Source organism: Arcobacter sp. F2176 (genome assembly GCF_004116465.1).
In the GTDB taxonomy this organism is placed as follows: domain Bacteria; phylum Campylobacterota; class Campylobacteria; order Campylobacterales; family Arcobacteraceae; genus Arcobacter; species Arcobacter siniprincipis.
The window spans coordinates 1-57671 of sequence record NZ_PDJV01000015.1 but is presented as its reverse complement, the minus strand read 5'-3'; the positions used below and the strand labels follow the sequence as shown (position 1 = coordinate 57671).

The 57671-nt window shown below is 28.7% G+C and carries 56 protein-coding genes and 1 pseudogene (1 of these 57 running past the window's edge); 19 read left to right on the top strand and 38 right to left on the bottom strand.

Annotation, left to right across the window (positions count from 1 at the left end; genetic code table 11):
* Both CRU95_RS12725 and CRU95_RS12720 read left to right on the top strand, forming a co-directional pair.
* A protein-coding gene (locus CRU95_RS12725; protein WP_129101492.1) for a TonB-dependent siderophore receptor crosses the window boundary here: on the top strand, positions 1-119 show its end. The gene continues 1966 nt to the left of window position 1, outside the view; only the last 119 of its 2085 coding nucleotides appear in the window; its start codon lies off the left edge, out of view; the stop codon is at positions 117-119.
* On the top strand, positions 73-1698 hold the full coding sequence (locus CRU95_RS12720) for an alpha/beta hydrolase-fold protein (RefSeq protein ID WP_129101491.1): 1626 nt from the start codon (positions 73-75) through the stop codon (positions 1696-1698). The genes CRU95_RS12725 and CRU95_RS12720 overlap by 47 nt, the downstream gene beginning before the upstream one ends.
* Positions 1699-1748: 50 nt before the next feature.
* Here CRU95_RS12720 and CRU95_RS12715 read toward each other — a convergent pair whose 3' ends face one another.
* The 16 genes from CRU95_RS12715 to CRU95_RS12635 all read right to left on the bottom strand — a co-directional run bounded on the left by CRU95_RS12715 (position 1749) and on the right by CRU95_RS12635 (position 16670).
* Entirely contained in the window at positions 1749-1940 is a 192-nt protein-coding gene (locus CRU95_RS12715; RefSeq protein WP_129101490.1) for a sodium-dependent tyrosine transporter, read from the bottom strand.
* 48 nt (positions 1941-1988) lie between these two features.
* Complete coding sequence (locus CRU95_RS12710; protein WP_164969789.1) at positions 1989-3011, bottom strand: energy-coupling factor ABC transporter ATP-binding protein; 1023 nt, start codon at positions 3009-3011, stop codon at positions 1989-1991.
* On the bottom strand, positions 3008-3703 hold the full coding sequence (locus tag CRU95_RS12705; protein WP_129101488.1) for an ABC transporter permease: 696 nt from the start codon (positions 3701-3703) through the stop codon (positions 3008-3010). The genes CRU95_RS12710 and CRU95_RS12705 overlap by 4 nt, the downstream gene beginning before the upstream one ends.
* Before the next feature lie 25 nt (positions 3704-3728).
* Positions 3729-4547, bottom strand: coding sequence for a substrate-binding domain-containing protein (locus CRU95_RS12700; RefSeq protein ID WP_129101487.1), 819 nt, complete (start codon positions 4545-4547; stop codon positions 3729-3731).
* Between the two features lie 12 nt (positions 4548-4559).
* Positions 4560-5807: a molybdopterin molybdotransferase MoeA gene (locus CRU95_RS12695; protein WP_129101486.1), complete on the bottom strand. Its 1248-nt coding sequence runs from the start codon at positions 5805-5807 to the stop codon at positions 4560-4562.
* Positions 5808-6800 carry a cysteine desulfurase gene (locus CRU95_RS12690; RefSeq protein ID WP_129101485.1) on the bottom strand — a complete coding sequence of 331 codons (993 nt, stop codon included), beginning with the start codon at positions 6798-6800 and terminating at the stop codon, positions 5808-5810. It abuts the gene before it with no gap.
* Positions 6793-7170, bottom strand: a complete 378-nt coding sequence (locus tag CRU95_RS12685; protein ID WP_129101484.1) for a winged helix-turn-helix domain-containing protein — start codon at positions 7168-7170, stop codon at positions 6793-6795. Before CRU95_RS12685 ends, CRU95_RS12690 begins: the two co-directional genes overlap by 8 nt.
* The gene (locus CRU95_RS12680) at positions 7154-7582 is read right to left on the bottom strand and encodes a ModE family transcriptional regulator (protein ID WP_129101483.1); all 429 of its coding nucleotides are present in this window, start codon (positions 7580-7582) and stop codon (positions 7154-7156) included. Before CRU95_RS12680 ends, CRU95_RS12685 begins: the two co-directional genes overlap by 17 nt.
* Complete coding sequence (fdhD, locus tag CRU95_RS12675) at positions 7575-8366, bottom strand: formate dehydrogenase accessory sulfurtransferase FdhD (RefSeq protein ID WP_129101482.1); 792 nt, start codon at positions 8364-8366, stop codon at positions 7575-7577. Before fdhD ends, CRU95_RS12680 begins: the two co-directional genes overlap by 8 nt.
* Before the next feature lie 86 nt (positions 8367-8452).
* Complete coding sequence (locus tag CRU95_RS12670; protein ID WP_129101481.1) at positions 8453-9331, bottom strand: formate dehydrogenase subunit gamma; 879 nt, start codon at positions 9329-9331, stop codon at positions 8453-8455.
* Between the two features lie 146 nt (positions 9332-9477).
* Complete coding sequence (locus CRU95_RS12665; protein ID WP_258238715.1) at positions 9478-10449, bottom strand: cytochrome b/b6 domain-containing protein; 972 nt, start codon at positions 10447-10449, stop codon at positions 9478-9480.
* Positions 10439-11053 carry a formate dehydrogenase FDH3 subunit beta gene (gene fdh3B / locus CRU95_RS12660; protein ID WP_129101480.1) on the bottom strand — a complete coding sequence of 205 codons (615 nt, stop codon included), beginning with the start codon at positions 11051-11053 and terminating at the stop codon, positions 10439-10441. The genes CRU95_RS12665 and fdh3B (CRU95_RS12660) overlap by 11 nt, the downstream gene beginning before the upstream one ends.
* A 10-nt stretch (positions 11054-11063) precedes the next feature.
* Positions 11064-13886, bottom strand: a complete 2823-nt coding sequence (locus tag CRU95_RS12655; protein ID WP_258238714.1) for a formate dehydrogenase subunit alpha — start codon at positions 13884-13886, stop codon at positions 11064-11066.
* A gap of 16 nt (positions 13887-13902) precedes the next feature.
* Positions 13903-14115, bottom strand: a complete 213-nt coding sequence (locus CRU95_RS12645) for a Tat pathway signal protein (RefSeq protein WP_129101478.1) — start codon at positions 14113-14115, stop codon at positions 13903-13905.
* Positions 14116-14212: 97 nt separating this feature from the next.
* A complete protein-coding gene (locus tag CRU95_RS12640; protein ID WP_129101477.1) occupies positions 14213-14983 on the bottom strand; it encodes a molecular chaperone in 771 nt (256 codons plus the stop codon).
* The gene (locus CRU95_RS12635) at positions 14970-16670 is read right to left on the bottom strand and encodes a 4Fe-4S dicluster domain-containing protein (RefSeq protein ID WP_129101476.1); all 1701 of its coding nucleotides are present in this window, start codon (positions 16668-16670) and stop codon (positions 14970-14972) included. Before CRU95_RS12635 ends, CRU95_RS12640 begins: the two co-directional genes overlap by 14 nt.
* A 151-nt stretch (positions 16671-16821) precedes the next feature.
* Here CRU95_RS12635 and CRU95_RS12630 point away from each other — a divergent pair, with 151 nt between their 5' ends.
* Together CRU95_RS12630 and CRU95_RS12625 are read left to right on the top strand one after the other, a co-directional pair.
* A complete protein-coding gene (locus tag CRU95_RS12630) occupies positions 16822-17967 on the top strand; it encodes an ABC transporter substrate-binding protein (protein ID WP_129101475.1) in 1146 nt (381 codons plus the stop codon).
* Positions 17967-19550, top strand: a complete 1584-nt coding sequence (locus CRU95_RS12625; RefSeq protein ID WP_129101474.1) for a sensor histidine kinase — start codon at positions 17967-17969, stop codon at positions 19548-19550. Before CRU95_RS12630 ends, CRU95_RS12625 begins: the two co-directional genes overlap by 1 nt.
* Before the next feature lie 84 nt (positions 19551-19634).
* On the opposite strand, the gene CRU95_RS12620 is transcribed toward CRU95_RS12625, so the two are convergent.
* From CRU95_RS12620 to CRU95_RS12590, 6 genes are all read right to left on the bottom strand, one after another.
* A complete protein-coding gene (locus CRU95_RS12620) occupies positions 19635-20339 on the bottom strand; it encodes a molecular chaperone (RefSeq protein WP_129101473.1) in 705 nt (234 codons plus the stop codon).
* Complete coding sequence (locus CRU95_RS12615; RefSeq protein ID WP_129101472.1) at positions 20336-22015, bottom strand: 4Fe-4S dicluster domain-containing protein; 1680 nt, start codon at positions 22013-22015, stop codon at positions 20336-20338. The genes CRU95_RS12620 and CRU95_RS12615 overlap by 4 nt, the downstream gene beginning before the upstream one ends.
* A 65-nt stretch (positions 22016-22080) precedes the next feature.
* Positions 22081-23031, bottom strand: coding sequence for a formate dehydrogenase subunit gamma (locus CRU95_RS12610; RefSeq protein WP_129101471.1), 951 nt, complete (start codon positions 23029-23031; stop codon positions 22081-22083).
* Positions 22988-23581: a formate dehydrogenase FDH3 subunit beta gene (fdh3B, locus tag CRU95_RS12605; RefSeq protein ID WP_258238716.1), complete on the bottom strand. Its 594-nt coding sequence runs from the start codon at positions 23579-23581 to the stop codon at positions 22988-22990. Before fdh3B (CRU95_RS12605) ends, CRU95_RS12610 begins: the two co-directional genes overlap by 44 nt.
* Positions 23582-23593: 12 nt before the next feature.
* Positions 23594-26440: a formate dehydrogenase subunit alpha gene (locus CRU95_RS12600; protein ID WP_258238713.1), complete on the bottom strand. Its 2847-nt coding sequence runs from the start codon at positions 26438-26440 to the stop codon at positions 23594-23596.
* Positions 26441-26453: 13 nt separating this feature from the next.
* A complete protein-coding gene (locus CRU95_RS12590) occupies positions 26454-26660 on the bottom strand; it encodes a twin-arginine translocation signal domain-containing protein (protein WP_129101467.1) in 207 nt (68 codons plus the stop codon).
* A 711-nt stretch (positions 26661-27371) separates the two neighbouring features.
* Between CRU95_RS12590 and CRU95_RS12585 the strand changes: the two genes are divergently transcribed.
* Entirely contained in the window at positions 27372-28034 is a 663-nt protein-coding gene (locus CRU95_RS12585) for a response regulator (protein ID WP_129101466.1), read from the top strand.
* Between the two features lie 40 nt (positions 28035-28074).
* Here CRU95_RS12585 and CRU95_RS12580 read toward each other — a convergent pair whose 3' ends face one another.
* A complete protein-coding gene (locus CRU95_RS12580) occupies positions 28075-28566 on the bottom strand; it encodes a MarR family winged helix-turn-helix transcriptional regulator (RefSeq protein ID WP_129101465.1) in 492 nt (163 codons plus the stop codon).
* Between the two features lie 142 nt (positions 28567-28708).
* On the opposite strand from CRU95_RS12580, the gene CRU95_RS12575 reads away from it, so the two are divergent.
* A complete protein-coding gene (locus CRU95_RS12575; RefSeq protein ID WP_129101464.1) occupies positions 28709-29143 on the top strand; it encodes a DoxX family protein in 435 nt (144 codons plus the stop codon).
* Between the two features lie 37 nt (positions 29144-29180).
* Here the strand turns inward: CRU95_RS12575 and CRU95_RS12570 are convergent, their stop codons facing one another.
* The 3 genes from CRU95_RS12570 to CRU95_RS12560 are packed head-to-tail and all read right to left on the bottom strand — an operon-like array spanning position 29181 to position 30876.
* Positions 29181-29459: a heavy-metal-associated domain-containing protein gene (locus CRU95_RS12570; protein ID WP_129101463.1), complete on the bottom strand. Its 279-nt coding sequence runs from the start codon at positions 29457-29459 to the stop codon at positions 29181-29183.
* 2 nt (positions 29460-29461) lie between these two features.
* Positions 29462-29788 carry a mercuric transporter MerT family protein gene (locus CRU95_RS12565; protein WP_129101462.1) on the bottom strand — a complete coding sequence of 109 codons (327 nt, stop codon included), beginning with the start codon at positions 29786-29788 and terminating at the stop codon, positions 29462-29464.
* On the bottom strand, positions 29785-30876 hold the full coding sequence (locus CRU95_RS12560) for a transglutaminase-like domain-containing protein (RefSeq protein WP_129101461.1): 1092 nt from the start codon (positions 30874-30876) through the stop codon (positions 29785-29787). The genes CRU95_RS12565 and CRU95_RS12560 overlap by 4 nt, the downstream gene beginning before the upstream one ends.
* 238 nt (positions 30877-31114) lie before the next feature.
* Between CRU95_RS12560 and yedF the strand changes: the two genes are divergently transcribed.
* Positions 31115-31456, top strand: a complete 342-nt coding sequence (gene yedF, locus CRU95_RS12555; protein ID WP_129101460.1) for a sulfurtransferase-like selenium metabolism protein YedF — start codon at positions 31115-31117, stop codon at positions 31454-31456.
* A gap of 36 nt (positions 31457-31492) precedes the next feature.
* On the opposite strand, the gene CRU95_RS12550 is transcribed toward yedF, so the two are convergent.
* Together CRU95_RS12550 and CRU95_RS12545 are read right to left on the bottom strand one after the other, a co-directional pair.
* Entirely contained in the window at positions 31493-32254 is a 762-nt protein-coding gene (locus CRU95_RS12550) for an acyl-CoA dehydratase activase (protein WP_129101459.1), read from the bottom strand.
* Positions 32254-33576 (bottom strand): double-cubane-cluster-containing anaerobic reductase, encoded by a 1323-nt coding sequence (locus tag CRU95_RS12545; protein WP_129101458.1) that lies wholly within the window; start codon positions 33574-33576, stop codon positions 32254-32256. Before CRU95_RS12545 ends, CRU95_RS12550 begins: the two co-directional genes overlap by 1 nt.
* Positions 33577-33923: 347 nt before the next feature.
* Here CRU95_RS12545 and selD point away from each other — a divergent pair, with 347 nt between their 5' ends.
* From selD to CRU95_RS12515, 5 genes are all read left to right on the top strand, one after another.
* Complete coding sequence (gene selD / locus CRU95_RS12540) at positions 33924-34958, top strand: selenide, water dikinase SelD (protein WP_258238712.1); 1035 nt, start codon at positions 33924-33926, stop codon at positions 34956-34958.
* A 156-nt stretch (positions 34959-35114) separates the two neighbouring features.
* Entirely contained in the window at positions 35115-36461 is a 1347-nt protein-coding gene (selA, locus tag CRU95_RS12530; RefSeq protein ID WP_129101456.1) for an L-seryl-tRNA(Sec) selenium transferase, read from the top strand.
* The gene (gene selB / locus CRU95_RS12525; protein WP_129101455.1) at positions 36461-38290 is read left to right on the top strand and encodes a selenocysteine-specific translation elongation factor; all 1830 of its coding nucleotides are present in this window, start codon (positions 36461-36463) and stop codon (positions 38288-38290) included. The genes selA and selB overlap by 1 nt, the downstream gene beginning before the upstream one ends.
* Positions 38291-38908, top strand: coding sequence for a class I SAM-dependent methyltransferase (locus tag CRU95_RS12520; RefSeq protein ID WP_129101454.1), 618 nt, complete (start codon positions 38291-38293; stop codon positions 38906-38908).
* A 289-nt stretch (positions 38909-39197) separates the two neighbouring features.
* A complete protein-coding gene (locus tag CRU95_RS12515) occupies positions 39198-39896 on the top strand; it encodes a hypothetical protein (RefSeq protein ID WP_129101453.1) in 699 nt (232 codons plus the stop codon).
* A 190-nt stretch (positions 39897-40086) separates the two neighbouring features.
* On the opposite strand, the gene CRU95_RS12510 is transcribed toward CRU95_RS12515, so the two are convergent.
* A complete protein-coding gene (locus CRU95_RS12510) occupies positions 40087-40953 on the bottom strand; it encodes a GyrI-like domain-containing protein (RefSeq protein ID WP_129101452.1) in 867 nt (288 codons plus the stop codon).
* A 143-nt stretch (positions 40954-41096) separates the two neighbouring features.
* Here CRU95_RS12510 and CRU95_RS16645 point away from each other — a divergent pair, with 143 nt between their 5' ends.
* Positions 41097-41258 (top strand): hypothetical protein, encoded by a 162-nt coding sequence (locus CRU95_RS16645; protein WP_164969788.1) that lies wholly within the window; start codon positions 41097-41099, stop codon positions 41256-41258.
* 41 nt (positions 41259-41299) lie between these two features.
* The gene (locus tag CRU95_RS12505) at positions 41300-42520 is read left to right on the top strand and encodes a glycosyltransferase family 4 protein (RefSeq protein ID WP_129101451.1); all 1221 of its coding nucleotides are present in this window, start codon (positions 41300-41302) and stop codon (positions 42518-42520) included.
* 23 nt (positions 42521-42543) lie between these two features.
* On the opposite strand, the gene CRU95_RS12500 is transcribed toward CRU95_RS12505, so the two are convergent.
* On the bottom strand, positions 42544-42942 hold the full coding sequence (locus tag CRU95_RS12500) for a DUF2721 domain-containing protein (protein WP_129101450.1): 399 nt from the start codon (positions 42940-42942) through the stop codon (positions 42544-42546).
* Between the two features lie 158 nt (positions 42943-43100).
* On the opposite strand from CRU95_RS12500, the gene CRU95_RS12495 reads away from it, so the two are divergent.
* From CRU95_RS12495 to pstB, 5 genes are all read left to right on the top strand, one after another.
* Positions 43101-44777, top strand: coding sequence for a formate--tetrahydrofolate ligase (locus CRU95_RS12495; protein WP_129101449.1), 1677 nt, complete (start codon positions 43101-43103; stop codon positions 44775-44777).
* 116 nt (positions 44778-44893) lie between these two features.
* A complete protein-coding gene (gene pstS / locus CRU95_RS12490; protein ID WP_129101448.1) occupies positions 44894-45892 on the top strand; it encodes a phosphate ABC transporter substrate-binding protein PstS in 999 nt (332 codons plus the stop codon).
* A 118-nt stretch (positions 45893-46010) separates the two neighbouring features.
* Positions 46011-46976, top strand: a complete 966-nt coding sequence (gene pstC, locus CRU95_RS12485; RefSeq protein ID WP_129101447.1) for a phosphate ABC transporter permease subunit PstC — start codon at positions 46011-46013, stop codon at positions 46974-46976.
* Positions 46976-47779 (top strand): phosphate ABC transporter permease PstA, encoded by an 804-nt coding sequence (gene pstA / locus CRU95_RS12480; protein ID WP_129101446.1) that lies wholly within the window; start codon positions 46976-46978, stop codon positions 47777-47779. Before pstC ends, pstA begins: the two co-directional genes overlap by 1 nt.
* Positions 47780-47784: 5 nt before the next feature.
* Entirely contained in the window at positions 47785-48567 is a 783-nt protein-coding gene (gene pstB, locus CRU95_RS12475) for a phosphate ABC transporter ATP-binding protein PstB (protein ID WP_129101445.1), read from the top strand.
* 63 nt (positions 48568-48630) lie between these two features.
* Here pstB and CRU95_RS12470 read toward each other — a convergent pair whose 3' ends face one another.
* From CRU95_RS12470 to CRU95_RS16640, 8 genes and pseudogenes are all read right to left on the bottom strand, one after another.
* Positions 48631-49140: an NADPH-dependent FMN reductase gene (locus tag CRU95_RS12470; protein WP_129101444.1), complete on the bottom strand. Its 510-nt coding sequence runs from the start codon at positions 49138-49140 to the stop codon at positions 48631-48633.
* A 102-nt stretch (positions 49141-49242) separates the two neighbouring features.
* A complete protein-coding gene (locus tag CRU95_RS12465; protein ID WP_129101443.1) occupies positions 49243-50142 on the bottom strand; it encodes an AEC family transporter in 900 nt (299 codons plus the stop codon).
* A 123-nt stretch (positions 50143-50265) separates the two neighbouring features.
* Entirely contained in the window at positions 50266-50952 is a 687-nt protein-coding gene (locus CRU95_RS12460) for a gamma-glutamyl-gamma-aminobutyrate hydrolase family protein (RefSeq protein ID WP_164969787.1), read from the bottom strand.
* A complete protein-coding gene (locus tag CRU95_RS12455) occupies positions 50922-51938 on the bottom strand; it encodes an amidoligase family protein (RefSeq protein WP_129101441.1) in 1017 nt (338 codons plus the stop codon). Before CRU95_RS12455 ends, CRU95_RS12460 begins: the two co-directional genes overlap by 31 nt.
* A gap of 82 nt (positions 51939-52020) precedes the next feature.
* Positions 52021-53964, bottom strand: coding sequence for a cache domain-containing protein (locus tag CRU95_RS12450; protein ID WP_129101440.1), 1944 nt, complete (start codon positions 53962-53964; stop codon positions 52021-52023).
* A gap of 80 nt (positions 53965-54044) precedes the next feature.
* Positions 54045-55667, bottom strand: a complete 1623-nt coding sequence (dauA, locus tag CRU95_RS12445; RefSeq protein ID WP_129101439.1) for a C4-dicarboxylic acid transporter DauA — start codon at positions 55665-55667, stop codon at positions 54045-54047.
* 176 nt (positions 55668-55843) lie between these two features.
* The gene (locus tag CRU95_RS12440; RefSeq protein WP_129101438.1) at positions 55844-56530 is read right to left on the bottom strand and encodes an SIMPL domain-containing protein; all 687 of its coding nucleotides are present in this window, start codon (positions 56528-56530) and stop codon (positions 55844-55846) included.
* A gap of 643 nt (positions 56531-57173) precedes the next feature.
* Positions 57174-57671: pseudogene (locus CRU95_RS16640) on the bottom strand (PLP-dependent aminotransferase family protein); the annotation flags it as partial.

The following is a 57671-nucleotide window of genomic DNA, read 5'->3' as shown; positions in this document are numbered from 1 at the left end:
TATCTTTTAATGTAAATAATGTAACTGATGAAAGATATTTTTCTTCTTTAATGAAAGGTGGATATACAATGTATGGAGCACCAAGAAGTTATGGAGTGTCACTTGAATATAGATTCTAGAAAAATAAAAAGAAGTTTTATCTTCTCTTTGATTTGCATTGTATTTCTTAGTTCATCATTATTTGCACTATCAAAACCTATTGTTTTAGAAGAGAAAATAAAAGCAAATAAAGAAGTTTTATTTCCTTTGGATTTAAAAAAAGATTCATATGTAACAGGTAGTTTTACCTTAACTACTAAAGTTGATAGGGTTGAATTATTGGATAATAATAAACATTTTGTACGAAGATTAGATCAACCAAATAAACTTCAAAATAGATTAATATTTGTGACAAATGAGTCTGGAAAATATTATATAAATTTAAAAAATAAGTCAAAAGATAATACTTTTAAATTAAGCATAAATAAAGTTCTACCTGTAAAATTCAAAGAGAATAAAAAAGTAGAAATAATAAGTGAAATAATCAAAAAAGAAAAAAAGAATCTTTTAACAAATAAAGATACAAAAAAGTTTTGGGAACAAGTTAAAAAATTAGGAACACCATTAGTGGAACCAATAAATGAAAATGAGTCTATCTTAACATTTTTATATCAAGGTGCAAAACACAATGTAAGATTATTTGGTGGACCAACACATGACCATGTATATTTTGATAGATTAGGAAATAGTGATATTTGGTTTAAAAGTTTTGTAGTTAAAAATGGCATTAGAATGTCATATCAAATTGCCCCTGATGTACCTGTTCTTGATGGAAATAGTAGAGAAAATAGAATGGCTATTTTAGCAACATCTCAAATGGATCCTCTAAATAAGCACCCTTATAAGATGTCAAAAGATTTGAACTTAGATAAGTATATGACTAATTCAACTTTTGAAATAAAGAATAAAGAATATAAAGACTGGGGAGTAAAATCAAATAGTTTGAAAGGTTCATTAAATAATTATAAAATAAAAAGTAAAATATTAAATAATACTAGAAATATTACTATTTATAAACCTTCAAACTTTGATTCAAAAAAAGATTATAAACTTCTTTTTGTATTTGATGGAGTTGAATATCAAGTAAAAGTTGATACACCTACTATTCTTGATAATTTAATCTATAAAAATAAAATCAAGCCAACAATTGCTGTTTTTATTGATAATCCAACGAGAAACTCAAGAGCAGAAGAATTGCCTTCAAATAAAAAGTTTGCAGATTTTATGGCAAAAGAATTACTACCTTTTGTTGAAGCAAAAACAAATATGAAATTTAAAGCAAAAGATACAACTTTGACAGGTTCTAGTTATGGTGGTTTAGCTTCTGCTTTTGTTGCTTATACTTATCCCCAATATTTTGGAAATGTTTTAAGTCAGTCAGGTTCTTTTTGGAAAGATTCTAACAATGACCCTGAACCAGAATGGTTAACACGACAAATTGCTAAAAGTAAAAAGAAAGATATCAGATTTTATTTAAATGCTGGTGTTTATGAGACAGGATATTTTTCAATAGATATTTTAGAAAGTAATAGACACTTAAGAACAGTACTTGAATCAAAAGGTTATGATTTTATATATAAAGAGTTCCAAAATGGGCATGATTACTATGCTTGGAAAGTTAATTTAGCTGATGGTTTAATATCTTTATCAAAAGATTAGATTAAATAAAAAGAGATAAAAGAGACCTTTTAAGAGGGCTCTTTATCATACTATTTAGCTGAATATAGTAAGTCTTCAAGCCACTTTGTAGCATCTTCTATATTTTCAAATCTTTTAGATTTTGCAACTTGGTCTTGTCCCTCATAAAATCTAACTCTAATTCCATCTTCAACATGATCAATCTTAGTTCTAGTGATCTTATCTAGATTTAAATGTACTCTTTCATTTAACTTTATAAACATTTTTTTCCTTTTGGTAAACTATTTTTTATAATTATACATAGTTATATATTAAATCCAACAAATATTTTCAGTAGAGATATTTATATAAATCTTATCCCCTGGCAATAATCTTTGTGTTTCCATATCTTTTCTAGAAATTTTACAATTAAAAGGAATACTTGCAATAAAAAACTCAATTAAAAGTAAATCTCCATCTTCTTGTTGATGTATTGAGTTAATAACCCCTTTTAATGTTTCATCTGTAATCATATGTTCACAATCTGTTCTACATATTTTTATGTAATCAGAATTTATCATTACAACAGAATCTCTTTTTTTATCAAATGAATTTTTAATAGTTAACTTTTGTCCATCACTAAAATTTTTCACTAGATTTAAATCTTCATCTTTTTCCCAAGGTGAAAAAAGAAGATTAACACTACCACTTTCCACTACATTTCCCTGAAAAAGAGCTATTTTTTTATCACAAATATTATTTAACCAATGGTTGTCATGACTTGAGATTAAGATAGTTGTATGCCATTTTTGTTTTGCTGATAATATTGCTTCTTTTATAAGTTGTGCTGAATTTGTGTCTACTCCTGAGGTTGGTTCATCAAGTATCAAAACTTTTGGCTTTAATATAAGTCTTGCAGCTAAAGCAACTCTTTGTGCTTCTCCCCCTGATAATTGACTCCACTTTCGTGTACTAAACGAACTTTCAAGTCCAACTAAAGATAAAGCTTCATTTACCTTTTTTTCTAAATTTTCTGTTTGGTCTCTAAGTCTTAGTCCATAAGCGACATTTTCAAAAACAGTTCTTTTTAAAAGGTATGGATTTTGAGGTACCATTACAATATCTTTTTTGGTTTCCACATCAATCTTGTTATTTATAATACCATTAAAAAAGATATTTCCACTACTTGGCTTATCAATAAAAGATAAAAGAGAAAATAGTGTAGACTTTCCACTTCCATTTGGTCCAAAGAATCCTATTATTTGATTATCATTTAGTTTTAGATTCTCAATGTAAAGTACTTTTTTATTTTCATAATATTGCTCAATATTTTGAAGTTCATATAAGTGTCTCATTGAGTCCATTTCCTTTTCAATTGAGATAGTGCTATATTTACAATTAATGCAACTGCAAATAGAACTAATCCAAGTGCAATACCTGTTACAAACTCACCTTTACCCGTTTCTAAAGCAATTGCAGTTGTTACTGTTCTAGTGTGGTATTTGATATTACCACCAACCATCATAGAAATACCTATTTCTGTAATAATTCTTCCATAAGCTGTCATTGCTGCTGTCATAATTCCAAATCTTGCTTCAACAAGTGTTGCAGTTAATATTTGAAAAGAGTTTGCACCAAGTCCTTTAAGAGAGGTATAAAGTCTTTTATCTACTGCTTCGACTTGTGTTGCAGTTAAAGCTATAATAATAGGCAAACCAAGAACTATTTGACCAATTATTATGGCTTTTTGTGAAAAAAGAAGACCATATTCCCCAAATGGACCAACACGAGAAAGCATTGTATATGCAACTAATCCAATTACAACAGTTGGTAATGCCAAAAGGGTATCCACTATAGTTCTAATAACTGCTTTTCCAAAAAAGTTGTAATACCCAAGGGCAAAGCCCAAAGGTAAGCCTATTAGTAAACTAATAAATAAAGACCAAGATGATACAGTTATTGTTGTACTAATAGCAGAGTAAACACTTTCGTTTCCTGCTACTAGTAACTCTACTGCCTCTTTGAAACCATCACGGAATAGATTCATTCTACTTTTTAACCCTTACTTTAATTTATTTATCTGCATTAGGAATAAACAGTGCTTGTCCTAATAATCTAAAATCAGCGATTACTTTTTGAGTTTCAGGTTTAGTTACCCAACTTGTGAATTCTGTTGCAAGTTCTGGTTTAACATTTGGACATTTTTCTTTGTTGATTGTTATAACTGAGTATTGGTTAAATAAAGTTTTATTACCTTCAACTACAACTTTCATTGTATTTTTATCACCTGTTTGTGACATATATTTAATCCAAGTTCCTCTATCTGTCATTGTATATCCATTTTTTTCAGCAGCCATATTGATAGTTCTTAACATACCTTGACCTGTTTGTACATACCAATTTGATTCAGCTTTTGCATCAACATTTGCATTTTTCCATAAAGATAACTCTTTTTTATTTGTACCTGAGTTGTCTCCTCTTGAAAAGAATTTTGCTTCTTTTGTTTTTATAACATTAAGTGCATTAGCAGGATCCATACCTGATACTTGTGCTGGATCAGATTTTGGTCCAATAATTACAAAGTCATTGTACATAACTTGTTTTCTATTAATTCCATACCCAGTAGCTACAAATTTTTTCTCACTAGCAGGTGCATGTACAAATAATACATCAACATCGCAGTTGCTTCCCATTTTAAGTGCTTTACCAGTTCCTGTTGCAACCCATTTTAGTGTTGTACCTGTGTCTTTAGCAAATTTTGGAGCTAAATAATCTAAAAGTCCTGTATTATCTGTACTTGTTGTTGTAGCCATCATAAGTGAATCTTTTGCAAATAATGAAGATGCTATAATCGCGCTTAATCCTAGTGTAAATAATGTTTTTTTAATCATATTGTTTCCTTTTTAGTTAAATATATTAATTTGTGTATTTTGTAATTTTTTATTGAATTCTATTACTTTAATCTCTTGATTTTCACTTATTAATGATGTGGAATCATTAGTAACTAAAATTGTGTTACTCTCATAAAGTGCTGTAATCATTCCTGATCCATATTTGTTGTTTCTTGTCACATAAAACTTCGCATTTTTAATCGTTCCTAATACTATATTTACCCTCCCTTTTTTAGTTTTAAATTCTGTTTTATTTTCAGCTTTTGATATATCATGGTAGTATTCATTTGCTCCTTGTAGTTTTTTTAACATAGGAATTACAAATAAATATATATTTACCATTGCTGTAAGTGGATTACCTGGCAAACAAATCACTACTGTTTTATCCATTTTTCCCATCATAATAGGTCTACCTGGTTTTATATTTACACCATGAAAAGCTGTTTCTAAACCATTTTGTAAGAATGCCTCTCCTACAAAATCAGCATCCCCCATTGAAATACCGCCTGTTGTAATTATTACATCATAGCTTTTTAGATTACTGATATATTCTTTTGATTTTTCTAAGTTGTCAGGAACTACACCACAATAAGTGGCATCAAATCCTTTTTCTTTTAGTTGAGAAATTAAAGCAAAAGAGTTACAGTTATATATCTCTTCTTCATCTGCATTTTCCCAAGGTTCTTTTATCTCATTTCCTGTTGAAACAATGGCGATAGATATTTTCCTATAAACTTCAACCATAACAATACCTTGAGAAGCTAAAAGAGTAACATGAGATGAATTTATCTCTTCACCTTTAGAAAAAAGAATATTTCCTTCTTTTTGTTCTTCTCCTTTTAATCGTAGGTTTGAGCCTTTTTTTATATCTTGAGGAACGGTAACACTCTCTTTTGTTACATTAGTACAATTTTCTATTGGAATAATAGTATCAGCATCACTTGGAACTTTTGCTCCTGTCATGATTTTATAACATTCATTATCTTTTAATGACTCTTTTACTTTTTCATTTTTATCACCTGCAAAAATCACTTTGTTGATTTTTAATGTTTTGCCTGCATCAGCAAACTTTATAGCAAAGCCATCCATAGCAGAGTTGTCAAAAGAGGGAAGGTTCTTTCTACAAATAATATCTTTTGATATTATTCTTCCTAAAGAAGATGAAAGAGGTACTATCTCCACTTTAGAAATTTTATTTACCAATTCTAAGCTTTTTGAAAAAGCTTCTTCAAAGTCTAAAAAGTTTAATTTTTGATTCATCTATTTTCCTTCATTTAAAACTTTTATTTGTCTATATTTTTTTGCTAGTTTTTTAACTATTATTTCAACTTCTTCTTTAGTATATTTTCTATCAAAACTAAATGAAATAGAGTTTCGGCTAGTTGTTTCATCATATCCCATAGCTTGGATGATTTGTGAAGGTTTTGAAAGACCTAAAGAACAGCCTTCACCATTTGTAATATGTATATTATCTAAGGCTAAGGTTCTTATTAATTCTCTTGCTTTTATTCCTTTAAGTGCAAAATGCAAAGAGTAGGGTAGAGTCAGTTTATTATCTACAAAAAAGTAGATATCATCTTTTAAAACTTCTTTTAGATTTTCTTCAAATAGTTTTTTTGATGTTTCCTCAAAAATTTGATTTTTTAAAGCTTCATATATTAAATCAACTGCTATTGGATTTGTAAAACCTATTGATTTTTCATCAAATAATTCATCATCAAAAAGTATTACTCCATCAAATGAAAAGCCAGTAAGTTTATAACAATCAAAATATATAGCATCACTAGTTCTATCAATAGCTGCACTTGCATTTGAGATTATTTTTGCTTTGGATAAACTTTTTATTTCTTCAAGGTTTATTTTGACAAAAGTATCCATTACATAGGAAGATATAAAAGCAAAATCAATCTTTATATTTGAAATATCTTTTATATTTAATGTGCCATCTTTTTGTAAATTTATCCAAGTTAATTTAAACCCTAATTCTTCAAACTCTTTTCCAGCTTCTACTAAACTTTGTGTTTCACCAACAGAAATAGCTATTTTACCTTTTTTATTTAATTGAATTAATAGGTCTAAAAATCCAGCTTTACAAAAAGAAAAAGTATTTAATCTAGAAAAATTATATTTTCCTAAAAATTCTTTCTCTAAATTTAAGTATTCAATATTATCACTTAGAATATTCAATTTTAATTCATCTCTAATATGGAAATTTTGCATATTATTATATTGCAAAATATTTAGTTTATGCATTTGTATTTTCCTTTGTGCTAATAATTTTATCCTCTTTTAGAATAAAGAGTTCATTAAATCTTTTTTGAGCAAACTCTTTTATATCTTCATCAAGAGTTTTATACAAGTTTACTAATTCTTTAGCTTTTGGGGTTAGTTTAGTACCACTACCTTCCCCTCTACCTTTTTGTGTAATAACTAAATCATCTTCTATATAATTCTCTAAGATTTTTATGTGACTCCATGCTTTTTTGTAATTCATACCTACTTTTTGTGCAGTTTTTGAAATAGAACCTGTTAAGTCAATGTATTCTAAAATTTCAGTTTTCCCACTTCCAAAAATAAGGTTTTTATTATCATCCTCAATCCAAACTTTAACTTTTATGTTCATTTTTTAAACCTTTCTTTTCTCTAAAGCATCCAAGTTGACAATGTGTAACTTCAATATCAGAATTTTTTACAGTAGAACCTACTGTTTTAAGTGTAGATTTTTGTGCTTCATCCCATAAAACTTTGCACTCTAAAGTTTTATGTCCCATATAGTTTTGTTTGATTCTGTTGTATACATTTATATTTGGATCTTTAAATTTTAGCTTTCCAAAAACTCCAAGCTCACAATTTGTAATTTTTATACCTAAGCTTTTTGTAATAGCAGACATCTCCATTGGTTTTCTTCCTATTTTTCTTGCCACTTTAAAAGCTTTTAGACAAGAGAGTTTCCCCTCTTCATCTAAGTTTGTATATAGAAACTCTTTTTGAGTATCATCAAGTTGTATATTTACTTTATCATCTATACTAGACATCTATTCTCCCACTATGAGTATATAAATTCATCTTTTTACCTCTAGCAAAACCAATTAATGTAAGTCCATGTTTATGAGCTGTTTGAACTCCAAGATAAGTTGGGGCTGTTCTTGAAACTATAATTGGGATTTTATGCATAACAGCTTTTGTAACCATTTCTGAACTTAATCTTCCTGATACAAAAAGTATAGACTTTGTTGTATCTAGTTTTTGAAGTTTACATTTCCCCATAACTTTATCAATTGCATTATGTCTTCCAATATCTTCTGCTGTAATAGTTGATCCTTCAAGCAAATAAATCATAGCTTTGTGTACACATCCTGTTAAATTATAAAGTTCACTCTCTTGATAAAACTTTTTAACTTCTGTATAAATAGTTTCAGGTTTTATTTTAAAAGCAGTTTGATTAAAGGGTATTTCTAAACTGCCTTCAATATTGCCAGTGACTCCACCACCACAGCCACTAACCAATGTTTTTTCTTTATATAAGTTTTGTAAAGAATTTTGGTCAATTTTAGCTTTTATGTCAACTCTTAAGCCATCTTTACTTACTTCTAAAACCTCAATATCATCTATACTTGATATAACATTTTCACTCATCAAAAAACCAATTGCATGAGCATCTTGATCTTTTGGTATAGTCATCATTGATATGGCTTTTTCTCCATTTAAAAATAGATTGAGACGTGCTTCTTCTATAGTCACATCTTCGAATTCATGAGCTTCATTTTCTATAAGTTTGTCAATTATTACTGTTTTTAAATATTTTGTGTTGTCATCCATATCTTTTCCTTAATATGCGAAATATGCATATTTTAAATTATCAAAACTAGTGAATGCTGTTATTCACTAGCTTTGAATATTATACTTTATTTTTTTAATTTTTTATAAAAAATACTATGAAGTATTTCTACTTCTTCTTCTTCTTTATATCCTGTAAACATGCTATGAATAGCACCTTTTATTGCAAATACTGACATGTAAACATGTGTAAAGAATAAAGCTACCATTAACATTCCCATTACATTGTGAAGTATTACGCTAACTCTCAATACATCAATTTGCATAATTCCCCATGATCTTAGTACTGCAATATGAAAATCTTGAAAATACATTATTGCACCTGTGATAATCATTAAAATACCACCAGCTGTACAAGTCCAAAACCACATTTTTTGTCCTGCATTAAATTTTCCTGCAGGAATAGGGTCTTTTCTTTTATTTAGGTATCCACCTAATATCTTAATCCATTGTATATCTGCTGCAATAGGTAACATTTCTTTGAACCACATTATAAGCATTGGAACAACTGCAATTGCAAAAACAATTGTTGAAACAGCATGTAACTCTTTACAAACTCTAACAAATTCTCCACCATGGAAGAAACTTCCAAATACCATTACCAAACCAGTTGGTATTAGCACTAAAAATGATATTCCTGCTAACCAATGTATTGTTCTATGAAAGAGAGTGAAAATAAAAATTTTCTTTCTATCATGTGAAAATATCATAGGTCCAATTATTGTATAATGAATAAAAAATACAACAGGAACACCAAAAGAAATAGCTAAAAATATAACAGAAAAATACTTAGCCTGCAAAATTGTAAAAATCATTGCTAAGTCTAAATTTCCTTCTTTTCCTTGATTTATTATATTAATTAATAAATCTTTCCCATAAATTGCACTATCTGCATTTGCATAAGTTGCAAATAGTAAAATAAAAAATGTCAACAAACTTTTTTTCATGAATCTCTCCTCAAAAATTCAATAAAACTTTAGTCATAAAAAAAATCTTATCAACTTATTAATTCAAATAAATTAAATAGCATAATAATATTTTGTCTTCAAACTATAATAATATAAATTTAATATAAGTAAACAAGCTATTAAGCTTATTTACCTTCTATTTTTAATGTTTTATCTTCCAATAAAACATCGGGTCTTAACTGTTCTAGGTATTCAACTGGTAACTTACCAGTAATAACACCAGGAATGTATCCTTTTACAGATACAAAATAAGAGTAAATGGTCTCAAATGTAAAAAATGAAATAATTGCACTTCCCATAAAATGGAAAAAAAGAATAAATCTTTTTACTTGTATTGTTTGTGCATAAGTTGAAGCATCTGGAAATAAATACCAAATGATAAAACCACTTACAACCAATATTGAACCAAATGCTACAAACATGTAATAATTGATTCTATCCATATGCTTATATTTTCCTCTTAAGAAAATCTTATTCCAAATTTTTCCACTAGGTCTAATAAAATATTTGTGGTCCTTAAAGGCTATTATTGTCATACAAAGCCATATTGGAATCCACCCAAGTCCTATTACCTCATGAGTTGCTCTCATCATTCTTGCGATATATCCACCACCTGTCCAGTTTCCAAATGTAATTGAAAACCCAGTGATAAATAGATAAATCATAAATAAAATATTTAAAAGAATTACAATTCTTTGAAAAATCGAATAAACTTGTATTTTTTCATTTTCTCTTGTAATTTTTGCTTGTTTTCTGCCTTTTGCTACAATGAACATCGTAAGAAATAGAAAAAACTCTACTGTAAAAACTATAGGTAGTAGATGTTGTCTCTCTTCAAATGCTCTTATAACTTCTGGTGCTATGGCGTCATACTTTGGTCCAAATAATCCTACTTCCATTTGTTGATAATGAGTTAAACTCTCAAAAGGAACAACTTGTCCTGTAAAATTACCTTGTGCCATTTGTAATAAAAACTGATATACATAATTTATATCCGCTATCGTTGCTAACCAAAAATACCAATATGTTAAAAGGATGAATAATAAGCCTATTCCTAAATAGGCTTTATATTCACTTAGAAAACTTTTATTTTCCATACGCTTTATCCCAACCATAAGGCATAGACTGTACTCCATGACCAAATGATATTACTCTTTCTCTATAAATGTCTGCGATAGATTCTGAATCACCAACTAATAATGCTTTTGTAGAACACATCGCTGCACATACAGGAACTTTACCTTCAGAAATTCTATTTTGACCGTAAAGTTCTCTTTCGTGTTCACTATTAGTTTCATCAGGACCACCAGCACACATAGTACATTTGTCCATTACACCTTTTGTACCAAATGCCCCATCTTTAGGGAATTGTGGTGCTCCAAAAGGACATGCATATAGACAATATGAACAACCGATACATTTATCTTTATCATGTAAAACGATTCCATCTTCTCTAATATAGAAACAATCTACAGGACAAACTTGTTCACAAGGTGCATCTGTACAGTGCATACAAGCAATAGATAAAGAAAATTCTAAACCTTGCTTACCTTCATTAACTGTTATTACTTTTCTTCTAGAAATCTCAACTGGTAACTCATGCGCTTCGGCACAAGCAACAGAGCAACCATCACAATGAATACATCTGTGTTCATCGCAGTAAAATTTCATTCTTGAAAAATCTACATTATTACTACTCATGTTACTTCTCCTACGCTTGTTCTATCTGACATAATCCACCTTTTGTTTCAGGAATTTGTGTAACAATGTCATAACCGTAGTTAGAAACAGTATTTCCACTTTCCCCAATTGCATAAGGTGCAGTTCCATCAGGATATTTATGTAATAAACTTTCACCTTCCATAACACCAGCAAAGTGTATAGGAATAAATACTCTATCAGGACTAACTGAATAAGAATAGTGAGCTTTTATTTTAATCTTAGTTCCTTGAGGTGAATGAATCCACATCATTGAACCATCTCTAATACCATATCTACCAGCTAAATCTGGATTAATATCACAGAACATCTCTGGACTTAATTTAGCAAGATATTTACTTGCTCTATTTTCCATACCTGCACCATTTAAGTTAACAAGTCTTCCTGTAATTAAGTTAATTGGGAAATCTTTCGCCCAATCTTGCTTACTTTGCTCAGAAATATATCTTGTATCAACTCTCCAGTGATTTGGTTTATCTGCAAAACTTGGATATTCTTTTGTTAAATCTGTTCTTGGTGAATGTAATGGTTCTCTATGTTTAGGAATTTCATCTGCCCATCCCCAAACTTTAGCTCTCGCTTTAGCATTTCCATAAGGAGCAATTCCAGCTTCCATACATTTTTCCGCAATAATATTTGATGTATCAACTTTCCAGTTTTTACCAATTTTAGATTTCTCTTCAGCTGTTAACTTGATTTTTAATACTTCTTCAATATTATCTTTTGTAATTTCTGGGTAACCATCTTTATTATTTGAATCTTTAGGTGCACTTCCTTTACCTGCAAGTAAATCTACACCATCATGTTCTAATCCAAATCTATTTCTGAATCCCATACCACCTTCTTTTACAGATCTGTTTATATTATATAAAACAGGACTTCCAGAATGTGATGTTGTCCAACAAGGCCATGGTAAACCATAGTACTCACCAGTCATTTCTCCATAACCTCTACCTGTAACTTGATCAAACATGTGCCAATTTTTTTGATGTTTTTTCAATCTATCAGCAGTCCAACCAGTTAATCCAATAGTTTTAATTGTTCTTGCTATCTCATTAGTTGCATCTTCAGGCCAAGTAAAGTCTTTACCTTTTCCCATTCCAGCAACAAATTGATCATAGAATCCAAATCTTTTTGCAAGTTCAAATAAAATATCTTGATCTGCTTTACACTCATACATTGGTTCAACAACTTTGTCTCTCCATTGAGCTGATCTATTTGTAGCAGTTAATGAACCTGAAGTCTCAAATTGAGTAGTTGCTGGTAAAATATAAACATCATTTTGTTTATCAGTTATAATAGCACCTTCATTTACAAAAGGATCACAGAACACTGCAATTTCCAAATTATCAATTGCTTCTTTTACTTTTTTTGTTTGAGCTGTTGATGTAATACCATTACCCATAACAACTAAAGCTTTTAATCTTGTACCTGCATTATGAATTGCATCTTCACCTGGATTTTCACCTAAAACACCAGCCCACCATCTAGCTAATGAGAAACCTTTTTTACCCATCCAAGAAGCATCTTTAAATCGACCTTGTAGCCAATCAAAATCTACACCCCAAGCATTAGCAAAATATTTCCATGAACCTTCAGATAAACCATAATATCCTGGTAATGAATCAGCTAAACAACCAAAGTCAGTCGCACCTTGAACATTATCATGACCTCTTAAGATGTTTGTTCCACCACCTTCTAGACCCATGTTTCCAAGAGCAAGTTGTAAGATTGGAGCCATTCTTGTATTTGATGTTCCATTTGAGTGTTGAGTTAAACCCATAGCCCAAATTAATGTTCCTGGCGTACTTTTTGCATATAATTTTGTAATTTGTACAATTAAATCTGCTTTTACACCTGTAACATCTGCAACTCTTTCAATAGGCCAATTCTTAGCTTCTTTCATGATTTCATCCATACCATAAACTCTATCATTAATAAAGTTTTTGTCATGCCAACCATTTTCGAAAATAATTTTTAACATTCCATACATAAATGGAATATCAGTTCCTGGTCTAATTTGTGCATATAAATCTGCTTTTGCAGCAGTTTTAGTAAATCTAGGATCTATTACAATAATTTTTGCGTTATTTCTCTCTTTTGCTTTTAAAAAATGTTGAAATCCAACTGGGTGGTTAACCGCAGGATTCGCTCCAAAAATTATAATCGCTTTTGCGTTTTGAATATCTCCTAAAGAATTTGTCATAGCACCATAACCCCATGTATTTGCCACACCGGCAACTGTTGAGCTATGTCAAATTCTAGCTTGGTGATCTATATTATTAGTTCCAAACATTGCAGCAAATTTTCTGTAATAATAAGCTTGCTCATTATTGAATTTTGCTGAACCTAAAAACATTGTTGAATCTGGTCCATCTTTTTTTCTTAAATCTTCAAGTTTTGAAGCAATACCGTCTAAAGCCTCATCCCAAGTGATTCTTTTCCATTGACCATCTTTTTTCACCATTGGATGTTTAAGTCTAACTTCTGATCTAACCATATCAATCATATCTGCACCTTTACAACAGTGCCCTCCAAGTGATACAGGGTGATCTTGAGCGACTTCTTGTCTTACCCACACACCATTTTGAACTTCTGCTATAACACCACAACCTACAGAACAAGCAGTACAAACGGATTTAACCATTTTTGAACCTGGAAAAGGATTTTTAATCTCTTCTTCAGTTGCTTTTCTTGTAGCTGTAGTACTTGCAAAAGATGATGTCACTCCAAATGCAGTAGCAACTGCAGCCATTTTCATAAATGACCGTCTACCTACTTTTGCATTTAGAGATTCATATGTATTTGCTGACATACTATACCCTTATATACTATCTTGCGTTCTTGTAATATTCTTCCCAAGCCGCAGTTTTTTTGTAAAGAATCTCTTTATTTCTAGATTCTCCCACAACAACACCATTATTACTATCATCTTGACCTGATGATTTGCCAGTAGCAGCCAATACAGTAGTACCTGTAACAGCTACAGCACCCGCAGTAATCATTGCAGTTTTTTTTGCAAATTCTCTTCTGCTTTTTTGCACGACTGACCTCCTTATAGAAATTAAGCCCCTTTATTAAGAGACTTTATAAAAAGAGTTAAACTCTCTTTATAAAATCTCTAAAAAAGGAAAACCTTTTTTAGACTTCTGTTTCAGAAGCAGAGACATTATCTATAGGACAACTCTCTTCTTTTTTTGGCCCTAAAGCTTTAAGAGCTTTGTTTTTTGCTCTTCTTTCTAATTCTGCTTCAGAGATTTCTTCAACTTCAACTTTTTTAATAATTCTTTCTTTTTTAGGTGCTTTTGAAACATCTAAATATAGTCTTTCAAAGGCAATAAATGAGTGTAAAACTATTATTACTTCTTTGAATATTTTCGAACTATTATGTTCAAAAACATCTTTTGCAAACTCTTCTATAAATTCATTTATAATTTCTGCAAAGATACAATGAACAGTATTTTCATACTCTTTTTCACCATTTGCAATTGCATCACATAATGAAGCCATCAATGAAAAAATAAAAGCTACTGAATCTTCATATTCAAAATAGTTTTTTTCATCTCGTCTTAATTTTGTTTTTGCAACGAATTGAATCATTTCAACTCTTTTTTTACCAGATTCAACACCTTCATCATAGTATGATGCAGTTATTCTTACTTTTTTTGTCAAAGGATTATGAAATAAATCATCATACTCTTGAACTAAAGCTACATTAGAAGTAGGATCTAGCATTTCAGAAATATTATTCAATGCTTGACCAGACTCTGCATCTAATGGATTCTCTTTTAAAATATTTATTAATCTAACCAATTCAAAATAGTTTTCACTTTTTGTGCTTACAAAAAAGAAGTTTTCGAATAGATTGTAATAAAGAGCTCTTGCTTTATTTACAGTTTTATTGTCTTGCATCATTTTGTCCTTCATTTTTTTTATCAAAATAACTTTGCATCATTATTTTTGGTTTACAATCAGCACAGCAGTATAAACTTCTCTCCTTTACTGGATCACTTGAGAAAATTGGACCCATTATTCCTGCTATTTTCTCAATTGATTTTGTTGTGGCAAACTCTTTTCCGCACTCAACACAGGCAAAAAGAGTATCTTTTGCTAAGATGTTTTCTTTAAACCAAGTAGGCTCTAAATGAATTACATCTCTTTCAATTGTTAAACAATCAGCTTCTGGGCATGAAACTTCACAGTAACCACATGATGTACATAAACTTGGATTTAATCTTAAAGTATTATCAGTGGCATCTGCTTGTAGTGCATCTACATTACATGCACCAACACAAACTAAACATAATGTACAGTTTGCTTCATTTACTTTTACCAGTCCATAATGTACATGTTCGCCTGTTTTAACAACACCTAAGTTATCTTCACCAACTATTTTTTGTAATCTATGTGAAAAGATTTCTCTTTTTTTAAGTTCATCTTGATTGAAATTAAAATAAGAACCTTCTATAAAAGATACTTCTTCTAATGCAATAATTAGTTCTTCCTCATTTGCTGCAACAATAATTGCATCTTTTGCATATTTTTTTTGATAAATATCATTTAATATTCTAATTGAATCACCAGTTCCTTTTGAGATAAAATCAGTATAAAAGACAACTTGAGAACCTGACATTTGAAGAAGTGTTAAAAGTGTTTCTTCATGTAAGAATTTTTCACCTTCTATTGCAAAAGGTAAAACATCTTCTTTTAATGGAACATCTAAATTATCAAGTTCCATTTTTGAAGGAAGAATTAAAGGATATTTATTTTTAAAGAATTTACTTAATTCATAAATTGATTCTTTATTTGATGGAGCATAATCTAGTGCTCCACTTGGACAAACAGATATACAACCACCACAACCATGACAATCAATCTGTGAAAATTCTAAGGTTTTTGTTTTGTCATCTTTAACAATAGCAACGGTTGGACAAACTTCTTCACATTTGCTACAAATTTCTTCTCTTCTTCCATCATATTGACAGATGTTTTTATCATAAGTAGTAAACTTTTTATATGAGTATGAAGTAATATTATCTTTTAGAGTATTTATTATATTTTCTAATGAAAATTTATTTGGGTCAAAAGTTCCACTTTGTTTTAATCCTTCTTCTTTAGCATCAAACCAAACTATTTGAGAGACATTTAAAGTTACATCTTTCCCTTCATCATCAACTACAACACTTAAGTTTCCAATATGTCCTGATATTGATTTTAATATATCTTCTTTTATATAAAAAAGATTGAAATCTTCATTTAAAGTTTTTGCAACAAAATTATCATGGTCTTCTTTGTTATTAGCTATTAAAAGAATATCTTTTGATATTTCTTGGTCATAAGAAATATCTTGTGCAAAATCATATTTTGTTGCTGCTATTTCATAAAGTTTTGATACATTTTGGATTTTTTCTGATAAGTTATCTTTTGAATTTTTAATGTAAAAATCAACTTCTTTTGCTGTTAATTCACTATTTATAAGGTTTGTATTTGATATTAAAAATGATTTATCTTGAACTTCATTAAGATCAGTAGTTACTAGTATTTCATCACTAACTGGAAACTCAAGTCCATTAGGATTGTAATAAATAAATTCTTGCATAAACTATGCCCTTTGGTAAAATATATTTTACCTAATTTTAGTTATTTACAATTAAATTTAACTTAAAAGGTAAAATATAATTTAACTTTTTAATATTGGGTGTTACTTTATGGTAAAGCTAATTTTTTTAATTATTTTAGTAAACTTTTGCATGATTAAAAGAATTCCTATAATACTATTTATACTTCTTATTTGTTTTTATTATTTTAAAGATGAAGTCTTTACAAAAAATACCATAGTCGTAGGTTCTTCATTGCCTAAAACAGGAATAATTAAATCTTGGGGTGAGTCTGTTATTGTAGGTGCAGATGTTTATTTTAAATATGTCAATGAAAAAAAACTATTAGGTAATAATAAAATAAAGTTTATAACCTATGATGATAAGTATGAACCAGAACTTACTAAGGATAATACTAATAAATTAATTTATGAAGATAAAGTCTTTGCCTTATTTGGTTTTGTTGGTACTCCTACTATTAAAAAAATCTTGCCAATTATTTACGATGAAAATATACCTTTTATTGCTCCTTTTTCCGGAGCATCATTTTTAAGAAATAATCAAAACGAAAATTTCATTAATTTTAGAAGTTCTTATAAAGAAGAGATTGAAGGTTTGCTTTATTATTTACATGATAAAAGAGATTTAAGAAAGATTGCTGTTTTTTACCAAAATGATGATTATGGAGAAGAGGGTTATATTTCACTTTTAAAAAGTTTGAGAAGTAGAAATTTATCTTTAGCAGCAGAAGGTTCTTATAAAAGAAATACTTTATCAATTACACATGCTTTTAATGAGATAAAAGATGCTAAACCAGATGCAATTATTATGATTGGTTCTTATCAAGCCAATGCTTTATTTGTAAAAAAAGCTAAAGCTAATAAAAACTTTAAAAATACAATTTTTTGTAATATCTCATTTGGTGATGCTAATGCAATGGTAAAAGAGTTAAAAAATTATAATTTAGATACTAAAGATTTAATATTTTCTCAAGTTGTTCCTAGCTATACAGATACTTCTATTCCAATAATAAAAGAGTATCAAACTTTAATGAAAAAATATCATCCAGAAGCTGAGTTGGGATTTATTTCTCTTGAATCATTTTTAGCATCTAAAGTTTTAGTTAATGCTATATCTAGAATAAAGGGTGAGAGAACAAGAGAAAAGTTAATTTCTTCTTTACAAAGTACTCCAAGTAATCTTTTAAAAGGTATTCCTTTAAAGTTTAAAGGTTCCCAACTTTTAAATAAAACTTATTTTTTTCAATTCAAAAAAAATAAGTTTGTTGAGATAAAATAATGAAAAATATATTTTCAAAAATAACAAATTATTTTGAAAAGTTAAGCTTTTCATATAAAACTTATTTTTTAATCTTTATTATTGCAAGTGGAATGATTTGTATAGTCTTGTTATCTCAAATCTCTATTTTTATTATAAAGGAAGACTTTGATAAATTTTTTAACAAAAGAACAATCTCTTTAATAAAATTAGAAAATATTAAAGATACTTATGTCATTAATATACAGGATACCCTAAGAGAATTGGATAGTGGAAATCTCAATTTTAAACAAGCCAATGAAGTATTAATTTTGGGAAAACAAATAATTAGAAAGAATTGGGAATTATATAGAATACAAAGTGCTTTAAATACAGATGAGATGATTACTTCTTTTATAAAAAAGTTTATAATATCAAGAAGTAAAGATATAGATAGTGAACTTTTAAAAAATAATATTATTAAAAATATAAATACAAAAATGTCAAGTATTGAAAGTGCTTTAAATAGTATCCACACTAAACCTAATTCTGAGCAATTAGATGATTTAAATTTAGAGATTAATTCCATATCGATATATATAACAAGTTTGATAAACTATGATTTATCAATTGCAATAAATGAAAAAAATGATACTCAAAAAGTATTTAATACTATTATCATTTTTTCTATTATTTCAATATTTTTAGTTTTTGTATTTTCCATACTTTTATCAATTTTTGTTACTAATGATTTTAAACAATTAAATGATTCGCTAGAAAAAAATGTTGATGAAAAAACTAAAGAGTTAATAACTTTAAATGAACTTTTAGAGAAAAAGATTTCAAAAGAAGTTCAACAAAATAGAAAGAAAGATATTATTATGTTTCAACAAGCTAGATTTGCAAGCTTAGGTGAGATGCTTAATAATATAGCTCATCAGTGGAGACAACCTTTAGGGTCAATTACAATGATAGTGCAGAGTTTTCAAACAAAAATGCAATTAGGTAAATTGACTGATGAGTTTATTGATGATAAAGTAAATGATGCTTTATTACTTGCTAATAATATGTCAAATACTTTAGATGATTTTAAAAACTTCTTTTCACCTGATAAATCTAAAATAAAATTTGATATAGAAAAGTGTATTGAGCACTCAATTGAGTTATCAAAATATCTTCTTTCAAAGGAGAATATCAAGATTGAACTTATAATAAAAGATAAAATTACTTTAAATAGTTTTTATAATGAGATTTCCCATGTATTTTTAAATATTATTTCAAATTCAAAAGATGCTTTATGTTCTAATGTTGATAAAAATGATAGAATTATTAAAATTATGGTTAGTAAATATAAAAATAGAGCAATGATTAATATGTTAGATAATGGAGGTGGAATTCCTCCAGAAATCGTTCCAAAAATTTTTGAACCTTATTATACAACAAAATACAAAAGTGCAGGTACGGGAATAGGGCTTTATATGTCAAGACAAATTATTGAAAAACATATAAATGGTTCAATTAGTTATAAAAATATTGTACATAAAATTAAGGACAATAAAAACTATAATTGCTCACTTTTTACAATAAAAATACCAATAAATGATGAAGACAAAAACGCAGAATAAAACTTAAGTATTTTAAAAGGGTTTGTAAATAAAAAATTTGTTTAAATATGCTTTTTTGCATATTTAAACTTTAAAAGAAATCTATTAAAGACTTGTAACTTCGTCAAAATTTCTTTTTGCTCTTTTTACGAACTCTTTTCTTTTTTTATGAAATAACTCATGTTGAGTTCTTTTTTTATGTTCTTTAGGTTTTTCTACATTTAATAATGCTCTTTCTAATTCAATAAAAACTTTTAATAATATTGCACTGTTTTTATAAAAATCACTCTCTTCATGTTTATAAACATCATCAATAAATAAATCAATAAATCCATTTAAAATATTTGAAAAACACTCTAAGACTAAGGGGTTTTCAATATTTTTGAAATCTTCTTCGATTAGTTTTTGAATAAAGTTCAATATAAAACAGATATGATCTTCTGCATCTTTAAAACTTATTGTATTTTTTCTGAAAGTTGATTTTAATACTATATTAGTCATTTCAACTCTTTTTTTACCATCATCTCTATCTTCATTATAATAAGAAGCTGTTACAGGAATATAACTTGTACTTGGACTAAAGAAAACTTGATTGTTTTCTTCTTTTAATCCATCAAAACCTTTATCTTTTAAAAATTCATTCATTTTATTTAATGCTTCTTTACTATGTTCATCAATTGGACTACTTGATAAAAGTTCAATTATTTTTTCTATATTTTTATACTCTTTATTATCATCTATAAATGAAAATAATGAACAGAACAATCCATAATAGATTGCTCTTGCTTTATTTAATTCTTCAGTTTTCATACTCTTTGATTCCTTATTTCATCATTTGCAAACATAACTTTTGGTTTACAATCTTCACAGCAATATAAAGTTTTTTGTTTTATAGGATTATTTGCAAAAATTGGAGACATTATAGTTGCGATTTTTTCTACTGCCTTTTTAGTTGCAAACTCTTTACCACATTCAGTACATGCAAAAAGTTCATCTTGAGCTACTACTCTTTCTAAAAACGACTGGCTATTTAATTCAATTATATCTTGCTCAATTGTTAAACAATTTTTTTCTGGACATGAAAGTTCACAATATCCACATCCCGTACAAATTAATGGATTTAATCTTAGTGTATTATCTTCTGGATATGCCTTAAGGGCATCGACATTACAGGCTCCAACACATGATAAACATAAGGTACAGTTATCTTGATTTATATTTACTTTTGCATAATGAACATTTTCACCAGTTTTAACAATACCTAAATCATCATTTCCCACAAGAGATGATAATCTAACAGCAAAAGCTTCTCTTTTCCTTTCATCTTCTTGATTATATGAAAATGTAGAACCATCAATTAAATCAACTTCTTCTAGGGCTTGTGATAACTCATCTTCATTTATTGCTACATATATAGCTTTTTTGCCATATTTTTTAGTATAAATATCATTTAAAATTCTAATAGCATCTGTACTTCCTTTAGATAAGAAGTCAGTATAAAATATAACTTGAGAACCACTTTCTTGTAGAATTGTTAAGAATGAAGTTTCATGTAAAAACTTTTCTCCATCTATTTTAAAAGGAAGTACATTTTCTTTTAGTGTTATATTTAATTGTGAAAGATTTATCTTTTGGGGAAGAATTAAAGGAATATTACCTCTAAACTTTTTTGCCATTTCATATATAGAATTTTTATTAATTGGGGCATAATCAAGCGCTCCAGAAGGACAAATTGAAATACATCCACCACATCCCTGGCAATCAATTTGTGAGAATTCCAAATGTTTTTTTTCATCAATTTTTATAATTGCAGTAGTGGGACATACTTCTTCACATCTTCCACAAACTTCTTCTCTTCTTTCATGATATTGACATATATTAGCATCGTATGTAATGAATTTTTTATACTCATACTCTTCAACATTTTTTCTTAAAACACTTAGCACTTCATCAATAGAAGATCCTTTTGGATCAAATCCTCCACTTTGTCTTAATCCTAATTCTTTAATATCAAACCATACAATTTGATCAACTTTTAAAGTGACATCTTTGCCCTCATCATCCACAATAACTGTTAAATTACCAATATGACCAGAAATTGATTTAATTATATCTTCACTTATTCTAAACATATCAAATTCATCTGAGTCTGTTTTTGAAATAAATTCTTTTGAATCATCATCATTTGCAATTAATAATAATTTATTTCCTATTTTTTGTGTATAAATGACATCTTGAGCATTATCAAATTTAACTGCAGCAATTTCATAAAGTTTATGAACATTTTGTATTTTTTTTGAAATCGAATCTTTTGTATTTTTAATATAAAAATCAATTTCGTCAGCACTTACTTCGCTATCTACTTCAGCACTATTTGAAATTAAGAATTTAATATCCTTTGTTTTCTCTATATCATTTGTAACAAATATACTTTCAGATAAAGGGAAATCCAACCCATCAGGGTTATGATATACAAACTCTTGCATATTTAGCCTTTCTTTTATAAATATAAGAAAAAAACCTCTCAAAAAAGAGAGGAATTTTAAAGTTTTTAAAGTTTTTTATCTTTTTTAAGTTCTTTGTAAAAAGTACTATGAAGAATTTCTACTTCTTCTTCTTCTTTATAACCACTTATTATGCTATGAATTGCACCTTTAATTGCAAATACTGACATATAAATATGTGTCATAAATAATGCTGCAACTGCAAATCCTAATATATTATGAATAATTGCACTTGCTCTTAATAAATCAATTTGTGTTAATCCAAGTGAAGCTATAAATTCTATTTTAAAATCTTGGAAAAACATTATTGCACCTGTGATTATCATTACGATTCCACCAAATGTACAAATGTAAAACCACATCTTTTGTCCAGCATTAAATCTTCCTGCTGGAATAGGGTCTTTTCTTTTGTTTAAATATCCACCAAGTATCATCATCCATTTTATATCATCACTTGTTGGAAGCATATCTTTAAACCACATCATTAGCATAGGAATTACTGAAATCACAAATAGTATTGTTGCTATTGAATGAACATCTTTACAAAATCTTATAAATTCTCCACCACCTAATGTTGTTCCAAATACGATTGCAAATCCTGTTGGGACAATTAAGATAAATGCTATTGCTGCTATTGTGTGTATTATTCTATTAAAGATAGAAAAAACATAAATCTTTTTTCTATCATGAGAAAAAATCATTGGTCCTATAATTTTATAGTGTATAAAAAAGACTGTTGGTACTCCTATTAATACGCCTAAGAATATAGGTTTAAAATATGTGCTTTGTAATAAAGTAAACCATTTACCTAAATGTAAAGATCCTTCTTTATCATATGCTAAAATATTTGGAATTAAATCTTTCCCAAATATTGCACTTTCACTGGCAAATGCCAGTGAACTTAGTGCTAAAAAGATTATTAATATATTTTTTAGTTTCACATTAACTCTTTCTTTATGATTTGTATGCTGAACTCCATGCTCTTGTTGTAGCGGCATGGTTATGTCCTCTTGATAGAACTCTTTGTCTAAATATTTCAGAAACTTTTTGTGAATCTCCTACTAATAATGCATTTGTAGAACATACTGCTGCACACATTGGTACTTTACCTTCTGCTATTCTATTCTGTCCGTAAAGTTCTCTTTCATGTTCACTGTTTGTTTCTAATGGTCCTCCTGCACACATTGTACATTTATCCATTGCTCCTTTTGCTCCAAATGCTCCATCTCGTGGGAATTGTGGTGCTCCAAATGGGCATGCATATAAACAATATCCACATCCGATACATTTATTTTTATCGTGTAGTACTATTCCATCTTCTCTTATGTAAAAACAATCCACAGGACATACTTGTTCACATGGTGCATCTGTACAATGCATACAAGCTATTGATAATGAATATTCTAAATTTTCAATACCTTCGTTTAATGTTATTACTTTTCTTCTACTTATACCTGTTGGTAGTTCATGTGCTTCGGAGCAACCAACTGTACAAGCAAAACACTCAATACATCTATCTTCATCACAATAGAATTTCATTCTTGCCATTTCACTCATCTCCTAGTCCTTTGCTTTCACAATTTTACATAATCCAGCATTGAATTCTGGTATTTGAGTAATGATGTCAAATCCATAGTTTGTAATTGTGTTTGAACTTTCACCTATTGCATAAGGTTTCGTTCCTTCTGGATAATTTGCACTCATATCAAAACCTTGCATTACACCTGCAAAGTTATATGGTAATGCAATTCTATCTGGCGTAACTCTATTACTGTATTGAGCTTTTACTTTAATTTTTGTTCCTTGAGGTGAATGTAACCACATCATATCACCATCTCTTAATCCATGTTCTGCTGCTAACTCTGGATTTATGTTTGCAAACATTTCAGGTGTAATATGAGAGAGATATTTACTTGTTCTTTCTATCATACCAGCTCCACTTAGGTTTACTACCCTCATAGTTACTAACATAGTAGGAAACTCTTTTGACCAATCTTGAGCCATTTGCTCTGATTTAAATCTCACATCAACTCTAAAGTTATTTGTTTGATCCTCATATGTTGGATACTTTCTAACTAAATCCATTCTTGGAGAGTGAATTGGTTCTCTATGTTTTGGTATTGGATCTGGGAATGTCCATACAATTGCTCTTGCTTTTGCATTTCCATATACACATACTCCAGCCTCATTACATTTTTCTTGAATAATTCCACTTAGGTCAACTTTCCAGTTTGCACCCATTTTTCTTTTTTCTTCTTGGGTTAATGTAATTCCTAAAACTTTTTCTATATTAGCTTTTGTAATTTCTGGATATCCACCTTTGATTTTAGAACCTTTTACACTTACTCTTTCATCTGGTAATTGTGAAACTCCATCATGTTCTAACCCAAATCTATTTCTAAATCCCATTCCACCTTTTAACATTGGTGTATCTACATCGTATAATATTGGACTTCCTGGGTGTTTTGTGTCCCAACTTGGCCATGGTAATCCATAATATTGACCTTTCATTTTCCCCGAACCTTTTAAAGTTATTGGATCAAATAAGTGCCAATTCTCTTGATGTTCTTTCAATCTTTTTGCTGTCCATCCACCAAGTCCAATTGTTTTTACTGTTCTTGCTAATTCATCTGATGCATCATCTGGCCAATTAAAGTCTTTTTTTACTACTTTATATTCACCATCAACAACATTCATTTTCATTGCTTTTACATATTCATCATAAAAACCAAATTTTTTAGCAAATTCAAACATTACTTCATGGTCAGTTTTACTTTCATATAGAGGATCAACAATTTTACTTCTCCATTGTGAAGATCTATTTGTTGCAGTTACACTTCCTTCTGTTTCAAACTGTGTTCCTACAGGTAATATATAAATATTATCGGTTTTATTTGTTATTACGGCTGCTTCATTTACAAATGGCTCTGCAATTACTAATAAGTCTAATTTATCAAGTGCTTCTTTTACTTTAGCAGTTTGTGCCATTGATGTAATACCCGTACCTTGAACCCATAAAGCTCTAATAGGACTTGAAGAATATGTTTTTTCTTCTTGTAATACACCTTGCCACCATTTAGCAAGTGAGAATCCTTTTTCATTCATCCATTTTGGTGAGTGAAATCTTCCTTGTAACCAGTTATAATCAACACCCCATGCTTTCGCATAATATTTCCAAGATGCTTCAGCTAATCCATAATATCCTGGTAAACTATCGGCTAGACAACACATATCAGTAGAACCTTGAACATTATCATGTCCTCTAATAATATTACATCCTCCACCTTCTTTACCCATGTTTCCTAATACTAGTTGAAGTATTGGTAGAATTCTTGTATTTGATGTCCCAGTACTATGTTGTGTAATACCTAACGCCCAAACAACTGTAGTTGGTTTTGTTTTTGCTAAAAGTGTTGCTAAGTGTATAATTTTTTCAGATGGAATTCCAGTAACATCTGCTGTTTCTTCTGGTGTCCATTTTTTAGCTTCTTCTCGTACTTCTTCCATACCATATACACGACTATCAATAAATTTTTTATCTTCCCAACCATTTTTAAAAATGATATGTAATAGTCCATAAATAAATGCTACATCTGTACCTGTTCTTATTCTTAAATAATGATCTGCTTTTGCTGCAGATTTTGTATATACTGGATCAACAACTATTAGTTTTGCATTATTTCTATCTTTTGCTTGAAGAAAATGTTTAAATCCAATTGGATTTGCAACAGCTGAATTTGCTCCAATCATTAAAATTGCTTTAGAGTGTCCGACAACATCACCAAAATGATTTGTCATAGCGCCATAACCCCATGTATTCGCCACACCGGCGACAGTTGCACTATGTCAAATTCTAGCTACGTGATCGATATTATTCGTACCCCACATTGCAGCAAACTTTCTAAAATAAAAAGCTTGTTGTAAATTAAATTTTGCTGATCCTAAGAACATTGCTGCATCTGGACCATTTTCTTTTCTAAAAGTTAACATTTTCTCAGAAATTTCATCAATTGCTTGTTTCCAAGAAATTCTTTGCCATTTCCCTGCCACTTTTTTAAGTGGATGTTTCACTCTTTGTTTACTTTTTACTAAATCTATTTGATCTATACCTTTACAACAATGACTTCCTTCACTTATAGGATGGTCTTGTGCTACATCTTGTCTTACCCAAACTCCGTTTTGTACTTCAGCTACGATTCCACATCCTGCAGAACATATACTACAAATAGTTTTGACTTTTTTTGATCCTGGGAAAGGATTTTTTACTTCATCTTCTGTTGCTTTTCTTACTGTATCTGTAGATGCGAACATTGATGTTGCTCCTACTCCTGCACCAATTGAAGCAAGTTTTAGAAAGTTTCTTCTTCCCATTTTCAAAGATATGTCGTTAAGTTCATTTTTGCCCATTATCTTTTACTCCTTAATAACTAGCTTTATAAAAAGCTTTCCATTCCGCTGTCTCTTTGTATAAAATCTCTTTTTTATTAGATTTTCCTACGACAACACCATGTGAACCATCACTTGTATTATTCTTAGTACTAGCCATTGCAACAGTTGCACCAGCAGCAGCTACAAGTGCGCTTGCACTCAGAGTTTTTTTAATGAAACTCCGTCTATTATCTTTCATGGTTTCCTCCAGATATTTTTTTCTTTAACATCTATAATATGCTATTTTTGCATATTAGTATTTAAAAAAATAATTTAAAAAGTTTATCTTTTCTCTAATGTATGTAATATGCTATTTTTGCATATTACTATTTGAAAAAAATAATTTAAAAAAGCTTATCTTTCTTTACCATATCTAATATGCAAAAATAGCATATTAGTATTAAAAGATAAGATTTAATCGCTCTTTAAATACTATAAAATAGACACATAGATAAAATAAATTTTACACACATTTAAAAAGTAATTTTTAAAATCTCTTTGGTAAAACTTTATTTACCGAATTTTATTGCTAAAATTCTTAACTTACACTTAAAAGTTAAAATTTAATTTACCAAATTAATTAAATCTTTAATTTAAGTAACAAAACAGCTTTAAATTTAATATCAGTATTTAATTATTTATCTAGTAAAATATACAATGGTTAAAAACTTTTAGTACTAATTCCAATTTTAAATATACAATATTTAATTTTTAAAGAAAAAGAATACATGGGTTTTACTATAAAACTTGGGAATCAGTGCCAAAAGCTGGAATAATTAAATCTTGTGGTGAGTCTGTCATTAGTGGAGACAGTTTTTGGCTCAATTACTATGAATGTACAAAGTTTCCAATCAAAATTATAATTGTTCACTCTTTACAATTAAAATACCAATAAATGATGAGGACATAGATGAAAAATAGAGATTTAGGAATCTTAAGAGATTTTAATATTTTGTATTTAGAAGACGATGAAAATTTATTAAAACATACATCTGATGTATTAGAAGATTTTGTAAATAATATATTCCTTGCAAAAACTTCATGTGAAGCAATGGAAATTTTATTAAATAAAAAAGTTGATGCTATAGTTACTGATATTTTATTAGAAAATGAAAATGGAATTGATTTCTTAAATCATATAAAAAGCAAAAACATTAATATTCCTACTATTCTTACAACTGCTCATACAGATACAAATTATTTACTTGATGCAATAAAACTAAAAGTTGAGAATTATATAGTTAAGCCGATAAATATAAAAGAGTTACTTAATACTTTGCATGATATTTTATTGCCAATTGTTCAACAAAAAGAGATACAAAAAAGTAGAAGTGTTATAAGAACAATTGCTGCAATTACTGATAGTAAGCAAGTGGCTATTGTAAAACATATTATAAATAATTTAGATAATGAAAGTCATTTTACAGCTTCATATACAGATATTATGGAAGAGTTTTGTATATCAAAACCAACTTTGATAAAGCTCTTTAAAGAGCTTTCAGAGAAAAATATTTTAATAAAAGTCCAACATAAAACTTATAGGTTCAATGCTCCTTCTTTGGAGAGTTTATAAAAAAAACTACAAGTACGAAAATATTTAAGTGATAAAAGAATTAAATATTTTTTAATATTTTTATAAAAAGAGTTAGAAAAAGCTCTTTTTCCTTATCGCTAAGAATTGAAAAACAATTATTTTCATAAGTCAGAATATCTTCAAATACTTTTCTACAAATCTCTTCTCCTAAAGGAGTTATCTGTACTAATTTACTTCTTTTATCATATTCATTGTCAAGTCTAATTATAAACTTTCTATCTTCAAGTTTTTTTAATACTTTAGTGATTGCTGCTGAAGAAAAAATTAATTTTTCACTTAATTTTTTTGGAGAAATTGTTTGTTTTTCATCTCTAAGGGCTAAAATAGTAATCAGTGCATCAGTTTCACTATCACTTAAATTATAATTGCTATCTTCAATTTTAGAAATGTTTTTTTGTATTTTATTGTATGCCAAATAAAAAGGGAAAGTTAATTTTAATACTTCACTAAGGGGTGAAAGTACTATTTTCTTGTGTGCTGTAATATCTGCATTAAGGTCATTTATATTCATAAAAAATTATACCTTAATTTTGATAAATAAAACTTAACTAAAAAGTAATTTACTAGTAAGGTACTTGTAAGCCTCTTATTGATATTATTCCATGATTATTGAGAATAAAAATATGTATATATTGATTATATAAAGGAATAAAATGGAGAAAAAAGAAAGTTGCTGTATTTCATCAGAGCGTGATTATACAGATATTTCAAAATTAATGTTAAGATTTACAGTTGGTTTTTTACTTTTGTTTCATGGAATGGCTAAAATAAATTATGGTATATCATTTATAGAAGAATTATTGGCTAGTAAAGGACTACCAACTATTATTGCTTATGGTTCATATATTGGTGAGATTGTTGCTCCCATAATGTTAATAATAGGTTTTAGAGTAAGAATAGCTTCTATAATTATTTTCTTTACATTAATTATGGCAGTTTTTCTTGGACATTTAGATGACTTTTTTACATTATCAGAAGTTGGCGCATGGGCAATGGAAGTTCAAATATTTTATCTTATGGGTTCTTTAGCAATTTTTTTACAAGGTGCTGGGAAATATAGTATTGATGGCTGTACTAAGAATAAATAATATATAAAAAAAGCTTCACTTTAAAGGTGAAGCTTTTTTATTTTGTATATTTTGATGTAGATAAAACAACACCTTCATATGAAGTTGTTTTAATAGCTGCTAATATATCAGCTAGCTTAACTTTATCATCATAAATAACGGTTGCTTTTTTTGTATTTAGTTTAACACTAACTTTTTCTACACCATCAACTTTTTTGATGGCTTTTTTTACAGCAATAGTACATAAAGGACAGTGCATTTTTTCAACTTTTATGATGCTTATATTTGAAGCAAAAATAAAAGTACATAATGATAAAAATAAAATAAGTGTTTTCATATTCAATCCATAAATAGTGGTATTAGTTCAGGGTATAGTAATAAAAAAAAGATTAAAGAAAAAAATAGTGTTGTAAAGATAATGTGTATTGTTCTTTGTTTTTTTGTACATTTACATGATATTTTCTTTTTAAATCTTTTTACTGCAAAAAATAAGAGTGCAAAGGTTATTATAACCATTGGAATTCTTAAAAAATCAAGTTCAGTAAAATAGGTCAATACTCCACTTGATATTCCAAAAAATAAGAATAAAAATGCTGGTAAACAGCATAATGTTGATAAAAGAGCAGTTAAAACTGCTCCTATTATCGGAATATTTATTTTATTCACTTATGCTCTTGTGAGATATAACTATAAGAGAAATCCTTCGCATCATAATAATTTAATGGATCTTCTCCAGTTTCTGCATATGGATATCCTAACATATTAAGTGGATATTGTGCAGGTTTTGGATTAAGTACGAAATCTCTTGCGTAGTTAAATGCTACCCAATTCATTTCCCAATTTCCAAACATGAATTTTTTTGCATCTTTTACTTTTTGATCTTCGTTTGTAAGTTTTTCTGCAAGTCTTACTTTTGTAACATCAGCAGGATCAGCAGGAACCCATCCTAAACCACTTATATAAAATTCAGCACGACAATGTTGACCACCAGTTATTTTTGCTAAACCATTTTCATCTGCTTTACCACAAGCTTTTGCGATTTTTGATTTACCAACTCTTATTCCAAATACTTCTCTTGCTGGAATGTTTGCATTTCTAAGTAGTGTTACAAAAACAGAACTAATATCTGTACATTTTCCACCATAGATTTTTTCTTCAATTGCTTTTTTAGCATCACCAACTCCACAACCAATTACACTATTATCTCTATACATAGTAGTAACTGTCCAATCATAGATTGCTTGAGCTTTTTCAAGTGGAGTTTTTGCATCTTTGATAATATTATCTGTAAATAGTTTCATCTTATCACTTACAGGAATATGAGCAGTTCCTTCTAAGAATTTTTGAACATCTTTAGGATAGTTCATATTATTTTTAGCAAGTTTTAGATTATGTTCTTTTTGCATAGTTACCATGTCAATTTTAACAGTTAAGACTCTTGTTTCAGTCCCTTTGTTCCATTTTACATAAAGTACTTTTGTATCATAATCATTTTTTGCTATATATGCTTCTGCATAGTTTCCTTCATATTTTAAGTTTGCAACTTTTTGATAAGTAGAATCTAAAGGAAGTGGAACCCATAGTTGAGTCTCTTCATCACTTGGTTTGATTTCAAATTTATTTGTAATTGTAAATTTTCTAGTTCCTTCTTTGATTCCAAAAGCGTTTGTTTCTTTTGCACTTAAAAAGCTTGGACTTACAAGCATAGTTGTAGTAAGTAGTGCTGAACCTTTTAAAAATGTTCTTCTTTCCATGGATAATAACCTCTAATAGTGTTTTGTTCTATCAAGAGATAAAGTAAATAAATTCACATTAACTCAAACCATAACCTATGGTCTTGAACTATATTTATCTTGAAATATTATTGTAAGCTTCATAAACAAGTGCTTAAAAAGTAAAAAATATTTGACCTAGTTTAAACATTTATTAATATAATGAAGCGTAAAATTATTTTATATTAAACTATGTATTAGTTATACAAAAAGGTATAAAATGAAAACTATGAAAAAAACTCTATTTTTAAAATCAGATAAAATCGGTGATGGTGAATTAGGCTCAATGCTAACAAAAGGCTTTTTAAGTGCAATTCTTGAACAAGAAAATACACCTAAATCTATTATTTGCGTTAATAGTGCTGTTCTTTTGACTACAGAAAAAGAAGATAATGAGATACTTATTATCTTGAAAAAGATAGAAGAAAAAGGTGTTAAAATCTACTCTTGTGGAACTTGTCTTGATTATTATAATAAGAGAGATGATTTAAAAGTTGGAGTTGCTGGTAATGCAATGGATATTGTAAACTCTCTTTTAAGTGAAGATATAGTTACTTTTTAATCAATCAACAGAGATCTCTCTCTCTGTTGATTAAAATCATATTTCTTGATAAATTTCATATCCACAAAGAGCAGCACCAATTGCTCCTGTTAGTTGAGGATGTTTAGATGCAAGAATAGTTTTTTCTAATTTTTCAGATAATAGTTTTACTAAAAAACTATCTAAAGCTCCTCCACCTGTAAAAAGTATTATCTCACTTTTACAAGCAAACTTGCTAGCCATAGATGCAAGTCTTGAAGCGATTGATTCATGTACTGCATAACAGATATTTGAAGCACTCTCTCTTTTTGCAATTAGTGAAACTACTTCTGATTCTGCAAAAACAGCACACATACTTGAGATAGATAATTTTTTATTGGCTTCAAATCCAATCTTTGAAAATTCATCTAGATTTAAGCCCATTCTATTTGCTGCTATTTCTAAAAACTTGCCAGTTCCAGCCGCACATTTGTCATTCATCTTAAAATCAACAAAACCACCGCTTTTATCCAGTAATATTACCTTACTATCTTGCCCACCTAAGTCAATAACCATTTGTGCATTGTTATTAAAAAAATATGCGCCTTTTGCATGTGCTTTTATTTCACTTATTACAGGACATGAGAAGGTTTCTTCTATCATGTGTCTACCATATCCTGTGGAAACTAGCATTTTTATATCTTTATCTTTTAGATATTTTTTTACTATTTCATCTTGATTTACAATAGTTGGAATAACACTCATTTCAACTAGCTCTTTTTTTTCATTGATTCCACATATTTTTGTATATGTGGAACCAACATCAACTCCCCAATACATTAGCTTTTTGATTTTAGCTTATTTGCTTTTTTCTTAAATGAGATACTTTCTAAGAAAGCTTCAACTCTTGTTTTTATTTGTCCTGCATCTTCAGGAGAATAATCTGATTCTATTACTAAACAAGGAATTCCAGCTGCTTCTAGAGCTTCTGTTACTAGGAATGATTCTACATTGTATGTATGACAAAAAGATAGTGTATAATATATAACTCCATCAGCTTGTCTATCTTTATACATTTTTAAGATTTTATCAATTCTTGGCGTATTTGGAGTAAAACATGCACAATCAACTGCACTATATCTTTTCATTAGTTCTTCCATCAAGTCATCTTCATTTTTGATATTATCAATATCTACATTATCTTTATAATATCTATGTCCAATACATGACTCTTCATTTATAATAGCACCACCTGAACTTTCAACAGCAGTGTGAAGTTTCCAATTTGGTGGAGCAATAGGAGTTCCTAAAATCATAAGTCTTGGAGTATCTTTTTCAAATACTGAAATTTTATCTTCAACTCTTTTTTCTAATTCATCACAAAGTTCATTTACTTTTTGTGTATATCTTTTTGGATCATCTAAAAATCCCATTTGAGTTACAAATAGTGCATCTTTTCCAGTTATTGGCATAACTTCTGGATTTAATCCTCTTAGTGAATCAAGTCTTAAAAGTGCTTTTCTTTTTTCATTTATAATTCTTGTTCCTTCTAACATCTCTTCAAGACTTAGTTTTTTTCCAGTAACTTCTTCAATATGTTTTTTGAACTCAACTATTTCTTCTTTCCACATTTTTAAATCTTTATCTCTTTTCATATGTGGAATATTCATAACATGTACTGGATGATGTTTATTAAGGATTTCCCATGTTTTTTTCTTAGCTTCACAGGTTGTTTCACCATATATGAAATCAGAAGATTGAGTATATGCACATGTTCTTTGAAGTTTAAATCCATGAGCTGATTTGATTAAAGGACAGATATTTCTTGGAAGTTCAGTTTCAGCATCTGCGATTGTTGCAGGGCTTCCACCACATAAACCAAAACATGCACCACCAGCTCCTACAATTATCTCTTCTGGTACAAAGATACAAAATGCACCAACAGCTGGTTTTTTTTGCTTTCTAAGTTCATTGATTTCAGCGATTCTTTGACCTTGAATTTCACTCATAAACCAATCAAAGTATTTCATACCCTCTGGTCTATTTTTTTGAGACATAAATTGAGCTTTATAAGACTCAAGTCCCATATTCATCATTTTTGCATGTCTATCAACATCAACATTAATTTCTGAAAGTAATTTTCTGTGTTCTTCTACACTCATAAGTTTTTCCTTGTATTATAATTATTATTTATACATGAAAAAAAAGGAAATATTATAAAAAGAACTTTTAAGTCATGTATGTCTAAGCCTTAGACTATTAAAAGTAAATTATTTAAGATATATTCTAACCTTAAATTATACTTATTAAATAAAACTATATTCCTTTATTAATAAACAAAAGCTTAAAAAGTAAAAAGTACTTTACTATATGTTAAATCTATATTTAACTAAAAAAAGATATAATCTCTGCAATTAATTTGCATTAACTCATGGGTTGGGTTTACATAAAATGTGATATTCTCTATTTGATATAAACTAATCCACAAAATGCATTCACAAGGGAAATAATGAACAACAGATATAAATTAACAAAATTTGTTCAAGCTGCTGGTTGAGCTGCAAAGATGGGTCCGGGTGATCTAAAACAGTCTCTTTGTAACCTTAGACCGACAGATGAAAAAGTTTTGGTAAGTTTTGAAAATAGTGAAGATGCTTGTGTTTATCAAATAAGTGAAGATAATGCCTTAGTACAAACACTTGACTTTATTACTCCAGTTGTTGATGATCCCTATATTTATGGGAAAATAGCTGCTGCAAATTCACTTAGTGATATTTTTGCTATGGGAGCTGAAGTTAAAACGGCTATGAATATAGTCGGTTTTGATGCAAAAAACCATGGTAGAGAAGTATTAGGAGAAATTTTAAATGGTGGAAATGAAAAAATAAAAGAGTGTGGCGGAGTTTTGATGGGTGGACATACTATTGAAAGCCCTGAAATGTATTATGGATTATCAGTAACTGGTATGATTCATCCAAATAATATATATAGAAATAATACAGCCAAAATAGGACATGTATTAGTTTTAACAAAACCAATAGGAATGGGTATTTTAACTACAGCTATTAAAAGAGATTTATTAAGTGATGATACAACAAGGGAAGCCATAAAAGTAATGGAGACATTAAATTATTTACCATCAAAAATATTAAGACAATATGATGTGAGCTCTTGTACAGATATTACTGGTTTTGGACTTATTGGACATGCTTTTGAGTCAACAAATCCTACTACTACCTTTGCAATACATTGTGGTGAAGTTCCTGTTATGCAAGATGCTTATGATTTAGCACAGCAAGGTGTAGTTCCAGGTGGAACAAAAAGAAATCTAAAATATCTAGAAGATAAGATGACTGTAATGTGTGCAGATAGTTCTTGTAAACTTATGTATTGTGATGCTCAAACTTCAGGTGGCTTATTAGTTGCTATGGATAAAGATGATGCAAAAGAGTATATAAAAAAAGTAGAAGAGTTAACTTATGGTTATGCTGCAATTATAGGGGAAGTTATTCCAAGGGGAGTTACACCAATTATGATTTATTAATTGGCGAGAAGATGAAGGAATCGAACCTCCCACGGCGTATTACACATAAACCGTCAATCAGGGTTGAAGCCTGTGGTGCCCACCAGGTACACTTATCTCCCAAAGTAAGTGGGAATCTTACATTAAATATTTTTAAAAACATCTGAAAGGGTCAAAATGAGTTTACTCAAGGCTATTCCAAAAATTGATAAGTTTGTATCAAAGAAGAATTTTGATGGATATTCAATTAACTTAATTACTAAAATATCACAAGTGATAATTGAGAACTTGAGAAGTGAAATACTTCAAAAAAATATTAGTGAAATAAATGAAGATAAATTAGTAGAAGAAGTTCTTAAAACATATGAAGAATTAGTATCTCCTTCTTTACAAAAAGTTATAAATGCTACAGGAATAATAGTACATACAAATTTAGGTAGAAGTTTATTGAGTAAACAAAGTTTAGAAAAAGCTATAGAAATAGCAACTTCATATAATAATTTGGAATATGACTTAAAAAAAGGTCAAAGGGGTGAGAGATATGCCCATATTGTAAAAACATTACAAGCTTTGACTGGATGTGAAGATGCAATAGTTGTAAATAACAACGCAAGTGCAGTTTTTCTTATCATGAACACTTTTGCTAAAAATAAAGAAGTAGTAGTAAGTAGAGGAGAACTAGTTGAAATAGGTGGAAGCTTTAGAGTTCCAGAAGTTATGGCTCAAAGTGGGGCAGTTTTAAAAGAGATTGGAACTACAAATAAAACTCACCTAAGAGATTATGAAAACGCTATCAATGAAAATACTTCTATGCTCATGAAAGTACATAAATCAAATTATACTATTGAAGGTTTTAGTAGTGATGTGGAGTTTGAGGATATAGTAAAAGTTGCTTCACAAAATGAGGTAATAGATTATTATGATATGGGAAGTGGACATATGATTGACTTACCTTTTAATCTATCAAGTGCTGAACCCTCTATTTTAAAAATCATGGAATACAATCCTTCACTTTTAAGTTTTTCAGGTGATAAATTACTAGGAAGTGTACAAGCAGGTATTATCATAGGAAAAAAAGAGTTAATAGAAAAGATTAAAAAGAATCAACTCTTGCGAATGTTAAGGGTTGATAAAATAACTTTAGCAATACTTGAAGACACACTAAATTCATATTTAACAAATGATTTAGAAAATATTCCTACATTAAATATGTTATATACCAAAATAGAAGTTTTAGAGCAAAGAGCAAATAGATTAAAAAAACTAATAGATAATATTTGTAAATGCGAAGTAATTAAGAACCAAACACTAATAGGTGGAGGAACAACTCCCAATAAAAAGATACCAACTATTGCGTTAACACTGGAATATAAAGATTATAAACCAAATAAAATAGAACAACTTTTAAGAAAAAATAATCTAATCACTAGAATAGAGAATGAAAAAGTATTATTGGATTTTAGAACAATTCAAGAAGAAGAGATAGAACAAATAGAAAGTATAATAAAAAGGGTATTTAATTAATGTCAAATATCATTATAGGAACAGCAGGACATATAGATCACGGTAAGACAGCTTTAATAAAAGCTCTAAATGGTTTTGAAGGTGATGATACAAATGAAGAGAAACAAAGGGGTATAACTATTGATTTATCCTTTTCTAATCTAACACGAGGACAACAAAATATAGCATTTATAGATGTACCTGGACATGAAAAATTAGTTAAAAATATGATTGCTGGGGCATTTGGATTTGATTATGTTATGTTAGTCGTAAGTGCTGTTGAAGGAATAAAACCTCAAACAGTAGAGCATATTGAAATCATAAATTTATTAGGACTAAAAGAGTTAATAGTAATCCTTACAAAAAAAGATTTAGTAAACCCGGAAGAGTTAGCTTTGAAAAAAGAACAAATATTGATGTTCTTGGAAACTTTTGATTTTGAAATAAAATTTGTAAGTGAAGTTTCAATATATGATGAAAGCTCAATTGAAAAACTAAAAAATCAACTTTTTACTATAAATAATAGTATTAAACAAGAAGAAAACTTCTTTAGATTTTATGTGGATAGAGTATTTTCACCAAAAGGTATTGGTACAGTTGTAACAGGAACTGTTTTAGGAAAAAAAGTTGAGCTAAATGAAAAAGTATTTATCAGCGAAAGTCAAAAAGAGACAAAACTAAAAAATATACAAGTTCACAATCAAAATGTAATAGAAGCAAATATATCAAATAGAGCAGCACTAAATTTACAAAATATAGATGTACAAAGTATATCTAGAGGTGACTTGATTACTAAAAGAGGTTATGTAAGAGGTTTTGATGGTATTGATATCTCTTTTTCTTGTCTAAAAGATAAAAAACTTTTGCATAATAAATCATATTCGCTTTTTATAGGTGCAAAAAAAATAGAGATAAAAGCTTTACTTTTTGATTCAATTAATTCGCTAGAAGTGGGTTTTGCTACATTAAAAGCAACAGAAAAATTATATACAATTTTTGGTGAGAAAGTGATTTTACGAAATGGTAATGAGACGATATGTGGAGGAAAAGTACTAAATCCAGTAATTGATCCCATGAAAAAAAACCAAAAAAGAAAACTTTTAGAAGCTTTAGAAAAAAATGATTTTATAAATGCTTATTATGAACTCCTAAATGCTCATAGAAAAGGATTAGGGATAATCTCTTCAACTCAAAGATTTGCTTTAAGTCATGAAGAGGCTTTAGCGTTTGCAAAAAATCTTGATGAGGTATTTGTGGATGAAAAAGACTTAATTATTTATCCAAATGATACAAAAGTGGAATTAAAAGAATATATAAAAAATGTATATGAAAAAAATGCTTATGCGATGCTTTCTAATGCTTCTATTGCCTTAAGAGTAAAATGGGCAAGTGCTTTGTTTATAGACAGTGTTTTAGATGAATTAGAAGAAGAAAATTTTTTAATAAAAGAGGGTAATCTATATAAAAATGCCAATATTAAAGAGGATTTCTTAAAAGATTTAGAAGATATTGTTTTAAATAGATTAAAAGAAGAAGATATTTCTCCTACTGCTCCTTATAATATCTATGATGATTTGGATATTGATAGAAAACTAGGTGATGATATCTTAAAAGCTCTAACTTCTAAAAAACAAGTAATAAGACTACAACACAATCTTTTCATACATTTTGAAAGCTTGAACAATATTGTAAAAGCTATGAAAAGCATCATAAAAGTAGATGGTTATATAGAAATAGCAAACTTCAAAGAGAGATTTGAACTTAGTAGAAAATATTTAATTGCATATTTGGATTATCTTGATAATTATTCGGAGATTAAAAAAGTAGAAACAAAAAGAGTCTTTGCTTAAATGCTTTGCCCTTTATGTAATAGTAAGGCAAAGCTTTTTTATAAAAACACTCACTATAAATGTGAGTGTTGTGCTGGAGTGTTTAAGTCAAAAGAGTTTCATCTAATAGGTAATGATGAAAAAAATATTTATGAAAAACATAAAAATGATTCAAATGATATAAGATACCAAAACTTTCTCTCTCCCATCACAAACTCAGTTTTAAATGATAAGTCAAAAAGTAGTATTGGACTTGATTTTGGTTGTGGAAAAGATTCTGCAATTATAAAAGTGCTTAGTGACAATGGTTATGAAATATATGGTTATGACTTGTTTTATTTAGATGATAAATCATTATTGGAACAAAAATATGATTACATTACAAGTAGTGAGGTTATAGAGCATTTTCAAGAACCAAATAAAGAGTTTGCTCTTTTAAAATCACTTTTAAAAGATGATGGAAGTCTGTATCTTATGACAGATATTTACGATGAGAGTATTGATTTTGACAAGTGGTACTACAAAAATGACCCAACACATATTTTTATGTATCAAAGAAAAACTTTTGAGTGGATGAAAGAGGAGTTTGGGTTTTCTAGGGTTGAGATAGAGGGGCGGTTGATTCGGTTTTATTTGTAGTTTATTTTCATGAACACCTGACGGTCTTCGTATTTCTTACTTTTTGGTCTCAAAAAAGTAAGCAAAAAAGACTGGAGTGGTAAACCATACATGAAATTTCAGAAAAATACTTTGAAAATATATTAATACAGACAAATTTAAATCAATAATTAAAAGAAAAGCCCGAATAAAGGCTTTTCTTTCATACATTAAAGCAACATTATTTATGTTATAAATATCATAAGTTCAAGGCTATTTTGTATATAATGAATGTTCAATAAATAAATAGTTAGGCGATAGGAGACACAACATGTCAGTAGATTCAACACAGGCGAGAGAACTAATCTCAGGATTGAAGTGGTACTTCCAAGCCAAAAACTTAGCTTTGAAAAATGCACTATCTATAAAATGTCCTCTCTCAGTCGATCAGCAGAACGACATACGAACATATTATTCGCTTTATCTTGCTAACTTACTTTCAGCTACGGAGATGCTCCTAGAAAATGAGTACCCGTTTTCACAAGATTTTAAACAAAAAATTAAAGAGGCTTTGTCATTTCCCGGATTTACAGATGGAGAAAATAATTATTCCTATTTGAGAGAGCTAAGAAATGCTGTAATTCACAGAGGCTTTGATATTTGTAGTTCGGCACACATCAAAGATGACATGCCACTCATGATCGCACCGCAAACTATCGCAAATCGGAGTGGAAAAAAGTCATATTCAGCCTTTGGCTTTTACCTGCTTGAAATGATTTCAAAATGTGAATCCGTCATCGGTCATCTCATTGAACAACATCTTCAATTAAACGGGCTACTGAAACCTTTATCTACTCATGAGCAAATGGTGGTGGAAGCCAAGGTCCACTTAGCTAGTGCTGTTGGCGTTCCCGAGTGGGTAAAAAACATCGCATCTAGCCATTTGGAAAACATTGATCACGAAAAAATTCAGCTGGAACAAATAAAAAGTTTTGTGGCTGTTCTTCATGAAAATGCACTTGGTTCATGATATGCCTAACAAATCAGTTGAGCCAATAAATTACCCTGCGGGCAATTCATCGGCTCATTTTAAACGTTAAAGTTTTAAAAAACGACTAACAACCTTTATTTCCACTACACAATAAAACAATAAAATCATTCCAAAGTATAAAAATACAAAGGAAAACTCATGAAAGTAGATAAAAGTACGACATATAGCTTTATTTATACCGAACAGGCACTCTAAACTCTATATCAAACTCATCATTTGGATCTAGGTAATTATTTTTGTAGTATAAAACACTAGCTGAACCCTCTAAGGCTTCAAATTCACTACTTGGAATCCATTGATAATATATCTTTTGATATAAAGTTAGAACATCTTCACAAACACCTTGAAATCTAATAGTTGCATATAGTCCACCCTTGATAGAACATAATCCAATATCCCCTTTTGGTTCTATTTTTTTACCCTCTAAATCAACACATGTTACATATCTATATTTTTCTACTGATGTAATATTGGGATTGCTATGGTGTATTGCCATCATAGTTGGTTCTTTTATATCAAAATCTTCTTCTAAAAGGTATAAAAATTTTTGCCACCTTTTTTTTATAGTTTTGTCATATCCCATATGTCTCATATAAGCGATAGTTATTTCTGGTATCTTTTTTATCTCTATTTTTGAAAAGTCTACTTTTCTTTTTTTTAATTCATACTCTTTTGGTGTATGGTTTTTATGTTTTTCTTTTCGCCATTCATTTGGTGAGCACTTGTATGCTTTTTTAAACTCATTACTAAAGGTCGCGGAAGATTTAAACCCACAGTTATAAGCAATATTTGTAATTGAAGAGGTAGGGTTAAATATAAGAAGATTTGCAGCACAATCTAGCCTTAAGTCTTTTATATAATTAGTAACACTTTTGCCTGTTATCTCTTTAAATATTCTTTGAAAATGGTATGGAGAGTATGAAGAGATTTTTGCCAAATCTTCAATTGTTAATTTCATAGAAAGATGTTTATAAATATGGTATTGAACTTCATTTATTCTTTGTCTATGTTCATTTTTTGTATCAGTTTTTTTCATATGAAGATATTAGCATATTTTATAAGCAAAATTTGGAAATACTAGAATATCATAAAAATAATAGCACGATTTGATAAATATATTCAATCATAATAAAAAGACAAAATTTCTTTTAAACTTTATAATTTATATAAGGAATTAAAATGAAAACTATGTTTGTATTATTTGTTTTTATAAGTTTATTATTTGCTTTAAAAGTAAACAGCAAAACCAAAGAAAAAGAGTTTAAAACCAAAGAGGAAGTAAATTTAATCTTCTCTTCTATTTATAAATCTAATCTAGAAGCATTTAAAAAGAAGAATTAATTTGTTATGATTTCATTTATAAAATATCAACAGAGGTAAAAATGAGAATTTTACATGCTTTATCACAAAGACCTGGAAAAACTGGAAGTGGAGTTTTTCTTCAACAATTATTTAAAACAGGAAATGAACAAAATCTTGAACAAGCAGTGATTGCGGGAGTTCCTTTTAGTGAACAAAATCCTGATATAGAAAATCTAAAGGCACAGAATTTTTATCCAGTATTATTTGAAAGTGATGAGTTAAATTTTCCAGTTGTTGGTATGAGTGATGTTATGCCTTATTCTAGTACTAAATATAGTGATTTAGATGAAAAAATGTATGAGAAGTATGAAAAGGCATTTAAAAAGGTAATTAAAAAAGCTGTAGTTGAGTTCAAGCCTGATGTTGTGATTTGCAATCATATTTGGCTTTTATGTGGATATATAAAAGACTTATTTCCAAATTTGAAAGTTCTAGTTTTATGCCATGGGACAGATATGCGACAGCTTGAACGCTCACCTAGATTAGTTCCTATTGTAAAAAAAGCTGTGCCAAAGTGTGATTATATTTTTGCTTTAAATTCTGCTCAAAGAGAAGAGATAGTAGAGCTTCATGATGTAAAAGATAGCCAAGTAATCACAAGTGGAAGTGGATATAACCCCAATATGTTTTTCCCTATAAAAAGAGAAAAGAATAAAAAGATAAAGATAGCTTATGTAGGAAAAATTTGTAATTACAAAGGTGTTCCAAATCTTTTAAATGCCCTTGATAAAAGTAAAAATTATAAAAATATAGAGTTAAATTTAATCGGACATGGCAATGTAGAAGAGAGTGAGACAATAATAAAAAGTTTAAGCAAAAGAAAAACAGAAGTTAATTATCTAGGAGCCATATCTCAAGATAAACTTGCTGTGTTTTTACAAACTTGTGATGTGTTTATTCTTCCTTCATTTTTTGAAGGTTTACCTTTGGTTGTGATTGAAGCCTTAGCTTCAGGTGTAAAAGTTATTTGCACAGACTTACCCGGACTTGATGAGTTTATGGGTGAAGAGTTAAAAGCTCTTGGTGCAATTAGATATGTAAAAATGCCAAGATTAAAAAATGTAGATACTCCTTATGCTGAAGATATAGAAGCTTTTGAAAGGGAACTTAGCCAAAAAATAGATGAAGTTAGTGTAGAATTTTTAAATGATAATGAATATAAGATAGATGAAGTTCTAAGCCATTTGGACGATAAGACTTGGAAGGGACTTTTTCATCGTTTGGAAAAATACTTTAAATAAATAGAAGTTCATATTTAGAACTTCTATTTGCAAATGTCATCCAAGTCTTTTAATTCCAAGTTTAGAGCATTTGAAGATATATATACTTCCCACAAAGAAATACATAAAGAAATACACATTGTAAGTAAACTCAATCCAAATATTTTTTTACCAATATCATGAAACTCTAAAAAAAGTGAAAACATAGAAACAGTACATAATAACATTGATACCACTCCAAAAAACTGCATCCATTTTGTAAGTTCTAGTCTTGTTTTTAAATTTGCAATTTGACCTTTTAGTTCACTATTTTTTTGTTCTCTTGCTTGTCTACTAATTGAACGAATAAGTTGTCCAGTTGTTAAAAATCTATTTGTATATGCTAAAAGAAGTAGAGAAATAGCAGGGAAGAGTAAAGCAGGTGTTGATATCCCAATTTCCATAAAATGCCTTTATATTTTTTTCGTATTGTAACTAAAAGAATAAAAAATAATGGTTAAAATATATACAGTAAACTTAGATATTTAAGAAAATACCTATATATTTCTAAAGGCAGATAGTGTAGAATAGAAAATAATATTTTTATATAATAGGAAGAGATATGTCAGATATTGAAATAGCACAAAAAGCCTCTATGATACCAATTATTGATTTGGCAAAAAAGAAATTTAATATTCCAGCTGAACATCTTGACCCTTATGGTCATTATAAAGCAAAACTATCTTTAGAGTATGTTGATAGTTTAAGTCATCAAAATAAAGAGGGAAAACTTATATTAGTAACTGCCATAAGTCCAATTCCAGCAGGTGAGGGTAAAACAACCACAACAGTTGGTTTGGGCGATGCTTTAAATAGAATTGGGAAGAAGACAATTATCTGTTTAAGAGAACCTTCACTTGGGCCTTGTTTTGGATTAAAAGGTGGAGCTGCTGGTGGAGGATATGCACAAGTTGTACCTATGGAAGACATAAATCTTCACTTTACTGGAGATTTTCATGCTATTGGGGTTGCTCACAATTTATTGGCAGCCTTGATTGACAATCATATTCACCATGGAAATGCTTTAAATATAGATTCAAGACGCATAAAATGGAAGCGTGTTTTAGATATGAATGACAGAGCTTTACGAAAAATAACTATTGGACAAGGTGGGATAGGAAATGGTTTCTTAAGAGAAGATGGCTTTGATATTGTTGTAGCTTCTGAAGTTATGGCAATACTTTGTTTAGCTACAAATAGAGCAGATTTGAAAGAGAGGCTAGGACGAATAATTATTGGATATAAAACTGATAAAACAACTCCTATATATGCCAGTGATTTAAAAGCTCACGGAGCAATGGCAGCTGTTTTAAAAGATGCTATAAAACCAAATCTAGTGCAAACTTTAGAGAATAATATTGCTATAGTTCATGGTGGTCCTTTTGCTAATATTGCCCATGGATGCAACTCTGTAACAGCTACAAAAACAGCACTAAAGTTAGCAGATTATACAGTAACGGAAGCTGGTTTTGGAGCGGATTTAGGAGCTGAAAAGTTTTTAAATATTAAATGTAGAAGCTCAAAATTAAAACCTTCTGCTGTTGTATTAGTGGCAACCGTACGAGCACTAAAATATCATGGAGGTGTTGAAACAGATCATCTAAATCAAGAAAATTTAGAAGCCCTTGAAATAGGTTTTGCAAATATACAAAGACATATTCACAATATCACTAAAAATTATAATCTTCCTGTTGTTGTTAGTATAAATCACTTTACCCATGATACTGATGCTGAAACTTCACTTTTAAAGAAAAAGTGTGAAGAGTTAGGGGTGAAGTGTGTTATTTCAAGTCATTGGGCAAAAGGTGGAGCTGGGGCAGAAGAGTTAGCACATGAGATTATCGATGTTGTTGATAATAAAGAAGCTAGTTTTGATTATCTATATGATGATAACCTTCCTATTTGGAATAAAATTGAAGTAATTGCTACAAAAATATATGGAGCAAAAGAGATAGTTGCAAGTTCAAAAGTACATGAAGAGATAGATAAACTTCAAAATAAGTATGGAAAACTTCCTATTTGTATGGCAAAAACACAAATGTCATTTTCAACAAATCCCTCTTTAAAAGGAGCACCTATTAATCATATCATAGAAATAAGTGATATAAAACTAGAAAATGGAGCAGGTTTTATAGTTGCAATTGCTGGAAATATGATGACGATGCCTGGCCTTCCTAAAGTACCAACTGCAGAAAAAATCGATATCGATGATGATGGCTTAATTACAGGGCTTTTTTAGCTTTGTAATTTGAAAATTAAATAATTATTCTTAAGTTTGTTAATTAATACTGTAACCGTTTTGTAATTAAAGAAGATTAGAATTCTCTCACTAAATTAAAAAAAGGTAATTAACAAATGAAAAAAATCGCGTTATTAGCAGCAGCATTGCTAACAGTTTCTTCAGTTTCAGCAGCAGATTTAAAAGGTAGTGGAGCTTCTTTCCCTTATAGTGTTTATCAATCATGGATTGGTGCTTATTACAAAGCAACAGGTGTTCAAATTGATTATATTTCAAAAGGAAGTTCAGCAGGTATTAAAGATGCAAAAGCAAGAGCAGTTGACTTTGCAGGTACAGATGCGCCATTAAATCCTACAAAATTAGATAGTGCAAAATTATATCAATTTCCAGGTGTAGTTGGTGCAATTACAATGAGTTATAATATGCCAGATATTTCAAAATTGAGTTTGAGTAGATCTGCAATTGCAGGAATAGCTCTTGGAAAAATCAAATATTGGGATGATAAAATTATTACAGCTGAAAATAAAGGTGTAAAACTTCCTCATGAAAAAATTACTTTTGTACACAGAGCTGATGGTTCTGGAACTACATTTAACTTTACTTACTACCTAAGTAAAATTTCTAAAGACTGGAAAGAATCTTTTGGAGCTAAAAAGTCTCTTAACTGGCCAGGTAATCACCATGTTGGTGGTAAAGGAAATACTGGTGTAGCTGCACTTATCAAACAAACTCCATATTCTGTTGGTTATGTTGATTATGCTGATGCAACAAATAATAAACTTCAAATGGCTTCTGTTGAAAATAAAGATGGTCACTATATTGCACCTGAATTAAAAGCTTTCCAAGCTGCTGCTGCAAAAGCTGCTCTTGATCCTAAAAAAGACTTTTATGCTGTAATTGCTGATCCTTCAGGTAAAGATGTATATCCAATCGTTGCTGCAACATTTATTTTATTACCAAAAGAAGCAACTGATATGAATAAAAAAGTTACAGCTTTCTATGACTGGTCATATAAAAATGGACAAGCACTTGCAAGTGAATTAGGGTATGTTCCTCTTCCAGATGCATTAACAACTAAAATTAGTAAATACTGGGCTGACAAAGGTATTAAATAATATCGTCACACTAAACAACTTGAACTAAAGTTCAAGTTGTTTTTACCTTATCTTTAAAATATAAGTTTTCAAAAGTGTATTTTATGCATTTTTTAGAATTTATAAGTATTGGTTGTAAATGGAAAAAATTTTTAAAAATCTCTCTTTTATTAGTGCAAGTTTTGTACTAGTAGTTCTTATTGGAATATTTGTTAGTCTATTTAATTCAGCAAAACCTGCGATGAATGAATATGGATGGGGCTTTATTACTGATTCTTCTTGGGAAAAATATGTTACTGTAGAAGAACCAGAATCAAAATTTAAAACAAATGAGTCTACAAAAAAATCAACTGCAGCGGTTGAAGAAGAATCAGATGATGCATTTGATGATATTTTATTTGATGATTCCGATTCATTGACTAAAACTATTTATGGTGGATTGATTCCTATTGTTGGTACTATTCTTTCAACTTTGATTGCAATGGTTTTTGCTCTTCCAATTGCTATGGGAATAGCAGTTTTTCTAGCAGAAATTGCTCCAAAAAATATCTCTAATATGGTAGGTATAGCAATAGAACTTTTAGCTGCAATTCCAAGTATTATTTTTGGTATGTGGGGTCTATTTTATTTCGCACCGATTGTTCAAGGTATTGTAGGTGGATATCAAGTATCACTTTTAACAGCAGGACTTGTTCTTGGTGTTATGATACTTCCTTTTATGGCGGCAATTACAAGAGATAGTATGAGAACGACACCTGATGTTTTAAAAGAGTCTGCTTATGCTTTAGGTGCAACAAAATTTGAAGTTATAAAAGATATAATATTCCCTTATTCAAAAAGTGGAATTATTGGTTCAATTATACTTGCTCTTGGTCGTGCTTTAGGTGAGACAATGGCAGTTGCATTTTTGATTGGTTCTGTTTTTTCAATGCCAACAAAACTTACTGATCCTACTGTATCAATTCCAGTTGCTATGGCAAATAACTTTGGAGAAGCAACAGGACTTACGATGTCATCATTGTTTTATTTAGCATTTTTACTTTTTGTAATAAGTTTTACAGTTATCTCAATTGCAAAAATTTATTTTCTTAGAAAGGTTAATTAATGAGATTGTTTTTAAATAAGTTTATATTAATTTTATCAACTATTTCGGCTTTGATTGGTTTAGCTTTTTTAGGTTGGATATTAATTACTTTAGTAATAAAAGGATTGAGTTCTTTTCACCTTTCATTATTTTTTAATGACTTAATAAATGGAGGACTTAGAAATCTAATTATTGGTCAATTTATTATCGCAGGTATTGCCTCACTAATTGGTATTCCTATTGGAATGTTAGCAGGTATTTATCTACAAGAGTATGGTGGTAAAAAATTTGTAAGAGTTATAAGAGACCTTAGTGATATTATGATGAGTGCTCCATCAATTGTTATTGGTGCTTTCGTTTATGCAATTATTGTTGTTCCCACAGGAGGAACAAGTGGATTTGCTGGAAGTATTGCTTTAGCTATTATGATGATACCAATTGTTATTAATACAACAGATAATATGTTATCACTAGTTCCAAGAGAGTTAAGAGAAGCTGGTATGGCACTAGGTGCTAGTAAATATAGAGTTACCCTTGATATTGTTATAAAAGCTGCAAAAGTAGGAATTATGACAGGTTTACTTTTATCATTTGCAAGAATTATTGGAGAAACAGCACCACTTCTTTTTACAAGTGAGACAAGTAACTATTTTAGTTTAGATTTAACAGAAGCCTTCCCTTCACTGACTGTTAGTATTTACAATCTTGCAAATGACCCAGTTACAGCAAGCCGAGATTTAGCTTGGGCAGCATCATTTATACTTACAGCATTGGTTTTAGTGATAAACCTATCTGGAAGATACATTACAAGACACAAAGGATAAAATAAATGTCAATTATGAGTATAGAAAATTTTGGTTTTAGATATGCCTCTGCACAAACTAAATCATTAAATGATATTAACTTAAAAATTAAAAAAAATTCAATCACAGCTTTAATTGGACCTAGTGGATGTGGAAAATCTACACTACTTAGATCTTTAAATAGAATTCATGATTTATATCCTGGAAACGAATATTCTGGTAAATTGATGCTTTTAAATCAAAAAAAGAAAAAAATGGAAAATATTCTTGATTTAAAAAAAGAGAATAGTTTTATATCTTTAAGACAAAGAGTAGGTATGATATTTCAAAAACCTACACCTTTTCCAATGAGTATTTTTGATAATGTTGCTTATGGTTTAAGAATATCTGGAATTAAAAATAAAACTGAACTATCAGATAGAGTTGAAATGGCTTTAAAAGGTAGTGCTTTATATGGTGAAGTAAAAGATCGTATGAATAAAAGTGCCATGGGATTAAGTGGTGGACAACAGCAAAGATTGTGTATTGCAAGAGCGGTTGCTTTAAAACCTGAACTTTTATTATTTGATGAACCAACATCTGCACTAGACCCAATATCGACAGCTGCTATTGAAGAGTTGATAGTTGAACTTAAAAATGAAGTAAGTATTGCAATTGTTACACATAATATGCAACAAGCAAGTAGAATTAGTGAATATACTGCTTTTATGTATTTGGGAGATTTAATAGAATATGATGAAACATCAAATATATTCTTAAATCCAAAAGAGAAAAAAACTGAAGATTATATTACTGGAAGATTTGGATAATTAAAAATAACAGTTATTTTATTGTTATTAAAAAAGGCAAAGTTATTTTAACTTTGCCTTTTTTTAGTCTCTTGAAAGTTTAACTAACTGTTTAATCATAATTTTTGCACTATCTTCACTTAGAGGTTTTTCATAAGTTGTTAATAGTTCTCTTGCTAAAATATTTGCACCTAAGTGCTGAAATTGTATTCTCATAGCTTGAAGACCTTTTTGTCCTCCACCACCACTGTGTGTTGCTAATCCTACAATTTTTTCATTAAAAGCATCTCTCCAAGATTCAGTTGCTCTTGAAGTCCATGCCATTGCATTATTAAGAACTGGTGGCATAACTCCATTATATTCAGGAGCAACAATAATAAATGCTTTTAGAGATAAAATTTTATTTGCTAATTCTTTTGCAGTATCTGGAATTCCATTTCTTTCTTCTTCTACAGTACTATATAGAGGTAAGTCTAAATCCACTAAATTAATAACTTCTGCTTCAACATTTTCAATTGTTGCTAACTCTTTTAATTTATCACCAAGTTTTCTATTATTACTTGCACTTGCAACTAATATTCCTATTTTTGACATTTTTATCCTTTATAATATTTTTTGAAATATACCATACAAAACTTTACTCTTTATAACGAAGAAAATCAATATAAAAACCTAATATTATTTTAAATATCCAATTTATTGCATCATAAAATATAATGCTCCTGTGGTAGCAAAAGAGAAGATGATACCATATCCTACAATTGCAGAACACAATCTTGGAGCTAATCCTGCCATAGATGCCATAGCACCTGCTGTTATCATAGCAGGCATTGCAGCTTCTATAATTGAAACTTTTGCTGGTAATCCACTCCAACCAAATATAAAACAAATAAGAAAAGCAATTGCTGGACCAATAATAAGTTTTATAAAACTTGAAACAAAAAATGGCTTAATATCATGGGCTGGTATTTTAAATTGTAATTGTAAACCAACAGCTACTAAAACTAAGGGCACAATTGTATTTGAAAATATTTTTAATATGTGTATTACCATAGGTGAAAGAGTTGTTCCCATAAGTAAAAGACCAACAATCAATGAAAGAAAAGGAGGGAAAGTCACAACTTTGATAGTAATAATTTTAAAATTAGTTTTTCCACTACCTGAGTACAAAGTTAAAACAAAAGTTGCATAACTGATTAAAAATATGAAAGTACCAAGTTGATCATAAATAAGTAAATAAGCCATAGCCTCTTGCCCATAATAAGCATTTATTAAAGGAATACCTAAAAATGAAGTATTACCCAAAACAGTCACTAACATCAAAGCACCTGTAACTTCTTTCGTAAATTCAAGCCATCTTGAAACATAAAAAGTAATAACAGCAGTAATACTCATAACACTCCATGCAATTACTATTGGGATTATCATTGTAAGTGATATATTCATTGTAGGGATTTCAAGAAGTATCATAGCTGGCATCGATATATAAATTACAAATTTATTTAAAATCTCAGGAGTATTTCCGGGGAATGCCTTAAGAATTTGAAATAAATAACCTAATCCAATACATAAAATAATAAGTATAAAATTTTCCATTATAATTGCCTTTAATAGAGTTCAGGCATATTGTATCTTCAAGAAGATCAGTAGTTGTTTTTAATGGTTTAGGTGAAAATAATAGAATGCCTAATTAGTATGTGAATAGTATCAAAAAAACAATTAATCTTTTAACTTAGATTTAACAGTATCCACAAATATTTTAAAAATCTTTAAATGTTGCTTTTTGTAAAAAAGATATTCAGGATGCCATTGTACTCCAAATATTAAATTATTTTCATCTTTTTTTGATATTGATTGAATAATATTATATTTATCAACTGCTTCTAATTTAAAAGATTCAGGTAGTTTTTGTACAGCTTGATGGTGTAATGTATTTATCTTTAAATTTGAAGTTTTTAAACATGTATCTAAAATACCACCTTTTGTTACACTTATAGTTTTCCAAGGTAGTGGAGTATATTTGTAATCATATCCATCTCTTCTTATGTCTTTGCAAAGTTCTCCTCCAAAAAATATATTTATTAGTTGATATCCTCTACATATTCCAAAAACTGGTTTATTATTTTCTACAGCTTTATTTAAAAGTGTATACTCTAAAACATCCCTTTTATAAGATATTACATCTTCTAATTTGCAAGTTTTATCTTCAATAAAAGCATTATATAAATCATTTCCTCCACTTATGAGTAATCCATCCATATCTAAATCATCATAGGGTTTATTGGGAGTGATTATTTTAGTACGAGCTCCACATAAAAAAAGAGAAAAGATTATAAAGAACCTAGATACAAATCCTTTTTTAGGACCTGTAACTATTATAGTAGGTCTGTTATGTAACCATGACATTGTTCTATCCATTCATTTTTATTAAATAAAGGTGAATCAAGTTGAATCAAAAACTCTTTACTCATTTTTGTAAATACTTTTTCATTGTTTGCTAAGATTTCAACTATTACCCATAATTGAAACTCTTGAGAAAGATTCCATCTAAATAGATTTACTTTTGAATTTGGTAATCGATAGTGATATGTAGGTCTTGGATTTATTTTCTCTTTTGGAAGATGTTTTCTTACTTCTTTTTCATTCCAAAAAGCTAATTGTGGCAACATATCTAAAATACGATTTCTTGTAGGATTATATTTTATGTAATCTTGCAGAAACTCTTCTTTTGTTGGTTTATAATCTAAATCAATAATTTTTTTAATATACTCTTTTGGAAAATCATTTATATAAGGTGAAACTTTTCTTGCAATATCAACTTCACTTTGTAGTTCTATCCATTTTTGAATAATTAAAAATGATTTAAAAAGTCTTAGTACATCTTCAATATTTTGACTTGGTGGCTCTATATTAAAATGAACTCCAAAGGCATAATAAAGTGAATGAGTAGTCCCTAATGCTCCATTTAACCTAAGACTTTCAATTAATCTATCAGCTTCTTTTAGGTCTTTAATTGGTATTGGAGGAGTTGCTATTTCAAAAGGTACAAATCGCTTTGATGTTTTATCTACAATATCATCTATACTATGGGACATATTTCCTATTATGTTACTAAGTTTATTAAATAAATTATCAGTTTGCATTTTTTGGAGTAATTGTGCATCTAGTTCAAATTTAAAGTTTCCATATTTAGTATCTTTTAATTCAAGTTCATATTTTGTAATTTTTTCTAAATTTCCACCAAATAATTCAGACACAAGCTCAGCACTTTTTTCTAATGAAAGATTTGAGTACTCAATTTCAATACCTAGATGTCTTGGTTCATTTTTATTATTAAAAAAAAGTTTTGACAAATACTTCTTCTCTATTACTTCTTGGTGGCTTATTTGCATACTACTCCTTTTAATCTTTTTATTATAAAGATAACATAAGTTATTTAAACATAACTTAATTATTTTTTAAGATAGGATGTAATTATTTACAATTTTTTGGTAGTTTTATAGAAAATTGAGCACCTACATAAGTTTCATTGTTATATTGAAATTCTTCATTTGTCGCATTGATTTCTCCATTCATATTTGTAATGATTTGTTTACTCATATAAAGCCCAATACCAGTTCCACCCATGTCTTTTTTAGTCGTAAAATATGGTTTAAATACATCACTTAAAATATCCTTAGGAATCCCACCATTAGTGTCTTTTATTTTAATATATAAAAAAGTATTGTCTTCAAAAACATCAATAAATACATATTGCTTTTGAGTTTTATGTGGAGATTTTATAAATTCATCTTTTGCATTCTTTATAATATTTATAAAAACTTGTAAAAGTTCATTTTGATAGCCACTTAGATATGTTTCCTTTATATTTTTAATAATTTCAATATTACTAGTTTTAAATTCTGAACTAATTAATTTTAATGTTTTTTCAAAAATAGTTTCTATATTAAAGTATGTTTTCTCTTTACTTGGATTGAAAAAGTTTCTAAAATCATCAATTGTAGTAGTTAAGTGAATAACTGAATTGTCAATATTATCAATTGCTTCGTTTATTTCTTCTTCAGAGTTATGACTTTCATCTTCTTTATTTAGCCTTAGAAGGCTATTTGACATGCTTATTAAGTTTAGTGGCTGTTTCCATTGATGTGCAATATTTCCAATCATTTCTCCCATAATTGCCATTTTTGATTGTTGAATTAATAGCATTTCTTTTTCAATTGTTTTTTTTGTTTCTAAGTCTAAGTTTTTTCTATATTCTTTAAATTTTGTAGCAATGATATTTGATACATAAAAAGAAATTGCTATTAAAAAAAGTGTCATAATACTACTAATAATTAGTATCTTGTTTATAACTTGCTTACTATTTTTCGTAAGTTCAATTTCTCTTTGTTTTATTACTTCATTTAACCTATCTAAATAAAAACCATTTCCAATTACCCAATTCCACTTCTCAAAAAGTTTTATATAAGAGATTTTTGCAGATGATTTATAGTTTGCATTATAGGTTGATAGATAATCTAAATATCCTTCTTTATTAGTCTTTGCAAAATTCAATATATCTTTTACGACAAAATCACCTTTAGAATTTTTTACTTTTAGCCTATTTTGACCAATACATTCTGTTCTAATATCAGACAGACAATTACCATTTAAATCATATACAAAGATATATCCATTTTCGTTGTATCTAAATCTTGTAATCCATTCTAAAACTTTTTTCTTTACCTTCTCTTGAAAGTCCATGGTATATTCACCAGTACCAATAACTACATTATATGGTTCAAAATATTTGTAAAAACTTATTTTTTCGTAAGCGTGAGTTTTGTTATTTGGTTTATACCAATAGTACTTATCAAAGGCTTCATTTTTATTTTTAATTGTTTGGGTTATTTTTTTTACAAATTTATAACCTTTCGCATCTTCGTAATCAAGCATATTTTTTCCCTCAAACTCTTTATTAAAGGGTTGTAATATCTTAACACCATTTATGTCATCTATAAAAAAATAACCTCTATTATTATTGTAAGACATTCCTGTTAATGCATGTTTTATAGTAGTTAGTATGCGTTTTTTTGATCTTGTTTGTTCGTTTGAAAACTCATTTGATTCTTCTGTATAAAGTATATTTGCTACTTTGTATGCTTCATATACTTTTTCTTTGATAGTTTTTTTTAAATTTTCTTCTGATTTACTTATTTCATCATTTATTAAAGAGATGATATTTAATACTTCATATCTAACAATTTTTTTGTTTTCATTTAAATAGTTCGTTTTTAAAATATCAACTTCTTTTTTAACATCTTGTTTTTTTTGTTCAATAAATATGTATGTAATAATAAAAGAGAATATTATTACAGGTATTATTGCTCCATATTTAATTAAATTTAAAATATTTTTTTCATTATCAAAAAATTTCATAAGATTCCTACATTAAATAAATTATTTAATTATAGCTAAAGGAAATAAAAAGAAACTTTCGATTATTAAAAAATAATAATTTAGTTATAAAATTTTAGTGCTGAATCAATATCAGGTTTTAAAATTAATTTTTTTGAATCAAAAATAATCCCAAATTTATTTAATTTATTCATTATTCTCTTATTTACGCCAGTTATTATAAGAACTTTTTCATTTCTTTCAAAGTTCTCTATCATTGATTCTATTGCAACAAGAGCAGTCATATCTATCATTGTTACATGCTCCATATTTAAAATAACAATTTTTATGTCTTCTTTTGTAGAAATTAGTATTTTAAGAGCATTTTGTGCTGCACCAAAAAACATAGGTCCATTGATATTATAAATAGCAATATCATTTGGAATATTTTCATGAACAATAGAGTGCTCTTTATTAATAAGTTCAATAGAGTATAATTCTATAGTTCTTTTTATAAATAAAATAGAAGCAAGTCCCATTCCCACAGCAACAGCAATTTGCATATCAAGAAGTACAGTCAAAGAAAAACATACTAATAATACATAAACATCATGTTTGGGTGCTACTTTTATTATTTTTATAAAGTGTTTGACTTCTGACATATTCCAAGCAACAACTAAGAGTAAAGCAGAAAGTGAAGCCATAGGTAAAAATGATAAATATGAAGCAAAAAATAGTATTGAAAAAAGAATAAATATAGAATGAATAATCGAAGAAATTTTTGCTGTTCCACCTGATTTGATATTTACAACAGTTCTAGCAATTGCAGCAGTTGCTGGTATACCTCCAAAAAAAGGAACTACAATATTTGCTATTCCTTGTCCTATTAACTCTTTATTTGGATTTGTTCTATTGTTTGTCATTCCATCTGATATTACAGCACATAATAACGATTCTAAAGCACCTAATATGGCAATTGCAATACTATGTGGCAATAATTTATATAATAAATCTAAATTTAAATCAGCCATCGAATAATTAGCCCAAGGAATATTGAACTGCAAAGGAATAGGGGGAATTCCGTTTCCTTTTATTTCTCCTATTTGATAACTAAAAGTTGAAAAAATAGTCGATATTTGAATATCTGGATTATTTGAGTTAAATAAATAAACTCCTATTGTAACTATTGATAAAGCAATCAAAGGAGCTGGTATTTTAGTTTTTACTTTTGGCCATAATATTAATAAGCCCAAAGTTATTATTCCTACAATTAATTCATTGATTTGAAATGTAGGAAAGGCTTTGATTAAAGTATAAACTTTTTCATAGAAATGACCAGTAAAAGATTCAATCTTTAAACCAAAAAAATCTTTTATTTGAAAAGTAGCAATTACTACAGCAATACCAGTTGTAAATCCAACAGTAACAGGATAAGGAATTAGTTCTATTAAGTTCCCAAGTTTAAATAATCCCATTAAAACAAGAATAAATCCTGACATTAATCCACACAATAAAAGTCCAACAAGTCCAAATTCATGTACAATTGGAATTAAGATGACTACAAAAGCAGCAGTTGGTCCTGAAATATTTATTTTACTGCTACCAAATATAGATGCTAATATACCAGCGATAATAGCAGTGTAAAGACCATTTTGTGGTGGAACACCAACTGCAATTGCTAATGCCATAGATAATGGCAATGCAATAATTCCAACGGTTAGACCTGAAAATATATTGTTTTTCATTTGTTTTCTTTTTGATTAATTTTATAGGTAGTATTTTTTAGATCAGTATTTTTCATAATTTATTTCTTTTAAAATTTAAGCATATATTTCAGTAGTATAACTCGCAATAACTTGTTAAACCTTAGGTGAATAGATAAAGTAGTAATTTAATAATAAAAGAGCTAAACGCTCTTTTATTATTTACAAAGAAAAGTATAGTTTGTATTTATTTTAACTTCTAAAGAATCATCAATAGGTTTAGCAATACTAGATGTTTTACTCAAAGCTGAAGCTTCCATAAGCGTATTTCTAAGTACAGGTGTATATCTTTGATCTTTAGAAATATTAATATCTTTAATGCTACAAGTTTTATTAGAAAATAATTTTTCTAAATTTTTTGCATAATCAATTCCAAAAGTAAAAGCTTGATTTTCTAACTTTCTGTATGAAACTAACATCTCTTCTTCTGTAAGAATCGGATTAGAAGTACCTATTGATGTTTTATTTATATTTGATTTATTCAAATAATTTATGAATTCATTTAAACTTTTAGTATCATCATATGTACAAGTAAAATTAATATTAGAAATATACCCTTTATTTTCTTTTTTATTATTGATATAAACAATATTTGGATTTATCGAGTATTTGCCTCCACTACATTCTAAATTCTTATGTTCTTTTAAATCTTTTACTTTCTTTAATATTGATTCCATATTATTTTGTATAGTATCAAAACTTGGACTTTGATTTTCTGCTGAAACATTAATTTTGTAGCTTGTAGTTTTTGCAGTATTTGTAAAACTTTCATTTAATGAGATTGTTGTTGCATTTAGACTTAAAAATGATCCCCAAAATGCTAATATTAGTAGTGTTTTTTTCATAATATTCCTTATTTTTTATTTTTAAAACTCAAGTATATCATTTAAAAGATAATGCTTTGTAAATCAGTTTTATCTGTCTTTTCAAGAACAAAATATAGAATAACACAAATTTTATCTATTTCTTTGCCATTATCGTTTATAATGAGGTTAAATTAAAAAATAAATATTTAACATAAAAGGTAAACGATGGGATTAGGTGTCCCAGTACTTAGATGTTTATTATTGCCTTTAAACTACCATAATATAAGACTTCTAATTCAATTTAAGTTTTAAATAAAATACAAAAGTCCTTGAATAGTCCTTGTCAAAATAATAAATTATGAGTAAATTAAAAAGTTCACTTTTTTCTTCCATAATCACTTAAGGTTTATGGAACTTTGCAGTTTTTACTTTTTGAACACTTTATGGAACACGGAAAACTTACTTGAGTACTTCGTGTTTCAAAACCTAGTGGTTAAGAAAGAGATTATTCAAAATTTTGTATTCTATTTCTTGTTGATAAATCATACTATTATGGAATATATTAAACCAAACCTATTGATGATTAGGTTATTAATATTTTAGTTAGGGAAAATTAGCAAAAATTAACAAAATTTTTAATCTATAGTTATAAAAGAAAAATTAGTCTATAATTATTAAAATATTATTTACATATAGCCAGTAAAAAAACTTTTGAAAAAATTTCCACAGAAAAAGGAATCTCTTCTTCTAAGAAGCTCCCAAATCCCATACATATAGCTTTAAATGTTGCAGTAGAATCTGAATGTATATAATAAAGTTTTATTTTTTTGTTTATTGCCTCTTTTTCAAGTATTTCCCAATTTATTTTTACAATAGGCACAATAACTATTGATAATCCACTTCCTTCTCTTAGTATTTTAATCTTATCCTTTAAATAAAAGAGTAAAGATTCTTTCATAATGTTATGTTTCTTTTTATTTAAAATTCTAGTTTTCCTTATGTGTTTTTCCCAATAACCATCTTTAATAAATAATTCAAGCGTTTTTTGTGTATCAATAGATACACCAGAGAAATGAAAATTAAATTTCTCTTTGTATAGTGGCAATAATATTGTTGGTAACACAAGATAACTAACTCTTAGAGCAGGAGAAAGAGATTTTGAAAATGTACCTGTATAAAT

Bases quoted from the DNA above. Each gene is read 5' to 3' on its own strand.
- CRU95_RS12720 (WP_129101491.1), top strand. From the start codon at position 73: ATGGAGCACCAAGAAGTTATGGAGTGTCACTTGAATATAGATTCTAGA.
- CRU95_RS12715 (WP_129101490.1), bottom strand. From the start codon at position 1,940: ATGTTTATAAAGTTAAATGAAAGAGTACATTTAAATCTAGATAAGATC.
- CRU95_RS12710 (WP_164969789.1), bottom strand. From the start codon at position 3,011: ATGAGACACTTATATGAACTTCAAAATATTGAGCAATATTATGAAAAT.
- CRU95_RS12705 (WP_129101488.1), bottom strand. From the start codon at position 3,703: ATGAATCTATTCCGTGATGGTTTCAAAGAGGCAGTAGAGTTACTAGTA.
- CRU95_RS12700 (WP_129101487.1), bottom strand. From the start codon at position 4,547: ATGATTAAAAAAACATTATTTACACTAGGATTAAGCGCGATTATAGCA.
- CRU95_RS12695 (WP_129101486.1), bottom strand. From the start codon at position 5,807: ATGAATCAAAAATTAAACTTTTTAGACTTTGAAGAAGCTTTTTCAAAA.
- CRU95_RS12690 (WP_129101485.1), bottom strand. From the start codon at position 6,800: ATGCATAAACTAAATATTTTGCAATATAATAATATGCAAAATTTCCAT.
- CRU95_RS12685 (WP_129101484.1), bottom strand. From the start codon at position 7,170: ATGAACATAAAAGTTAAAGTTTGGATTGAGGATGATAATAAAAACCTT.
- CRU95_RS12680 (WP_129101483.1), bottom strand. From the start codon at position 7,582: ATGTCTAGTATAGATGATAAAGTAAATATACAACTTGATGATACTCAA.
- fdhD (WP_129101482.1), bottom strand. From the start codon at position 8,366: ATGGATGACAACACAAAATATTTAAAAACAGTAATAATTGACAAACTT.
- CRU95_RS12670 (WP_129101481.1), bottom strand. From the start codon at position 9,331: ATGAAAAAAAGTTTGTTGACATTTTTTATTTTACTATTTGCAACTTAT.
- CRU95_RS12665 (WP_258238715.1), bottom strand. From the start codon at position 10,449: ATGGAAAATAAAAGTTTTCTAAGTGAATATAAAGCCTATTTAGGAATA.
- fdh3B (WP_129101480.1), bottom strand. From the start codon at position 11,053: ATGAGTAGTAATAATGTAGATTTTTCAAGAATGAAATTTTACTGCGAT.
- CRU95_RS12640 (WP_129101477.1), bottom strand. From the start codon at position 14,983: ATGCAAGACAATAAAACTGTAAATAAAGCAAGAGCTCTTTATTACAAT.
- CRU95_RS12635 (WP_129101476.1), bottom strand. From the start codon at position 16,670: ATGCAAGAATTTATTTATTACAATCCTAATGGACTTGAGTTTCCAGTT.
- CRU95_RS12630 (WP_129101475.1), top strand. From the start codon at position 16,822: ATGATTAAAAGAATTCCTATAATACTATTTATACTTCTTATTTGTTTT.
- CRU95_RS12625 (WP_129101474.1), top strand. From the start codon at position 17,967: ATGAAAAATATATTTTCAAAAATAACAAATTATTTTGAAAAGTTAAGC.
- CRU95_RS12620 (WP_129101473.1), bottom strand. From the start codon at position 20,339: ATGAAAACTGAAGAATTAAATAAAGCAAGAGCAATCTATTATGGATTG.
- CRU95_RS12615 (WP_129101472.1), bottom strand. From the start codon at position 22,015: ATGCAAGAGTTTGTATATCATAACCCTGATGGGTTGGATTTCCCTTTA.
- CRU95_RS12610 (WP_129101471.1), bottom strand. From the start codon at position 23,031: ATGCCGCTACAACAAGAGCATGGAGTTCAGCATACAAATCATAAAGAA.
- fdh3B (WP_258238716.1), bottom strand. From the start codon at position 23,581: ATGGCAAGAATGAAATTCTATTGTGATGAAGATAGATGTATTGAGTGT.
- CRU95_RS12590 (WP_129101467.1), bottom strand. From the start codon at position 26,660: ATGAAAGATAATAGACGGAGTTTCATTAAAAAAACTCTGAGTGCAAGC.
- CRU95_RS12585 (WP_129101466.1), top strand. From the start codon at position 27,372: ATGAAAAATAGAGATTTAGGAATCTTAAGAGATTTTAATATTTTGTAT.
- CRU95_RS12580 (WP_129101465.1), bottom strand. From the start codon at position 28,566: ATGAATATAAATGACCTTAATGCAGATATTACAGCACACAAGAAAATA.
- CRU95_RS12575 (WP_129101464.1), top strand. From the start codon at position 28,709: ATGGAGAAAAAAGAAAGTTGCTGTATTTCATCAGAGCGTGATTATACA.
- CRU95_RS12570 (WP_129101463.1), bottom strand. From the start codon at position 29,459: ATGAAAACACTTATTTTATTTTTATCATTATGTACTTTTATTTTTGCT.
- CRU95_RS12560 (WP_129101461.1), bottom strand. From the start codon at position 30,876: ATGGAAAGAAGAACATTTTTAAAAGGTTCAGCACTACTTACTACAACT.
- yedF (WP_129101460.1), top strand. From the start codon at position 31,115: ATGAAAACTATGAAAAAAACTCTATTTTTAAAATCAGATAAAATCGGT.
- CRU95_RS12550 (WP_129101459.1), bottom strand. From the start codon at position 32,254: ATGTATTGGGGAGTTGATGTTGGTTCCACATATACAAAAATATGTGGA.
- CRU95_RS12545 (WP_129101458.1), bottom strand. From the start codon at position 33,576: ATGAGTGTAGAAGAACACAGAAAATTACTTTCAGAAATTAATGTTGAT.
- selA (WP_129101456.1), top strand. From the start codon at position 35,115: ATGAGTTTACTCAAGGCTATTCCAAAAATTGATAAGTTTGTATCAAAG.
- selB (WP_129101455.1), top strand. From the start codon at position 36,461: ATGTCAAATATCATTATAGGAACAGCAGGACATATAGATCACGGTAAG.
- CRU95_RS12520 (WP_129101454.1), top strand. From the start codon at position 38,291: ATGCTTTGCCCTTTATGTAATAGTAAGGCAAAGCTTTTTTATAAAAAC.
- CRU95_RS12515 (WP_129101453.1), top strand. From the start codon at position 39,198: ATGTCAGTAGATTCAACACAGGCGAGAGAACTAATCTCAGGATTGAAG.
- CRU95_RS12510 (WP_129101452.1), bottom strand. From the start codon at position 40,953: ATGAAAAAAACTGATACAAAAAATGAACATAGACAAAGAATAAATGAA.
- CRU95_RS16645 (WP_164969788.1), top strand. From the start codon at position 41,097: ATGAAAACTATGTTTGTATTATTTGTTTTTATAAGTTTATTATTTGCT.
- CRU95_RS12505 (WP_129101451.1), top strand. From the start codon at position 41,300: ATGAGAATTTTACATGCTTTATCACAAAGACCTGGAAAAACTGGAAGT.
- CRU95_RS12500 (WP_129101450.1), bottom strand. From the start codon at position 42,942: ATGGAAATTGGGATATCAACACCTGCTTTACTCTTCCCTGCTATTTCT.
- CRU95_RS12495 (WP_129101449.1), top strand. From the start codon at position 43,101: ATGTCAGATATTGAAATAGCACAAAAAGCCTCTATGATACCAATTATT.
- pstS (WP_129101448.1), top strand. From the start codon at position 44,894: ATGAAAAAAATCGCGTTATTAGCAGCAGCATTGCTAACAGTTTCTTCA.
- pstC (WP_129101447.1), top strand. From the start codon at position 46,011: ATGGAAAAAATTTTTAAAAATCTCTCTTTTATTAGTGCAAGTTTTGTA.
- pstA (WP_129101446.1), top strand. From the start codon at position 46,976: ATGAGATTGTTTTTAAATAAGTTTATATTAATTTTATCAACTATTTCG.
- pstB (WP_129101445.1), top strand. From the start codon at position 47,785: ATGTCAATTATGAGTATAGAAAATTTTGGTTTTAGATATGCCTCTGCA.
- CRU95_RS12470 (WP_129101444.1), bottom strand. From the start codon at position 49,140: ATGTCAAAAATAGGAATATTAGTTGCAAGTGCAAGTAATAATAGAAAA.
- CRU95_RS12465 (WP_129101443.1), bottom strand. From the start codon at position 50,142: ATGGAAAATTTTATACTTATTATTTTATGTATTGGATTAGGTTATTTA.
- CRU95_RS12460 (WP_164969787.1), bottom strand. From the start codon at position 50,952: ATGTCATGGTTACATAACAGACCTACTATAATAGTTACAGGTCCTAAA.
- CRU95_RS12455 (WP_129101441.1), bottom strand. From the start codon at position 51,938: ATGCAAATAAGCCACCAAGAAGTAATAGAGAAGAAGTATTTGTCAAAA.
- CRU95_RS12450 (WP_129101440.1), bottom strand. From the start codon at position 53,964: ATGAAATTTTTTGATAATGAAAAAAATATTTTAAATTTAATTAAATAT.
- dauA (WP_129101439.1), bottom strand. From the start codon at position 55,667: ATGAAAAACAATATATTTTCAGGTCTAACCGTTGGAATTATTGCATTG.
- CRU95_RS12440 (WP_129101438.1), bottom strand. From the start codon at position 56,530: ATGAAAAAAACACTACTAATATTAGCATTTTGGGGATCATTTTTAAGT.